This window comes from Flavobacterium macrobrachii (genome assembly GCF_014486675.1).
Lineage (GTDB): Bacteria > Bacteroidota > Bacteroidia > Flavobacteriales > Flavobacteriaceae > Flavobacterium > Flavobacterium macrobrachii.
In genome coordinates this window covers 1-41,718 of record NZ_JACTAC010000022.1, presented here as the reverse complement: position 1 = coordinate 41,718, position 41,718 = coordinate 1, and the positions used below count along the sequence as shown (strand labels likewise).

General features: G+C 32.5%; 38 protein-coding genes. 24 read left to right on the top strand and 14 right to left on the bottom strand.

The window, feature by feature from the left end:
- Positions 1-407, top strand: a 407-nt coding sequence (locus IAI56_RS07025) for a hypothetical protein (RefSeq protein WP_187657194.1), incomplete at its 5' end; no start/stop codon positions are given.
- A 202-nt stretch (positions 408-609) separates the two neighbouring features.
- Here the strand turns inward: IAI56_RS07025 and IAI56_RS07020 are convergent.
- The gene (locus IAI56_RS07020; protein WP_187657193.1) at positions 610-765 is read right to left on the bottom strand and encodes a YegP family protein; all 156 of its coding nucleotides are present in this window, start codon (positions 763-765) and stop codon (positions 610-612) included.
- Between the two features lie 43 nt (positions 766-808).
- Here IAI56_RS07020 and IAI56_RS07015 point away from each other — a divergent pair, with 43 nt between their 5' ends.
- Positions 809-1,942 (top strand): SHOCT domain-containing protein, encoded by a 1,134-nt coding sequence (locus IAI56_RS07015; RefSeq protein WP_187657192.1) that lies wholly within the window; start codon positions 809-811, stop codon positions 1,940-1,942.
- A gap of 134 nt (positions 1,943-2,076) precedes the next feature.
- On the opposite strand, the gene IAI56_RS07010 is transcribed toward IAI56_RS07015, so the two are convergent.
- Positions 2,077-2,319, bottom strand: a complete 243-nt coding sequence (locus IAI56_RS07010) for a hypothetical protein (RefSeq protein WP_187657191.1) — start codon at positions 2,317-2,319, stop codon at positions 2,077-2,079.
- Between the two features lie 145 nt (positions 2,320-2,464).
- Positions 2,465-2,848 carry a pyrophosphohydrolase domain-containing protein gene (locus tag IAI56_RS07005; RefSeq protein WP_187657190.1) on the bottom strand — a complete coding sequence of 128 codons (384 nt, stop codon included), beginning with the start codon at positions 2,846-2,848 and terminating at the stop codon, positions 2,465-2,467.
- Positions 2,849-2,924: 76 nt separating this feature from the next.
- Between IAI56_RS07005 and IAI56_RS07000 the strand changes: the two genes are divergently transcribed.
- From IAI56_RS07000 to IAI56_RS06980, 5 genes are all read left to right on the top strand, one after another.
- Positions 2,925-3,113, top strand: coding sequence for a hypothetical protein (locus tag IAI56_RS07000; RefSeq protein WP_187657189.1), 189 nt, complete (start codon positions 2,925-2,927; stop codon positions 3,111-3,113).
- A 116-nt stretch (positions 3,114-3,229) separates the two neighbouring features.
- Complete coding sequence (locus IAI56_RS06995; RefSeq protein WP_187657188.1) at positions 3,230-4,354, top strand: SRPBCC family protein; 1,125 nt, start codon at positions 3,230-3,232, stop codon at positions 4,352-4,354.
- A gap of 62 nt (positions 4,355-4,416) precedes the next feature.
- Positions 4,417-4,959, top strand: a complete 543-nt coding sequence (locus IAI56_RS06990; protein ID WP_187657187.1) for an RNA polymerase sigma factor — start codon at positions 4,417-4,419, stop codon at positions 4,957-4,959.
- A 30-nt stretch (positions 4,960-4,989) separates the two neighbouring features.
- A complete protein-coding gene (locus IAI56_RS06985; RefSeq protein ID WP_187657186.1) occupies positions 4,990-5,400 on the top strand; it encodes a hypothetical protein in 411 nt (136 codons plus the stop codon).
- A gap of 4 nt (positions 5,401-5,404) precedes the next feature.
- Positions 5,405-5,863: a sensor of ECF-type sigma factor gene (locus IAI56_RS06980; protein WP_187657185.1), complete on the top strand. Its 459-nt coding sequence runs from the start codon at positions 5,405-5,407 to the stop codon at positions 5,861-5,863.
- 125 nt (positions 5,864-5,988) lie between these two features.
- Here the strand turns inward: IAI56_RS06980 and IAI56_RS06975 are convergent, their stop codons facing one another.
- Together IAI56_RS06975 and IAI56_RS16395 are read right to left on the bottom strand one after the other, a co-directional pair.
- The gene (locus IAI56_RS06975; RefSeq protein WP_317192454.1) at positions 5,989-6,825 is read right to left on the bottom strand and encodes a WD40/YVTN/BNR-like repeat-containing protein; all 837 of its coding nucleotides are present in this window, start codon (positions 6,823-6,825) and stop codon (positions 5,989-5,991) included.
- A complete protein-coding gene (locus IAI56_RS16395) occupies positions 6,826-7,050 on the bottom strand; it encodes a hypothetical protein (RefSeq protein WP_317192453.1) in 225 nt (74 codons plus the stop codon).
- Positions 7,051-7,171: 121 nt separating this feature from the next.
- On the opposite strand from IAI56_RS16395, the gene IAI56_RS06970 reads away from it, so the two are divergent.
- The 5 genes from IAI56_RS06970 (at position 7,172) to IAI56_RS06950 (ending at position 15,165) form a co-directional block, all read left to right on the top strand.
- The gene (locus IAI56_RS06970) at positions 7,172-8,464 is read left to right on the top strand and encodes a hypothetical protein (RefSeq protein ID WP_187657184.1); all 1,293 of its coding nucleotides are present in this window, start codon (positions 7,172-7,174) and stop codon (positions 8,462-8,464) included.
- A gap of 127 nt (positions 8,465-8,591) precedes the next feature.
- Positions 8,592-10,565, top strand: a complete 1,974-nt coding sequence (locus IAI56_RS06965) for a KUP/HAK/KT family potassium transporter (RefSeq protein WP_187657183.1) — start codon at positions 8,592-8,594, stop codon at positions 10,563-10,565.
- Positions 10,566-10,649: 84 nt separating this feature from the next.
- On the top strand, positions 10,650-11,861 hold the full coding sequence (locus IAI56_RS06960) for an RsmB/NOP family class I SAM-dependent RNA methyltransferase (protein WP_187657182.1): 1,212 nt from the start codon (positions 10,650-10,652) through the stop codon (positions 11,859-11,861).
- A gap of 5 nt (positions 11,862-11,866) precedes the next feature.
- Positions 11,867-12,952 (top strand): endonuclease, encoded by a 1,086-nt coding sequence (locus IAI56_RS06955; protein ID WP_187657181.1) that lies wholly within the window; start codon positions 11,867-11,869, stop codon positions 12,950-12,952.
- 161 nt (positions 12,953-13,113) lie between these two features.
- Complete coding sequence (locus IAI56_RS06950) at positions 13,114-15,165, top strand: DUF349 domain-containing protein (RefSeq protein ID WP_187657180.1); 2,052 nt, start codon at positions 13,114-13,116, stop codon at positions 15,163-15,165.
- A 30-nt stretch (positions 15,166-15,195) separates the two neighbouring features.
- On the opposite strand, the gene IAI56_RS06945 is transcribed toward IAI56_RS06950, so the two are convergent.
- The 5 genes from IAI56_RS06945 to IAI56_RS06925 all read right to left on the bottom strand — a co-directional run bounded on the left by IAI56_RS06945 (position 15,196) and on the right by IAI56_RS06925 (position 19,129).
- Positions 15,196-16,125: an aspartate carbamoyltransferase catalytic subunit gene (locus tag IAI56_RS06945; protein WP_187657179.1), complete on the bottom strand. Its 930-nt coding sequence runs from the start codon at positions 16,123-16,125 to the stop codon at positions 15,196-15,198.
- Between the two features lie 62 nt (positions 16,126-16,187).
- A complete protein-coding gene (gene pyrR / locus IAI56_RS06940) occupies positions 16,188-16,721 on the bottom strand; it encodes a bifunctional pyr operon transcriptional regulator/uracil phosphoribosyltransferase PyrR (RefSeq protein WP_187657178.1) in 534 nt (177 codons plus the stop codon).
- A gap of 140 nt (positions 16,722-16,861) precedes the next feature.
- Positions 16,862-17,347, bottom strand: coding sequence for an Lrp/AsnC family transcriptional regulator (locus IAI56_RS06935; protein WP_187657177.1), 486 nt, complete (start codon positions 17,345-17,347; stop codon positions 16,862-16,864).
- A gap of 44 nt (positions 17,348-17,391) precedes the next feature.
- Positions 17,392-18,546 carry a M14 family metallopeptidase gene (locus IAI56_RS06930; protein ID WP_187657197.1) on the bottom strand — a complete coding sequence of 385 codons (1,155 nt, stop codon included), beginning with the start codon at positions 18,544-18,546 and terminating at the stop codon, positions 17,392-17,394.
- Between the two features lie 19 nt (positions 18,547-18,565).
- Positions 18,566-19,129 carry a 1-acyl-sn-glycerol-3-phosphate acyltransferase gene (locus tag IAI56_RS06925; protein WP_187657196.1) on the bottom strand — a complete coding sequence of 188 codons (564 nt, stop codon included), beginning with the start codon at positions 19,127-19,129 and terminating at the stop codon, positions 18,566-18,568.
- A gap of 60 nt (positions 19,130-19,189) precedes the next feature.
- Here IAI56_RS06925 and IAI56_RS06920 point away from each other — a divergent pair, with 60 nt between their 5' ends.
- Entirely contained in the window at positions 19,190-19,852 is a 663-nt protein-coding gene (locus tag IAI56_RS06920) for a spermidine synthase (RefSeq protein WP_187657176.1), read from the top strand.
- A gap of 112 nt (positions 19,853-19,964) precedes the next feature.
- Here IAI56_RS06920 and IAI56_RS06915 read toward each other — a convergent pair whose 3' ends face one another.
- From IAI56_RS06915 to glmM, 3 genes are all read right to left on the bottom strand, one after another.
- Positions 19,965-20,330 (bottom strand): transcriptional regulator, encoded by a 366-nt coding sequence (locus IAI56_RS06915; protein WP_187657175.1) that lies wholly within the window; start codon positions 20,328-20,330, stop codon positions 19,965-19,967.
- Positions 20,331-20,702: 372 nt separating this feature from the next.
- Positions 20,703-21,428, bottom strand: a complete 726-nt coding sequence (gene kdsB / locus IAI56_RS06910; protein ID WP_187657174.1) for a 3-deoxy-manno-octulosonate cytidylyltransferase — start codon at positions 21,426-21,428, stop codon at positions 20,703-20,705.
- A 21-nt stretch (positions 21,429-21,449) separates the two neighbouring features.
- Positions 21,450-22,838: a phosphoglucosamine mutase gene (gene glmM / locus IAI56_RS06905; RefSeq protein WP_187657173.1), complete on the bottom strand. Its 1,389-nt coding sequence runs from the start codon at positions 22,836-22,838 to the stop codon at positions 21,450-21,452.
- Between the two features lie 135 nt (positions 22,839-22,973).
- Here glmM and IAI56_RS06900 point away from each other — a divergent pair, with 135 nt between their 5' ends.
- The 4 genes from IAI56_RS06900 to IAI56_RS06885 are packed head-to-tail and all read left to right on the top strand — an operon-like array spanning position 22,974 to position 27,777.
- The gene (locus IAI56_RS06900) at positions 22,974-23,564 is read left to right on the top strand and encodes an acyl carrier protein phosphodiesterase (protein ID WP_187657172.1); all 591 of its coding nucleotides are present in this window, start codon (positions 22,974-22,976) and stop codon (positions 23,562-23,564) included.
- A gap of 6 nt (positions 23,565-23,570) precedes the next feature.
- Positions 23,571-25,238 (top strand): gamma-glutamyltransferase, encoded by a 1,668-nt coding sequence (gene ggt / locus IAI56_RS06895; RefSeq protein WP_187657171.1) that lies wholly within the window; start codon positions 23,571-23,573, stop codon positions 25,236-25,238.
- Between the two features lie 9 nt (positions 25,239-25,247).
- Positions 25,248-25,919, top strand: a complete 672-nt coding sequence (locus tag IAI56_RS06890) for a DNA alkylation repair protein (protein ID WP_187657170.1) — start codon at positions 25,248-25,250, stop codon at positions 25,917-25,919.
- 37 nt (positions 25,920-25,956) lie between these two features.
- Positions 25,957-27,777 carry a chloride channel protein gene (locus IAI56_RS06885; RefSeq protein ID WP_187657169.1) on the top strand — a complete coding sequence of 607 codons (1,821 nt, stop codon included), beginning with the start codon at positions 25,957-25,959 and terminating at the stop codon, positions 27,775-27,777.
- A 31-nt stretch (positions 27,778-27,808) separates the two neighbouring features.
- Here IAI56_RS06885 and IAI56_RS06880 read toward each other — a convergent pair whose 3' ends face one another.
- Positions 27,809-28,330, bottom strand: a complete 522-nt coding sequence (locus IAI56_RS06880) for a hypothetical protein (RefSeq protein ID WP_187657168.1) — start codon at positions 28,328-28,330, stop codon at positions 27,809-27,811.
- Positions 28,331-28,441: 111 nt separating this feature from the next.
- Here IAI56_RS06880 and uvrA point away from each other — a divergent pair, with 111 nt between their 5' ends.
- From uvrA to IAI56_RS06845, 7 genes are all read left to right on the top strand, one after another.
- The gene (gene uvrA / locus IAI56_RS06875; protein ID WP_187657167.1) at positions 28,442-31,273 is read left to right on the top strand and encodes an excinuclease ABC subunit UvrA; all 2,832 of its coding nucleotides are present in this window, start codon (positions 28,442-28,444) and stop codon (positions 31,271-31,273) included.
- Positions 31,274-31,436: 163 nt separating this feature from the next.
- Positions 31,437-32,162, top strand: a complete 726-nt coding sequence (locus tag IAI56_RS06870) for an LOG family protein (RefSeq protein ID WP_187657166.1) — start codon at positions 31,437-31,439, stop codon at positions 32,160-32,162.
- A 77-nt stretch (positions 32,163-32,239) separates the two neighbouring features.
- Positions 32,240-33,673 (top strand): MBOAT family O-acyltransferase, encoded by a 1,434-nt coding sequence (locus IAI56_RS06865; protein WP_187657165.1) that lies wholly within the window; start codon positions 32,240-32,242, stop codon positions 33,671-33,673.
- The gene (locus IAI56_RS06860) at positions 33,673-34,563 is read left to right on the top strand and encodes a hypothetical protein (protein WP_187657164.1); all 891 of its coding nucleotides are present in this window, start codon (positions 33,673-33,675) and stop codon (positions 34,561-34,563) included. Before IAI56_RS06865 ends, IAI56_RS06860 begins: the two co-directional genes overlap by 1 nt.
- A complete protein-coding gene (locus tag IAI56_RS06855) occupies positions 34,560-37,349 on the top strand; it encodes a gluzincin family metallopeptidase (RefSeq protein WP_317192451.1) in 2,790 nt (929 codons plus the stop codon). Before IAI56_RS06860 ends, IAI56_RS06855 begins: the two co-directional genes overlap by 4 nt.
- 185 nt (positions 37,350-37,534) lie before the next feature.
- Complete coding sequence (locus tag IAI56_RS06850; RefSeq protein ID WP_187657163.1) at positions 37,535-39,940, top strand: alpha-ketoacid dehydrogenase subunit alpha/beta; 2,406 nt, start codon at positions 37,535-37,537, stop codon at positions 39,938-39,940.
- 140 nt (positions 39,941-40,080) lie between these two features.
- A complete protein-coding gene (locus IAI56_RS06845; protein WP_187657162.1) occupies positions 40,081-41,646 on the top strand; it encodes a S8 family peptidase in 1,566 nt (521 codons plus the stop codon).
- Positions 41,647-41,718: the final 72 nt, after the last annotated feature.

Here is a 41,718-nt window from a genome sequence, read left to right as displayed (position 1 = left end):
CGTCTAACTGGTCTGCAAACGTGTCTAACTGCTCTGCAAACGTGTCTAACTGCTCTGCAAACGCGTCTAACTGGTCTGCAAACGTGTCTAACTGCTCTGCAAACGACATTTACATCTCTGCAAACGACATTTACATGTCTGCAAAGGACATTTACACCTCTGCAAACGACATTTACATGTCTGCAAAGGACATTTACACCTCTGCAAACGACATTTACACCTCTGCAAAGGAAATTTACACCTCTGCAAACGACATTTACACCTCTGCAAAAGACATTTACATCTCTGCAAAGGACATTTACACCTCTGCAAACGACATTTACATCTCTGCAAAGGACATTTACATGACTGCAAAGGACATTTACGGACGAGAAAAAAACCTCTTAGATTTATGTTTATCGTTTTAAATTAATTAGTAGATGGGTTGTAGCACTATGTTGCGCAAGGTTTACACAAAATTTTTGCCACGGATTGCACTGATTTTAACGGATTGATTTTTGCGGTGATGGTTTTTTGGGGAAATTTGTATATTTGTTTTTAAGCAGTTTGCGGGCACGGATTGGAAAGATGTGCTATCGGGGTTGCTTAGATTGTGAACAAAAGTTGGAATTAAGAGAAACCATTTAAAATTGCGTTTCTTTGAGCACTTTGTTTTGAAGCAAAACCTTGTCCAGAAGAACCTAAAGTTTTACCGTTAGGAGAAACTGCTTTCCAACGCCATTTTTTTGCTGTGTCTTGGTATACTTCTAAAGAATACTTTGTCATAGTAAATTGATTTTTAAATTAATAATAACAAATATAGTAAAAAATGGATGATAAAATTGCAGTTGGAATTTTAGTTGGTTTAGCTACAGGCACATCTTTATATGTATGGAATTCTGATAGATTTACAAAACCTCAAAAAATTGGATTAGTTTGTTGCATTATCTTCCCACCTTTGCAATGGATTGCAGTTTTATTAGTTTTAGCTTACAATAAGTATCAATCAGAAAATACAACTGAAGCAAAAATTACAAAGCAAAATGTTGAAAGTAAACAAAACCTTGATTCGGCTAAAAACAATCTTAAAGAGTTAAAAGAAAAAGGTATAATCACAGAAGAAGAGTTTAATTCTAAAGTTGATAAAATAGAAAGTCAAAAAACAGCATTTGACATTAAAAACTCAACAGAATATAAACAGTTGAAAAGTTTACTTGATAGTGGAATTTTAACAAAAGAAGAATTTGAAAGTAAGTTAAAATTAATTGGTAGTGCAGTTGAAAAGGAAGTTGATATTAGTGAAGTTAATAATATTTTAAATTCTGTAAATAAAACTTATTTAACCAATTTAGAAGACAATTCTGAAAATAATAAAAAAGAAAATTCAAATAATACTTTTGTTTACATATTTATAGTTATTACTGTTGTACTATTATCAATACTTATTATTTCACAAAATATAGAAAACAATGTTGAACAAAATTATGATTCTCCTACATCAGTTGCTATTGATTCTTCTGCTTATGAAAATGTTAATACCAATTACAACTATCAAGAGCCAATAAAAAATAAAAAGTTTGTATATGTTGTTATGAAAATTGAAAAACCTATTTTAGATGTTTATGAACCAACAGGATATACGAATAGTTTTGGTTTTTATGAAAAGCCTGACCCAATATATTCAATAAACTATGAAAAGGAAACATATACTACTGATATAATTGAGATAAGCGATTATAACATCGATGAAAAGTACAGAGTTTTAGATGATGCAAAAAATAAAATATACTCAAAATTAAAATTTGTTGATGATGCGTTTTCAACAAATTTATGGATCAATTGCAAAGACGATAACAAAAGAAAAGAATTCAAAGGATTAAGTTCAAAAATAACAGACTCTCAAATCTTTGAATTTGATAAATATTCAGAAGCAAGTATTCACAAACAAAATAATTTAGAATAAAAAATGAAAATAGAAGATTTTATAAATCAACTTGAAACCATAAAAATCCACACACAAAACAGATTTGATATTGGCAGAAAAAATTGCTTAACAAAAAACTATATTGATGAAGAAGACTTAACTAACCTTATAAATCAGTTTAAAGAATCATCATCTTCACAATTAGTCAATGTTTGTTCAAGTATTATATAATAAGAAGGAATACATAAATCTTCCTGTTGATCAAAAGTGTTATCTATTTCATCCTCAGGTATTAGTAACACACAAGAAGTTGTTTCACATTTAGCAATTGTAATTGTAACTTCTTTATTAGTTTTTGTGTTTAGTGCTTTGTATTCATTATAACCACATTGAGGACAAGATATTTTTAAATCCATAGTAAATTAAATTTTAACAAACATAAGAAAATATTTTGTAAGTTAGTAGTAGAAAAATCGCCAAAAAGAAACTAAAACTAAATAACAACAACAGCTAACAAAGGTAACCGTTGCACAACTACCCTATTTAAAAACATAGAAACTTTTACTTCAAAATCTCCTCAAAACTTGGTTTAAAATAATTTGGTCCTTTCATTACCTTGCCATCTTCGCGGTAAATAGGTTTTCCGTCTTCGCCTAGTTTACTCATGTTACTACGCTGAATTTCATCAAAAACTTCTTCAATTTTATGTTGCAAACCATGTTCTAAAATCGTTCCACAAAGGATGTACAACATATCGCCAAGCGCATCGGCTATTTCTACCAAATCATTATTTTGAACAGCTTCCAGATATTCTTCGTTTTCTTCTTTCATTAAGTTAAAACGAAGTGTGTTTTTTTGTTCGCCTAGATCGGCTTTAATCTCGTTACTAACTCCTAAACCAAAAGCGGTGTGAAATTCTTTTACAGCATTAAGTTGTTTTTGCATTTTTATTCATTTTATTGTTGACGCAAATTACAACTTTCCAATACATTTCAGTAAATTTGTTGAAAATTTGAAATAAATGTTCACAACTGGTCAATGGATTTTTGCTGCGCTGTTTTTTGTCGCTTTCGTTATTACGATGTACTTTGCTTATGGAAAAGACAAAGCGTTACACCAAAAGTTTTATAAAGGAAGTTATAAAATTCTTATTGGGTTTGTATTGTTTATAGTTATTTTGTTTGTGATTAAAATCACATTGAAACGCTAAGTTTACTAGTTAAATTGTAAAATAATCGAGAGTTTTTTTGAAGCAAAATTAAAAACAGAAACTGCTTTAAGAAAGACAGAATTTAATTTATAAATTTGTGTCAAGTATAAACGACCATGCAAATCCTAAAATATCTTTTCTTTTTACTAATTCTTTCCTTCATTGGACTAACCGTTTATATTGTTACTCAAAAAGGTGATTATGCTGTAACGCGTTCCAAAGTCATCAAAGCACCAAGAATGATTGTTTTTGACTATGTAAACGATTATAAAAACTGGGAAACCTTTAGTTCTTGGAAAAAAGACGATGCTCAAATGACGTTTACTTATCCTGCAAAGACAATGGGAATTGGTGCAAATTATTCTTGGCAAGGCAATGATGGCAATGGTTTTATGAAAACGGTTTTTGTAAAAGAAAACGATAGCATTGCTCAAAAAATGACTTTGGACGGAATGCCATCGGAAGTAAATTGGAAATTTAAAGATACCATTGGCGGAACAAAAGTGACTTGGACAACAAAAGGAACGATTAATTTAATGACTAAAATTACCAGCTTTTTCCAAGGTGGAATTAAAAATGTTATTGGTAATAATTATGAGCAAAGTCTAGCCAATCTTGATAAAACGCTTCGCTATGAAATGAAAACTTTTTCGATAAAAGTAAATGGTGTTGCACAACGAAACTCGGCTTTTTTCTTGAAACAAACCTATTCTTGCAAGCAAAAAAGTCTTATCCGAAACATTAAAATCGTTTTACCTAGAATGGTTTATTTTTTCAAAAAGAATAACATTCAAATAGCTGGAAAACCTTTTGTAATCTACAATACTATTGATTATGCTAATGATATTGTAAACTTCTCGGTTTGTATTCCAACAGCTGAAAAAGTTTTTATCGATACCGATAGCGACATGCAATCAGGCGAAATGGAAGCGTTTACTTGCCTGAAAACGACTTTAACTGGCGATTATTCTCATTTAGCTGAAACTTGGAAAAAAGCCCAAAAGCATATTACCGACAATGATTTTAAACAAAATTTTGCCGGAAAATACATTGAAGTGTACTCCAAAACGATTGACGATGTAAAAAATCCGTCAAAATGGACAACCGAATTATATATTCCAGTTTTTCCAAAAGCTGTAGCTGTAACTCCAATAGTATCAACAACTTCAACCACCGTTTCAACACCAAGAACAGAAACGCAAACCGAACCGCAAGAAACAACTCCAAAAGAAATTCCATAATTTTTTTATTTGGAATTAAACCTTTTCGATTAATTTTATTCCAATACTAAAATTACAATAGGTTGCAAGACGAAAAGGTTTTTATCGCTGAGTTACTCAACCCGAAAACGCAAAATGAAGCGTTTCAAAAGTTGCTACGCGAATATCAAAAACCGCTTTACAATCATATTAGAAACATTGTATTAAACCACGATGATGCTGATGATGTTTTGCAAAATACCTTTATAAAAGTTTTTCAAAATCTTAAAAACTTTAAAGGCGAAAGCAAACTTTTTTCGTGGATGTATCGCATAGCAACCAATGAAGCGATAACTTTTTTGAACCAAAAAGCCAAGAAAAACAACACAACCAGCGAAGAATTACAAAGTAAAATTGTAGATAATTTAAAAGCTGATAGTTATTTTGACGGAGACGAAATTCAATTCAAACTCCAAAAAGCAATTACTCTTTTACCCGAAAAACAACAATTGGTTTTTAAAATGAAATATTTTGAAGAACTAAAATACGAAGATATGTCTGAGATTTTAGGAACTTCGGTTGGTGCTTTGAAAGCTTCGTATCATCATGCTGTTAAGAAAATAGAAGAATTTATGAATGGAAATTAAACCATTTGGAAATATAAAAGTCAAACGATTATGAAAGAATTTAGATTAGATAATGAACCAAAAATTGCTTCGGGATTTAAAACTCCAGAAGGTTATTTTGAAGATTTATCCGAAAAAATAAATAAAAATCTACCAAACTCTGAACCAAAAGTTATTTCTATCTTTCAAAAAAGAAAGACTTGGATGTATGGTATTGCTGCGGTTTTAGCCATTAGTATTTCGGTTGTTTTTTATCAACAATTTCAATCGACAGAAACGCTTGATGCTGAATTTCTAGAAAATTATATTGCTCGAAATACAACTGTTTCAGAATATGATTTATTGGAATTATTAGAAAAAGAAGATATCGAAAAAATACAAATTGACCTTGAAATTCAGGATGATATTTTGGAAGAAACGATGATACACAACACCAATTTAGAACATTACTTAACAAATTAATATTATGAAAATCAAATCTTTAATAATCATCATTATAACATTAACATCTACATTTTCTTTTGCTCAAAATGGAAGATTGATGAAACAAAAAAAAGAACAAGTCAAATCGCTTAAAGTAGCTTTTATTACTAGCGAACTGGATTTAACCGCTGACGAATCGGTTAAATTTTGGCCTTTGTACAATGCATTTGACGAAAAACAAAGCGAAATTAGACGTACCAAAATGAAATCGTATTTGGACAGAATGGACAGCGAAAATTTTGATACTGTTTCCGAAAAAGAAGCTGCAACACTATTATCTCAAATGGAAAGCAGCGAAGAAGAATTGCATCAATTGAGAAAAAAATTCATCAGTAACTTGAAATCAGTTATTCCAGCTGTGAAAATTTTGAAATTGAAAAAAGCCGAAGAAGATTTTAATCGAAAATTATTGCAACAATATCGAAATAAAAGGAATAGATAGTTTTTTTTTGAGGATTGAAGGATTGAAGGATTGAAAGATTGAAGGATTGAAGGATTGAAAGACTAGAAAGTAAGTCCTTAAATCCTTTTATCTTAAAATCCTTTTATCTTAAAATCCTTTTGTCTTCAAATTTTTCTATCCAAAATAATTCTAACAATTTTATCTTTTCCAGCGGCAAAAGCTAGATTTGGAGAAAAAAAACGTATTGTGTAAAGTGAATTGTCTTTTGAGAATTGTTTCCAAGTTTTTCCAAAAACAGGAGAATAATTCAAACCTGTTGCGCCAACGGAAACAATTTCTCTTCCACCAGAATTTGGCATAAACTGTACACATGAAGCATATCCAAAACCTTGATTTTCGGCTACTAATTTCCAAGTTTTTCCACCATCAAAAGTGATGGCTTTGTTTTGAAAATTCTGTGTTGGGATTTCATAATTTCCTCCAGCGATAAAACCTATTTTTTCATCGTAGAAATCGGCAGTAAAAATCCCAGTCATGGCTTGACCTTGAACGATTGGCGTTTCAAAAACTTCCCAATTTTTTCCTTTATCGGAAGAATAAAAAACTCTCGATTTTAGTCCGCCAGAAACTATCCAACAATGATTCCCTTTGATAACAACATTGGTATTACTCGCGGCAAAAGCAGCTTCGCCTTCAACGGTTTTTGGCAAATTTTCACAAGGAACTTTTTGCCAAGTTTTGCCACCATTTCGAGTAATTACTATCGAAAGACAATTGGAAATTGGATCGCCAATTAGAATTCCTTCGTCATTATTCCAAAAATTTATACTGTCATAAAACACTTTTTCATGCGTTTCAGTATAAACCTTTTCAACTTTTAAATTGGATTTATTGATTCTGAAAATCGTTGCTGGATTTCCAATATTGGTAACAAAAATAGCATCGTCATTTTGAGCAATACTTCTAAATTCAAGTTTTGAAGTATCGGAAATGGTTTCCATTTAAAGTTTGTTTGCTTTACTATCATAAAATCCATACTTATTTCCGTTTCCAGCAAACCAAATTTTATCGTTATCAACCAAGATTGCTCTGATACTTATCTTTTGGTTCAAAACTGTATCGATTGAAATACTTTTAACCTCAGAAAAATCATTTTTAAAACCTGATTTACAAGAATTTAAAATAAAAACAATTACTACTAAAAAATTCAATTGGTATCGCTTCATAAATTATATTTTCAGCTAATATAATGCTTTTGACAATGTTAAACTTACCTTAAAATAATTTTTGTGGCATAGTAATTGGATATTTCGTAATAACTATTTATGAACGCAAATTATATATATTATGAAAACGAAAATTTTAACTCTGGCTTTACTGTCGATTGTTAGCATTACATCGGTTTTTGCTCAAGACAGAACTACTGTTACAGCCAATAACAGTGAGATTAGCGATAATCTTGATTTAAGAGCTGTAGCTTCAATCTTTGGAGATTCTAAAGATTTAGCAGATTTTGAAAGACGATTAAACAATCCGGAAGTTCCTATTTCAAATCTTGATTTGAATGGCGATAGTCAGGTTGATTATTTGAGAGTTATTGAAACCGTTGAAGGAAATGCTCATTTAATTGTTATTCAATCGGTTCTTGGTCGCGATACTTTTCAAGACATTGCCACTGTTGAAGTTGAAAAAGACCGAAACAATAGAATTCAAGTGCAAGTTGTAGGTAACGTTTTCATGTATGGTAACAATTATATTTATGAGCCAGTTTACTCTTTTACACCTGTAATTTATTCTAATTTTTGGGTTTCAAATTATAGACCATATTGGTCAACTTGGTATTGGGGTTATTATCCAAGTTATTACTATGCTTGGAATCCATTTCCAATATTTAGATACAGAAGTCACATTGGTTTACACATAAACGTTCATCATCATTATAACTATGTAAATGTTCGTAGATGTCAAAATATTTACAACAACTACTACAATGGTGGAAGACGCGGAAGTGCTTATGAAGTGCAACATCCAAATCGTTCGTTTGCTGTTAGAAATGCAAATTACAGCAACAGACATGAACTAGATCAAAGAAGAAACGTTAGAACTGTTTCTCAACGTGGCGAATTAGCAACAAGAAATACAGCTATCAGCGGAAGAAATAACGCCGTTAGAAATGAAACTGGAAGAAATACAATTGCTACAAGAGAAAATACTGTATCAAGAAACGAAACAGTTACACCAAGACACAACAGCGTTAGAACTGAAAGTGCAACTAAAGACAACTCAATTCGAAATGATGTTAGAGAAATTATTCCAACTCGAAATAATTCAATAACTCGAAGCGAAACCGTTACATCAAGAAATAACAGTATTTCAAGAAGCGAAACCGTTACACCAAGAAATAATAGTATATCAAGAAGTGAAACCGCTACACCGAGAAGCAACAGTAATCGAGTTGAAAGCACAAGAAATGAAACACCTAAAAATCTGTCTCAAAGAAACGAAAGCAATAAAAGTTCCGAAGTTCAAAGAAGTCCTTCAGGCAATAGAAACTTCTCAGAAAACAGAGTAAATTCTGATAGAAAACAAGAAAACTCAGGAAGAAGTCAAGGAAATTCAACTGGAAACAGACGAGGATAAATTGTGTTTGAATATTTGTGGTCAAAAGCCGATGTAATTTGCATCGGCTTTTGTTTTTAAAAAAATAGTTGTAAAAACATGCATCTATTTGAAAAAGATATAAATTTGCAATCTTTAACAAAATTTTATGAACGCTCATAATCACAATCTCCATAGCAAACTTACCACCGGAGGATTGCTTGTAACTTTAGGAATTATATACGGCGATATTGGAACTTCACCGCTATATGTAATGAAAGCTATACTGGGCATTCATGCTATTTCAAGAGATATTGTTCTAGGTGGAATTTCCTGTATTTTTTGGACTTTAACACTTCAAACAACACTGAAATATGTTTTGATAACGCTTAGTGCTGATAACCACGGCGAAGGTGGAATTTTTGCCCTTTTTGCTTTGGTTAAAAGAACAAAAATAAAATGGCTTATTGTTCCAGCCATAATTGGTGGAAGTGCTTTATTAGCCGATGGAATTATTACACCACCAATTTCTGTTTCATCTGCAGTTGAAGGACTTCGTATCTTCAAACCAGATATCAATACAATTCCAATTGTAATTAGTATTCTGATAGTTTTATTTACAATCCAACAGTTTGGAACTAAACTAGTTGGTAAGTTTTTTGCACCAATGATGTTAATTTGGTTTGGTATGCTTGGTGTACTTGGAGCTATTCAAATATTTAGTGATTTATCTGTTTTTGCAGCTGTAAATCCTTACTATGCTTATGAATTATTAAAAATTCATCCCGAAGGTTTCTTTGTTCTTGGTGCTGTATTTTTATGTACAACAGGAGCAGAAGCATTATATTCTGATATGGGACATTGTGGAAGAAAAAACATTAGAGTAAGTTGGATTTTTGTGAAGTCAATGCTTCTACTAAACTATTTTGGACAAGGTGCATATTTAATTAACCATGAAGGAAAAACACTAGCAGAACTTGGTGGAAAAGCAGGTAATCCTTTTTATCTAATCATGGCAGATTGGTTTCAACCAATAGGAATTGTTATTGCAACATTGGCAGCCGTAATCGCTTCACAAGCTTTAATCAGTGGTTCATTTACTCTAATTAATGAAGCCATGCGTTTGAACTTTTGGCCAAAAGTTAAAATTAAATATCCAACCGATTTAAAAGGACAACTCTATATTCCATCAATTAACTGGTTGTTATTATTAGGATGTATTGGGATAGTTTTATATTTTGAAGAATCATCAAATATGGAACATGCCTATGGTTTAGCTATCGTATTGTGTATGATTATGACAACAATTCTACTCAATTTTTATCTGATAATGAAACGTGTAAAACTCTATTTTATCATACCACTTATAGCAATATATTTGATAATTGAATTTAGTTTCTTATATGCAAATATTGTTAAATTTTTCCATGGCGGTTTTGTAACATTAATCATTGCATCAGCATTAATAGCAATAATGGCAACATGGTTTTTAGCAAAACAAATTAGTAAAAACTATACCAAAATCGTTAAAATCGAAGATTACAAAAAAGTGTTAGCCGAACTAAGTGTTGATTTATCCATTCCTAAATATGCAACACATTTGGTTTACATGACAAACTCAACTCGAAGCGATGAAATAGAAGAAAAAGTGATGTATTCTATTCTTCAAAAAAGACCAAAACGTGCTGATTTGTATTGGTTTATTCACGTAAATATCTTGAGCGAACCGTATAAAAAAGAATACCGTGTTACCGAAATAATTAAAGATGATATTTATAGAATTGACTTCTATCTTGGTTTTAGAGAACCAACCAAAATCAACTTGATGTTCAAACAAGTTATTAAAGAAATGGTTGATCGCGGTGAAGTTGATATTACAAGTAGATATGAATCATTGAGCAAAAACAATATCATTGGAGATTTCAAATTTGTTCTTTCTGAAAAATTCCTTTCTAACGATAGCGATTTAACTTTCTTCGAAAAAATAGTTATGAATACTTATTTTACGATGAAAAAATTCAGTTTATCCGAAGAAAAAGCCTTTGGATTAGACAGTAGTTCCGTAAAAATAGAACAATTTCCACTCGTTCTTCATGCTCCAGAGAAAATCGAAATGCGAAGAATAGACAAATCTTGCGACTAAAAAAAGTTAAAAAGTATTCTAACCAAAGAATACTTTTTTTCTTTACAGTAAAAGCAATATCTTTGCGGGCTGATTTTTTTACAAATGCGATTACACAGAAACCTTGTTTACACCACGATTGATTCTTTAAACGCCATCTTCAACGAAGGTGAATATGCCGATAAAGTTGTTGCTCGTGCCTTAAAAAAAGACAAACGTTGGGGAAGTTCCGACAGAAAGTTTGTTGCCGAAACCATATATGAAATCGTTCGTTGGAAACGATTGTATATGGAAATTGCCGAAGTCAAAGAACCATTTGACAGAGACGATTTATGGCGAATTTTTGCCGTTTGGGCAGTTCTTCGTGGTTATCCAATTCCCGATTGGAGACAACTTGAAGGAACACCAACTCGAAAAATCAAAGGACGTTTTGACGAATTATCCAAAATTAGAAAATACCGTGAATCCATTCCAGATTGGATGGATGAACTTGGAATAAAAGAATTAGGTGAAGAACTTTGGACCAAAGAAATTGCGGCTCAAAACCAACAAGCCAAAGTAATTCTTAGAGTGAATACTTTAAAAACCACCAAAGAAAAGCTTCGTGCTATCTTGATGGATTTAAACATAGAAACCGAGTTTTTAAAAGATCAACCCGATGCTCTAGTTTTAACCGAAAGAGCAAATGTATTTTTAACCGATGCATTTAAAGAAGGATTGTTTGAAGTGCAAGATGCATCTTCTCAATTGGTTGCTGCTTTTCTTGACGTAAAACCAGGAATGAGAGTAATTGATACTTGTGCTGGCGCAGGTGGAAAGACATTGCACATGGCGTCTTTAATGGAAAACAAAGGTCAATTAATTGCGATGGATTTATACGAAAGTAAATTAAAGCAATTAAAACTTAGAGCCAAAAGAAACGGAGCTTTCAATATTGAATACCGTATTATTGACAGCACAAAAGTTATCAAAAAACTTCACGAAAAAGCCGACAGAGTTCTAATTGACGCACCATGTAGCGGTTTAGGTGTTCTAAAAAGAAATCCTGACAGCAAATGGAAATTACAACCTGAATTCATCGATAATATCAAAAAAACACAAGCCGAAGTTCTTGAAAGTTATTCTAAAATGGTAAAACCAGGTGGAAAACTAGTTTATGCAACTTGTTCTATCTTACCATCTGAAAATCAAGAACAAATTAAGCATTTTTTAACTACCGAAAGTGGTAAAAACTTTACATTTGTAAAAGATTCAAAACTATTAGCTTCAGAAAGTGGTTTTGATGGTTTTTACATGGCATTATTAGAAAGAAAATAAAATTTATGAAAAAAATAATTACACTATTATCCTTGATTAGTGTTTCACTAATTTATGGTCAAGATGGCGCACCAGCAAATCCATATTATAATGGCTTTAACTGGAACCAAACTGGAACAGCACTAAAAAATGCTTTGGCAACAAAAATAACAACTACTCATACAAAAGAATTAACCTATTCACAAGTTTGGGAAGCGTTAAAAATTACTGACCTTGATCCTCAAAACTCTGCTAACGTTTTATTAGTTTATGGTTGGGAAAATGGTTCAGACAGCAATGTTACCAATAATCGAAGCAGAGACAAAGAGAATAATGGCGGTTCAAATGGACAATGGAATCGTGAACATATTTTTGCACAAGCATTGGGAAATCCAAGTTTAGGTCAAATCGGTCCTGGTGCTGATGCTCATATGTTAAGATCATGTGATGTTCAACGCAACGGGACGAGAGATAATAGATTATTTGCAGACGGTTCTGGAAATTCGACAACAATTGGTTCAAATAACTGGTATCCTGGTGACGAATGGAAAGGAGATATAGCTAGAATTTTAATGTATATGTATTTACATTACGAAAATCAATGTTTACCAACTTATGTTACTACCGGAGCAACAGCTACAACTGACTCCAATATGCCTAATCTTTTATTACAGTGGAATGCTGAAGATCCAGTTTCACAATATGAAGATAATAGAAACACTTATTTGGGCGGTACACCTAGTAACAGCAATTTCAGACAAGGAAATCGAAATCCTTTTATTGATAATCCTTATTTAGCTACAGTAATTTGGGGCGGTCCAATCGCGCAAAATAGATGGCCTAATGTGTTCCTTACTAATGCTGAATTCAATTTTGAAAACTCAATTTCAGTATATCCAAATCCATCAAATGACGGAACGATAAACATTACAACTGAAGCTAATCTGGATGAAATCAATGTAATTAGCGTAAACGGTCAATTAGTGCAACAAATTAAAAAATCAATTAGCATTGATACAAATTATTCAGTTTCAAATTTGCCAAAAGGATTTTACTTTTTGCAATTAAACTCAAATAATCAATCAGTTACTAAAAAAATAGTAATCAACTAATATCAAAAAAAAAATAATAAATTAAACGTTCTGTTGCATTAGTAACAGAACGTTTTTATTTTATCAAAACTGTAGAAAACGCTGATTTTCTTTGAAGTTTAACCACAGTTTACTATCTTTCGCCTTTAAATTTTGTGTAACCTTTTAATACATTTCAAAAAATGTTAGAAGAAAAGAATGATAACCTGCAAGAAGCAGATGGAAATTTGGCAAACAATCAAAATGATTTAGCTCCAACAGAAAATCAAGAAATTGCAATAGACACTAGCGAAGAAGCTATAGAAACTATTTCGGAAGAAGCTGAAATTCAACAAGAAGAAATTACTGAAACGGTAGAAGAAACTACAGAAAATGTAATTGAACTTACGGATGAACAAGTAGCTGATGATACTTTAGTTATTGAAACCGGAAGTAATTCAGCAGTAGCAGCAATCGAAAGTGTAAATGCAGAAGAAAGCGAAGACGAAACCTTAAAAGAACGTCACGAAATTCCTATGCTTGATTACGAAACTTTATCAATGGAACAAATGATTTCCGAATTGGAAAGCCTCGTAACTGTTGAAAAAGTAATGTCGGTTAAAGATCATGTTGAAGAATTAAAAAAATCCTTCTTGTCTAAATACCATCATTTTATTGATGAAAAGAAAGAAGAATTTCATGCTGAAAATCCAGAAACTACTGAAGATTTCCATTATCATTTTCCTCTAAAAACAAAATTTGATCAATTATATTCTCAATATAGAGACAAAAAAAATGCACACTTTAACAGCATTCAAAATTCATTGAAATCCAATCTTCAAAAAAGATTGGAAATTGTTGAAGAATTAAAAAATTTGGTTCACAGTCAAGAAAATATCTCTACAACGCTAAAGCAATTTAACGATATTAGAGAACGTTGGAAAGTGGCTGGACCAATTCCAAAAGACAAATACAACCACGTTTGGAATAACTATCATTTTCATTTAGAGAATTTCTACGACATTCTACATTTGGATAGAGAAATTCGCGATTTGGATTTCAAACACAATTTGGAACAAAAACACAAAATCATTGCTCGTGTAGAAGAATTACTTCACGAGGAAGACATCAATAAATCGTTTAGAGAATTACAAAACTTGCACCGAGTTTGGAAAGAAGATATCGGACCAGTTTCTCGCGAACACCGTGAAGAAATTTGGAATAAATTCAGTGATTTAACTAAACAGCTTCATGACAAACGCGAAGGTTATTATGAAAAATTCCGTGAAATTGAAGCAAACAATTTGGTCACCAAAAAAGATTTGATTGCTCAAATTGAAGTTTTGGCACAAGAAAAAGTAAATTCTCACAATGCTTGGTTGGCTCAAATTGAAAAAGTAGAAGCGTTAAGAGAAGCGTTTTTCAAAACAGGAAAAGTTCCTGCTGAAGTAAACGAAGAAACTTGGGCAGCATTTAAAACGGCAGTTAGAAATTTCAACGTTTTAAAAAATTCATTCTACAAAGAAATTAAGAAAGACCAAAACGATAATCTTTCTAAAAAACAAGCTTTAGTTGCCAAAGCACAAGAACTTAAAGATTCAACCGACTTTGCTGCAACAACACCATTAATGAAGCAAATTCAAGAAGAATGGAAAACTATTGGACACGTTCCAAGAAAGTTTTCTGATACTTTATGGACAGAATTTAGAGCAGCATGTAATGAATATTTCGAAAAACTAAAAGAGCAAAAATCAGAAGTTAACGAAGACGAAGCTGCTGCTTTTGAAAATAAAAAGAATTACCTTGAAACCTTGAGAAGTTTTGAACTTGTTGGTGACCACAAAACCGATTTAGACGCGATTAAAGCGCATATCGAAACTTGGAAAGGTTTTGGAAAAGTACCATTTCCTAAACGTCATATTGAAGGAAAATTCAATAAAATTCTTGATGTATTATTCGAGAAATTAAGCGCAAGCAAAAAAGACAACGAAATGGCTCGTTTTGCTAATCGATTAGACAATTTAGCCAATTCTGATACAAGAAGACTTGACAATGAAAAGGTTTTCATCATGCGAAAAATTGACGAAGTACAACATGAAATCTTCCAATTGGAAAACAACATTCAGTTTTTTGCTAATGCAAAAGCCGATAATCCAATGGTGAAAGAAGTTGTGAAAAACATCGAAAGACAAAAAGAAGAATTAGCAACTTGGAAAGAAAAGCTAAAACAACTTAGAAATCTTAAAACAGAATAACCAAAAAGTCCCGAAAATTTCGGGACTTTTTTATTGCTTAATTTTTGAGGCCAAAAGATAAATAACCGCCATTCGTATCGCAACTCCATTTTCTACTTGATCCAAAATCACCGACTGTTGCGAGTCGGCAACATCAGAAGTGATTTCCACGCCACGATTTATTGGTCCAGGATGCATGATTACAATTTCTTTATTCAATGAATTTAGCAACGCTTTGTCAACACCATATTGCTGTGCATATTCACGCGTTGATGGAAAATAATTCACGTCCATTCGTTCGTTTTGCACTCGAAGCATATTGGCAACATCGCACCATTCTAATGCTTTTCTAAGATTAGGTTCAACGGTTACGCCAAGACTTTCGATATATTTTGGAATTAGTGTTTTTGGTCCACAAACTTTCACTTCCGCACCTTGCATTTGCAACGCATAAATATTAGAAAGTGCAACTCGCGAATGCAGAATATCACCAACAATGACTACTTTTTTTCCTGCAACTTCGCCTAATTTTTCTCTGATTGAAAAACTATCCAACAACGCTTGCGTTGGATGTTCGTGTGCGCCATCGCCAGCATTAACGATACTTGCGTTTACATTTTTTGACAAAAAATAAGCCGCACCAGGATTAGCATGTCGCATGACAACCATATCCACTTTCATCGAAAGTATATTATTTACCGTATCGATTAGCGTTTCTCCTTTTTTAACTGAAGATTGCGCCGCCGAAAAACTAATCACATCCGCAGAAAGGCGTTTTTGAGCCAATTCGAATGATAATTTGGTTCGCGTACTATTTTCAAAAAAGATATTGGCAATAGTAATATCACGAAGTGAAGGCACTTTTTTGATTGGGCGATTAATCACTTCTTTAAAATGATCAGCCGTTTCAAAAATCAAATCGATGTCTTGTTTTTTGAGGTATTTTATGCCTAATAAGTGGTTAACTGACAGTTCGGACATTTTAGTTGTGTGTTGTATGTTGTGTTGTTTATTCTAAAATCAAAAATCGTTACTCTTCATTCTTAAATCAAGTAAACTGAATCTTCGCCATCTTTTTCGCTCCAGCAAACTTTTACTTTTTCGTCTTGAATAGCATCAACTTGGCGACCGCGATAATCGGGTTGAATAGGTAAATGACGACTAAATCGTCTATCAATTAGCACAAGAAGTTCGACTTCGGATGGTCGTCCAAACGATTGAACGGCAGTCAAAGCAGCGTTGATACTTCTTCCGGTGAAAAGTACATCGTCTATAAAAACGACTTTTTTATTTTCTACCAAAAAATCAATTTGGGTTTTATTGGCTTCTAATGGATTGGTATTTCTTCTGAAATCATCGCGAAAGAATGTAATATCCAAAAAACCTAACTGAATGTTGTTGATTTGGTATTCGTTTTCTAAAATATGCTTTATTCTTTTGGCTAAAAAAGTTCCGCGAGGTTGAATTCCTATTAAAACCGAATTGGAAAAATCGTTATGGTTTTCGATTAACTGACAAGCCAAACGATGGAGCATGATATTGACTTCTTTGGAAGTGAGCAATATTTTATGACTCATAGTAGTGTTGTTTGGGTTGTAAAATTAGTATTTTTTCTTGAGTGTATCAACTTCTCTACTCGATTAGTTTTGTCTAATGGTTTTTAAAACGAAAAAACCTCAAGCTTTCACTTGAGGTTTTGGTATATGAATCGTAAAGATTAGTCTTCTAATTCACGGAAGATGGTGTGCATCAAACGTTTTTTGTCGTTAATACTTTCTTCCAAAGAAATCATGGTTTCTGTTCTGTAAACTCCTTCAATATCATCAACCATAAAAATTACATCCTTAGCATGCTTTGTATCTTTTGCTCTTATTTTACAGAAAATATTAAATTTACCAGTAGTTACATGGGCAACTGTAACATAAGGTATTTCATTTATTCTTTCTAAAACAAATTTAGTTTGTGATGTATTATTCAAAAACACACCAACATATGCGATGAAAGAATATCCTAATTTTTCATAATCTAACGATAATGACGAACCCATAATAATTCCTTGGTCTTCCATCTTTTTCACTCTAACGTGAACTGTTCCAGCAGAAATTAAAAGCTTTTTTGCAATATCAGTAAAAGGAATTCTAGTGTTGTCAATCAACATATCTAATATTTGTAAATCAACTTCATCTAATCTAAACTTACTCATCTTTAAGGTATTTATGTATGTATCTAATTTTAAAATCGAAATAATCAATCCAAAGAAAACTGAACCAATTTTCCACTACTAAAGCTTATACCATTTTCTATGGAAAAATTAGCTATTTGACCTACTATTGGAGTGTTTTTTAAATTATCTTGATACGATTTATTGTTTGCATCAAACTCAAAATGTCCATAATAATTTTCTAAATCATCTATTTGAGCTACATGTGCTTCAAATATAATTTCACTCTCTGATAACACTTCTTTGTATTGGAGTGCAAAATTGATGCTTTTTTCTAAACTATCATAATTTATTTTGACATTTTTACAAACAAAGTCATAAAAAACGACTTTATTTTGCGGAATATGCAAATATTTTTGGATTTTGTTAAGAACTATATCGTTTTCGTTGATATATTGAATTCCTGAAAGCAATGCGATAAAAATAAATTTACGTGAGAATTCCCTATCGTAATCACCTTGAAAATGTCCTGCTTCAAATAAAATTGTTGGAACATTCATCGATTGAAAAGTATCGCCTATACAATTTATATTAAATGAATCATCAAAACGTCCTATTTGATTTGGAATAAATTGTTGCAAAGTTTCGTTCATTGATACAATTACTTCAATGGCTTTACTCCTAACTTCGTTAATAGCTCGTTCGTCATTATAAGCTGGTGCTAAAAACGAAACGGTTGCTGGTTTTCCAGTATCGCCAGCACCAAATATAGTTCGCTGGTCGTGTAGATTATAACAAAAATCGGGTTTAAATTCAGTAAAGACTTCTCGAAGTAGCACACTTTCGGGTTGCGAAAGGTTTTGTGCATCGCGGTTTAAATCAATTTTATTGGCATTTTCGCGCGTATAAAGTTCAGCACCATCAGGATTTAGCATCGGTAACAACCAAAAAGTAAAATTGCTTAAAATAGCATTACTTTCGGTTGTATTGCTGTGCAAAAAATTGATAAAATCAAACAAAGCTTTGGTGGTTGTACTTTCATTTCCATGCATTTGTGACCACATGAAAATCTTAGTTTTGCCCATTCCAAATTCGAGTTTATAGATGGGTTTACCCAAGACTGATTTCCCAATAACTTGATAGGGATACTTAAAAATTAAATGTTCAATATGCTGAAGCGTTATGTAACGACCAAAAAGTTTTTCCTCTTTATTTGCTTGATAGATGGTTTCGTAGTTCATATTCATGGTAAGAGAAATTTTAAAGAATAGTGTCAAAATCAAATTGCCTTTCGGGAAATTTTCCTTTTACACCTTTATAATGTTGCAAAAAAACACCCATATCAGCACTGTAATCGCCTGTTGTATAAAAGGGTGAACCAATTTTCACTTCCTTTTTTGCATAATCAAAAGCTACTGGAATTATAGGTACATTGGCTTTATGAGCAATGAAATAAAAACCAGTGCGAAGTTCGGTTACTTTTTTTCGAGTGCCTTCGGGAGCAATTCCCATTCTGAAAATTTCTCTCGAATTGAAAACATCCACCGTGGCATCAACATTGTTTTTCCCACCACTTCTATCCAATGCTGCGCCACCAATACTTCTAAAATAATAACCAAACGGAAACACGAATAATTCTTTTTTACCCACAAAATTCATTTGCTGATTGGCTATGCCGCGCGTAAACAATCCTATAAAAAAATCAAAATTACAAGTATGTGGCATAACGGCAATGACACATTTCTTGATGTTTTCGTCAAAAGTGCCTACCAATTTCCATCCCATTAGTCGGAAAAAAATAAATTGATACAATCGTTTTTTCATCATATATATTTTTCGTAAAATTACTATTTATGAATTATATTTGAGAAAATTATTTCACCAATGATTAGGCGATTTTTTAGTTATTTTATTCCAATAAACATTTACAAGAAAAACTCTTCGGTTAGTAAAACTCTGGAAGTGACTTGGAACAATGGCGAATTGGTTTTAGACAGTAAAAACACTAATTATTCGTATGGAAGTTTGCAACGGATTTTACGCAAAGGACTGAAATACATTGGATTTGAACGTATTAGAAACTTTAAAACGGTTTTGGTTCTTGGTGTTGCTGGCGGAAGCGTTATCAAAACTTTGGTCAATGAAATTAAGTTTAAAGGCAAAATTATTGGCGTAGAAATAGACGAAAACATTGTAGAAATTGCCAATAATTACTTTAATATTGACAAAATTCCAAATTGTGAAATTATTATTGACGATGCGTTTGAATTTGTTTTAAAAACAAAAAACACCTACGATTTAATCATCATCGATATTTTTCAAGACACCACGATGCCTAATTTTTTGTTTCAGGATTTTTTTATTCAACGAATTAACGATTTGGTCAATGTGAATGGGTTTATTTTATTCAACACCATGGTCATTTCTAAAGCTGATGAAGAACGGAATTTGAAATACAAATCAAAATTTGGCGGAAATTATTCGCTTCGAATGTATCCAAAAGTAGAAGTTCACAATGAATTGTTTACAATTAAAAAGCTACAATAGTTGCGGGTTTCGGGTTGAAAGTTTCGGATTTTTCTAAGTGAAATTTAAAACCTTTGTAAAAATTTTAAACTTTAACCAAAGTTGGGTTTATTCTTTCTCTAACTTTTAACCCCTATTTTGCACCCATAATTTCTTTATAAAACTCTATTTGTAGTTTTAAAGTTTCGATTTCTTTTTCCTTTTCAAGCAATTGGTTTTTTAACTCCTTTTCGGATTTGGTTTCAAATGGAATGTTCAATCTTTCGCCAAGTTCCATCACTAAATTATATTTAACCGCAAGACTAATTCTCCACAAAATGCTGAACTGTAAACTAGTTTGCTTAAAATATTGATTGAGCGTTGTAGGGTTAACATCCAAAAACTTAGAAACACTAGATTTTTTAATTTTATTTTGTTGAATATGCCAATTAACATAGTTACCCACTCCTGGCGGATCATCACTGCGCTTTTTTTGGTATCGTTTTGAATTATCAAACATTTTTTTTGATATTAAGTTTAAATCAAATATACAAAAAATACTGTAGCTCAGGACTTTTATGCCTTTTATTTTGGTTCTTTTAACTAATTTAGTTGGTTTTTATAACTAAATAAACTAGTTTTTTTAACTAACTAAATTGGTTATATTAACTAACTTAAATGGTTTTTTTAACTAATTTAATTAGTTATATTATTAAACTTAGTTAGCTATTTAAACCAACTAAATTAACCTTCTAAACCAATATAGTTGGTTATTTTAATCAACTATATTGGTTTTTATAACCTTTTATTTAATCAAGTGGTATAAAAAAACCTTTGCTAAAGTTTGAAACTTTTACAAAGGTTTTGTGCATTTTATTATTTAAAATCAATATTACAACATCTTCCTCGCTTTTTCTAAATCTTCAGGTGTATCGATACCGATGCCAACATGAGTAGTTTCAACCATTTTGATTCGTTTTCCAAATTCTAAATAGCGGAGTTGTTCTAATTTTTCGGAAGCTTCGAGTGATTTCATTGGTAAATGATAAAAAGCGAGCAAGGCTTCTTTTCTAAAAGCATAAATTCCGATGTGTTTCATGTAGCGAACACCAACGCTTTTTTCTCTTGGATAAGGAATTACCGAACGTGAAAAATACAAAGCAAAGCCACTTTGGTCAGTAACTACTTTTACATTATTAGGATTGTTGATGTCTTCTTCATCAGTAATTTCAACCATCAGCGAAGCTAAATCTACTTTTTTATCAAAATCATTTCTAAAAACATCCAGCACTTTTGCTAATGGTTCAGCATTGATAAATGGTTCGTCGCCTTGAACGTTTACCACAATATCAACGTCAAGATTTTCAACGGCTTCGGCTATTCTGTCGCTTCCGCTTTCGTGTTCTTTGACACTCATGATGGCTTTTCCACCATTGCTGATGATTTCGTCATAAATCAAAATACTATCGGTTACTACAAAAACATCGTCAAATAATCTCGTGTTTACTGCAGCTTGATAAGTTCGAGAAATAACTGTTTTTCCTCCCAAATCTTGCATCAATTTGGCAGGAAATCGAGTTGATGCATATCGAGCTGGAATTACGGCAATGATTTTCATTTTATTATTTTTTACAAAAAATTATATACCAGCAATGGCTTTCAATTCATTTACAAAACGAACTGCCAAAGAATCGGCTTCTTCCTGAGTTGGTGCTTCAGTATAGATACGGATAATTGGTTCGGTATTCGATTTACGCAAATGAACCCATTCCGTTGGGAAATCAATTTTTACGCCATCAATTGTAGATATATTTTCAGATTTGTAGGTTTCGGTTAAGGTTGCTAAAATTCCGTCAACATTAATTTGTGGTGTCAACTCAATTTTGTTTTTACTCATATAATATTGCGGATAACTTGCTCTAAGTTCTGCAACTGTAACATCTAAATTTGCTAAATGCGTTAAAAACAAAGCCACACCAACCAAGCTATCTCTACCATAATGCAATTCTGGATAAATAATTCCGCCATTTCCTTCGCCACCAATTATGGCGTTTGTAGCTTTCATCAATTCCACCACATTTACTTCTCCAACGGCACTGGCTTGATAACTTCCGTTGTGTTTTTCAGTAATATCACGCAACGCACGCGACGAACTCATATTAGAAACAGTATTTCCTGGAGTTTTACTCAAAACATAATCCGCAACGGCAACCAACGTATATTCTTCGCCAAACATTTCGCCATCATTAGAAATAAACGCCAAACGGTCAACATCTGGATCAACAACAATTCCGAAATCGGCTTTTTCTTCAATAACCAATTTACAAATGTCACCCAAGTGTTCTTTCAAAGGTTCTGGATTATGAGGAAAATGTCCGTTAGGTTCACAATATAATTTTACACATTCTACACCCATTTGTTCCAAAAGTTTTGGGATAATAATTCCACCTGAAGAATTCACACCATCAACTACTACTTTGAATTTTCTTTTGGCAACAGCTTCGGCATCAACTAAAGGCAATTCTAAAACCTCATCAATATGAATATCCATGTAAGCATCGTTTGCCGTAATTTCACCTAAACTATCTACATCCGAAAAATCAAACGCTTCGGCTTCGGCAATTTCTAATATTTTTGCACCTTCAGCACCGCTAAGAAATTCACCTTTTGCATTTAAAAGTTTCAAAGCATTCCATTGTTTTGGATTGTGAGAAGCTGTTAAAATAATTCCGCCATCGGCTTGTTCCATCGGTACGGCAACTTCAACTGTTGGTGTTGTAGATAAACCTAAATCAATAACATCAATTCCCAAACCAATTAAAGTATTGACTACTAAATTATGAATCATCGGACCTGAAATACGTGCATCACGACCAATAACTACTTTTAGTTTATCTTTATTGATATTGTTTTTCAGAAAAGTACCATAGGCTGATGCAAATTTCACAGCATCTACTGGCGTTAAATTGTCTCCAACCTTTCCTCCTATTGTTCCGCGAATTCCTGATATTGATTTGATTAATGTCATTTGTATCTTTTTTAGGTTTGTTTTGTTATTTTTTACAAATATAATAGTTGCCATTACGAAAAATAGAAATAAGATATTTTTTTCTATATTTACTAGCATATCATCGATAAAAGACCATATTCAATTATTTTCAGTATGAATTTCCTAGCACATATTTATCTATCTGGTAACAACGATTTGCTGAAAATTGGTAATTTTATGGCAGATAGTATTCGTGGAAATAGCTATGAAAATTATCCCGAAGAAATAAAAAAAGGTATTTTACTCCATCGCTCGATTGACAGTTTTACGGATATGCATCCCGTTTATAGAAAAAGCAAACATCGATTGCATGAAAAATACGGACATTATTCTGGTGTGATTATGGACATTTTTTACGACCATTTTTTGGCAAAAAACTGGGCAAATTATTCCAATAAAATACTAGAAGAGTATGCCGATGAATTTTATCAGCTTTTACAAGACAATTATGATTTACTTACGGCTAAAATTCAAGGAATGATGCCGTATATGATTGCTCGAAATTGGTTGGTAAGCTATGCTTCCATCTCAGGCTTGGAAATGATTTTGTTCCAAATGGATCACCGAACCAAAAATCGTGTTGCGATGCATGAATCGATAGTGGAATTACAAAAGTTTTACTTGGAATTTGAAACCGAGTTTACTCAATTTTTCATCGAACTTCAAGAACATTGCCAACAAAAAATTCACGAATTAAACGGATAATATTATATGAGAAATACGATTATCCTTTTCCTTTTTACACTTCAAATTTGTTTTGGACAGCAAGGTGTAACTGCTTCCAATGGCATGGTGGTTACGGCTCGTGAAGAAGCTTCCAAAATTGGCGTTGATATTCTAAAAAAAGGTGGAAATGCATTTGATGCTATGATTGCAACACATTTGGCATTGGCAGTTGCTTATCCTTATGCAGGAAATATTTCGGGTGGAGGATTTTTGGTGTATCGAAAAAATAACGGTGAAATTGGTTCGCTTGATTTCAGAGAAAAAGCACCGTTAAAAGCATCCAAAAACATGTATTTGGACAAAAATGGCAATGTAATTCCTAATTTGAGTACCGATAGTGCTTTATCCGTTGGCATTCCAGGAAGTGTTGCAGCTATATTTGAAATCCATAGAAAATTTGGTTCATTACCACTTAAAGAGTTGTTTGAACCTGCTATCCTTTTGGCAAAAAAAGGTATTGTTGTAACCGAAAAAGAACACGCAAAACTCAATGAATATCGCTCTAAAATTGTTGAACTAAGCGGAAATCAAACACTTTATGCGAAAAAATTTAAAGTTGGCGATACCATAAAATATTTGGCATTAGCCAATACATTAAAACAAATTCTTAAAAACGGAGAAGCCGAATTCTACAAAGGAAAAACTGCAAAAAAGTTAGTCAAATTTCTAAAAAGTAAAGGCGGAATAATTTCGCTAAAAGATTTAAAAAAATATAAAACCATTTGGCGAAAACCGATAACTTTTCAATACAAAGAACTGAACATCATTTCGATGGCACCACCAAGTAGCGGCGGAATTACGTTGGCACAAATTATGAAAATGATTGAACCATTCGACCTTAAAAAGCTACAACACAATTCGGCTGACTACATTCATCTTTTAAGCGAAGTTGAACGACGAGCATATTCCGATAGAAATTATTTCCTTGGCGATCCGGATTTTGTTACTATACCAGAAAAAGAATTGCTCGACGAAAATTATTTAAAAAATCGAATGCAAAACTTTTCTTTTGAAAAAGCAACTTCTTCCAAAGAAGTTAGTCATGGTGATATTCAAGTGGTTGAAAGTGATGAAACCACTCATTATTCGATTGTTGATACAAACGGAAATGCCGTTTCGGTGACGACAACTTTGAACGGTGCGTATGGTTCTAAACTATATTGTGACGAACTGGGATTTTTTCTCAATAATGAAATGGATGATTTTTCGGCAAAACCTGGCATTCCAAATTATTATGGATTAATTGGTGCTGAAGCTAACAGCATTGCTCCCGAAAAACGAATGCTAAGTTCGATGACACCAACAATCGTGGAGAAAAACGGAAAACTGTTACTGCTTTTGGGTTCGCCTGGCGGTTCGACCATAATCACTTCGGTTTTGCAAACTATTTTAAATGTTTATGAATTTGAAATGGGAATGCAACAAGCCGTAAATCAACCACGCTTTCACCATCAATGGTTGCCAGATGAAATTATGCTTGAACCTAATAAATTCAATGCAGAAAGTAAAGAAAAACTCAGACAGAAAGGTCATATTATTAACGAGAAATTTGCACCTGTTATTGGTAAAGTAAATGCGATTTTGGTTCTACCAAATGGCAATTTTGAAGGCGGAGCCGATTTTCGCGGAGATGATAAAGCTATTGGATATTAAATTAAAAAAATGAATTTCATACAAGAATTAGAAACCGAATTGTTTCGTCATAAAAATACTGAAAACGCAGCAAAAATGGAAGCTTACATGAGGCATCATTTTTCTTTTTTAGGCATTAAAACCGAAACAAGAAGAGCTGTTTTTCAAGATTTATGGAAAAAACACCAATCGGAAATACAATCCAATTTTCGAGAAATCAGTTGGGAACTTTTCAACAAAAAAGAGCGAGAATTTCAGTATTGTGGAATGGAAATTTTAATCAAAGAAATTAAAAAAAAGTATCTAAAAGAAGATGAAAAACTGATTGAACAATGGATTATTACCAATTCTTGGTGGGATAGTGTTGATGTTTTGGCAAAATATCTTTTGGGTGGTTATCTTTTGCAATTTCCTGATAAAACATTAAAAGTAATCGAACGGTTTTCAAATTCAGAAAATATGTGGCTCAATCGAAGTGCCATTCTTTTTCAATTGAGTTATAAGCAAAAAACCAATTTTGAATTATTGAAATCAGAATGCGAAAAACACAAATATTCGAATGAATTTTTTATTCAAAAAGCCATTGGTTGGTCACTTCGAGATTATGGTCGATTTAATCCAAATGCGGTAAAAAGCTATGTAGAAAACACTAATTTAAAACCTTTGAGTAAAAAAGAAGCACTGAGAAATATTTTAAAATAATCATTTATAGCTATTTTTGTAGAATATTCTCTAATAAATGCCAACAAAAAAAGCACCACTATATAAAATCGTTTTCCGAAATATTTTTCGAAGAATAGAGAATATTATCTTTTCTTTGAAAGAGAAAATATCCGAAAGACAATTTCTTTATTTTTCGGCTGTAGTTGTTGCTATTTCATGTTCGCTTGCCGTAATTTTATTAAAGAATTTTGCGCACTCCGTTTTTGTATTTGCTAATTATGTAAATACGTATCTCAAACTTCCTTATATCAACAGTTTGTTGCCTATTATTGGAATTCTTTTAACGGTTTTTGTGGTCAAACATTTACTTGATGGAAGCATTGAAAAAGGAAGTTCTAAAATTTTATATGCAGTTGCCAAAAAAGGTGGAATTGTTCCCAAAAAACAGATGTATGCCCAAATTGTAACAAGCTCATTAACCGTTGGGCTTGGCGGTTCTGCCGGTTTAGAAAGTCCAATTGTAATTACTGGTGCAGCATTTGGTTCTAATTTTTCACAACGATATCATTTAAGTCAAAAAGACAGAATTCTACTTCTAGCTTGTGGTGTTGCTGCTGGAATTGGAGCGGCTTTTAATGCGCCAATTGCTGGAGTTTTATTTGCTATAGAAGTTGTTCTTGCCGATGTTACTATTTCGGCTTTTATCCCGATAATGATTTCGGCAGCAACTGGAGCTTTGGTTTCAACAGTTGTATTAAATGAAGATGTTTTGTTGTCATTTAAGCAACAGCAAGTGTTTGATTATCATAATATTCCCTATTATATTCTTTTGGGAATTTTAGCAGGATTAGTTTCGGTTTTTCATGCTCGAAATTTTCGCAGAGTGGAACATTATTTTCAAAAAAAGAAAAGTAAAATTTATAACAAAGCACTTTTTGGAGCAAGTATTTTAGCCCTAATGATTTTCTTTTTTCCAACACTTTTTGGCGAAGGATATGAAAGTATCAAAACACTTTCTACCAAAAATCCCGGAGCATTATTAGAAAATACTTTACTAGACAATCATAAAAGTAACGAATGGATTTTACTAATTTTTGTTGGTGTAACGATGTTACTGAAATCTTTTGCAACCGGATTAACTTTAGGTTCAGGAGGAAATGGCGGTAATTTTGCACCATCGCTTTTTGTTGGAAGTTATTTGGGATTTTTTGTGGCCAAATTTTTTGATTTAACCGGAATTAACAACCATTTACCCGTTGCAAATTTTACTATTGTTGGTATGGCAGGAATTTTAAGCGGACTATTTCATGCGCCATTAACTGCTATCTTTTTGATTGGTGAAATTACTGGTGGTTACAATTTGATGGTTCCGTTGATGATTGTTTCTTCCATTAGTTTTGCAGTTTCAAAACGTTTTGAAAAACATTCAATGGATGTAAAACCTTTGGCAGATAAAGGCGATGTTTTCACCAGTGATAAAGACAAAAATATTTTACTGAAAATTGATGTTTTAAAATTAATTCAAACCAATTATCAAACGCTTTCTGTAGAAAACTCTCTTGAAAAAGTAGTAGAAATATTTGCGTCAACATCTCAAAAAGTAATTCCTATAGTTGATGAAAAGAGAAATCTTCTCGGTGTTATTGAATTTCAACATGTAAAATCGTTTATTTTTAATCCATATAGAGTAAAATTTACTACCATAAAAGAAATTCTCACTCAACCCGAAGTTATATTACAGTTTGATGACGGAATGGAAAAAATCATGAATTCCTTTGACAAAACCAACCACGAAGTATTACCTTTAGTAAAAGATGGCAAATACTTTGGTTGTCTTTCTAAACTTGATATTCTGGAAAACTACAGAACCAATTTCAAGGAAATGGTTATTGAATAAAAAAACCTTTCAATTGAAAGGTTTTCTATTACTACTTCGTTTTTTCTCCCACAAAATAATCGTTTGTACTTTTAAACAATACATTAAAAGTGGTCAGACTTCCGTAACATCGTGTAATGTATTGTTGCAATTCAAACTTTTCAGAATTATCTAAATTACTTGAATTTATTTTTTGTTCCATAACTCGAAGTCGATCTCGTACCATAATTATTTTATTGAAAAAAATATCTATAGGAACTTCTTTGTTTTGAGTTGGTGTTCCTGGTTCCATTATTAATTTTCCGCCTTTCCATTTATCAGCAATGGGAACAACTTGCGAAACATCGCTCCATTTTTGCAATAGATTTTTCAAGGTTTTTTCCACTTCATAAAAACTAACCGTATCTACCTCACCTTCAACTGCTTCAATTACTTCAAATTCACTATCTACATCAATAGTTTCCAATCCGTTTTCTATAAAAGTTACCCAATAATGCTTTGCTGTAACGTTGGTTACAACTCCAACTCCATATTCAGCATGTTTTAAACGTGAACCGATACCAAGTATTTTCATTATTTATTATTTTAAAATTTTCCCAAATATAAAATTCTTTAACAAATTCTTGTCAAACGTTATAATGAATTTTGAGTTAAAAAAAGTACTTTTGCGTTTCAGCACTATTTTATGCAAAATCAAGACGAATTTATCGAAGTTATTGGAGCAAGAGCTCATAATTTAAAAAATATTGATGTTACAATTCCACGCGAAAAACTAGTCGTAATCACTGGTTTGTCGGGTTCGGGAAAATCATCGTTGGCTTTTGACACGATTTATGCCGAAGGTCAACGTAGATATATTGAAACTTTTTCGGCTTATGCTCGTCAGTTTCTTGGTGGATTGGAACGACCAGATGTGGATAAAATCGACGGACTTTCACCAGTAATTGCTATTGAACAAAAAACAACGAGCAAATCACCTCGCTCGACCGTTGGAACTATAACTGAAATTTATGATTTCTTGCGATTACTTTTTGCTCGTGCTGCCGATGCATATAGCTACAATACGGGCGAAAAAATGGTTTCTTATTCTGATGAACAAATACAAGGTTTGATTAAAGAAACTTTCAACGGAAAACGAATTAATATTTTAGCTCCAGTTATTCGTGCGAGAAAAGGTCATTATGCAGAACTTTTTCAGCAAATTAGCAAACAAGGATTTGTAAAAGTTCGTGTAAATGGCGAAATTCAGGATTTGGTTTCCGGTATGAAGCTCGACCGATACAAAACACACGATATTGAAATTGTGGTTGACCGAATGGAAATCAGTAACAATGACGATACGGATAAACGTTTGGCAGAAAGCATCAAAACCGCAATGTATCACGGCGAAAATATTATGATGGTTATCGAACATGGCAGCAATGAAGTTCGCTATTTCAGTCGAACGCTGATGTGTCCAACTACCGGAATTTCCTATCCAAATCCAGAACCGAATAATTTTTCGTTCAATTCGCCCAAAGGTGCATGCGATTGCTGTAATGGTTTGGGAACTATCAACCAAATCAACGAAAAAAAGATTATCCCAAATCCGAAATTATCGATAAAAGCTGGTGGTTTTGCGCCACTTGGCGAATACAAATCATCTTGGATTTTTAAGCAATTGGAAATCATTGGGGAAAAGTTTGGCTTTACATTAAACGATGCTATCGAAACTATTCCTGCCGAAGCGATGGAAATGATTATGAACGGTGGAAACGAAAAATTCTCTGTAAAATCAAAAGCTGCTGGCGTAACGAAGGATTATAAAATTGAATTTGAAGGTATTGCCAATTTCATCAAAAACCAATATGACGAAAGCAATTCAACCTCTTTAAAACGTTGGGCTAAAGAATTCATGGACGAAATTGCCTGTCCAGATTGTCACGGTTCCCGATTGAAAAAAGAAGCTCTGTATTTCAAAATTAATGAAAAAAATATAGCCGATTTATCTACAATGGATATTTCGGAACTGATTGATTGGTTTCAAAATTTGGATGGAAAATTATCTGAAAAACAGCTTACTATTGCAACTGAAATTCTAAAAGAAATCAAATCGAGATTGCAGTTTTTGATGGACGTTGGTTTAAATTATTTGTCTTTACACAGAAGTTCAAAATCGCTTTCGGGTGGTGAAGCACAACGTATTCGATTGGCTACACAAATTGGCTCACAACTAGTTGGTGTACTTTATATTTTGGACGAACCAAGTATAGGATTACATCAACGAGATAACGAAAGATTGATTAATTCATTGGAAAATCTTCGTGATATTGGCAATTCTGTTTTGGTAGTTGAACACGATAAAGACATGATTGAACGAGCGGATTATGTTATTGATATTGGTCCAAAAGCTGGAAAATTTGGTGGAGAAATCATTAGTATTGGCACACCAACAGCATTGCTGAAAGAAAATACCATTACAGCGCAGTTTATGAATGGAAAAATGCAGATTGAAGTTCCAAAAAAACGTCGTGAAGGCAGCGGAAAAACGCTGAAATTAACTGGTGCAACTGGAAATAATTTAAAAAATGTTTCGGTAGAATTTCCTTTAGGAAAATTGATTTGCGTTACTGGAGTTTCGGGAAGTGGAAAATCAACTTTAATTAATGAAACCCTTTACCCTATTTTGAACGAATATTTCTTTAATGCAGTAAAAAAACCAATGCCGTTCAAAAAAATTGAAGGTTTGGAGCACATTGATAAAGTGATAGACATTGACCAAAGTCCAATTGGAAGAACTCCACGAAGCAATCCTGCGACTTATACTGATGTTTTTTCGGAAATTAGAAGTTTGTACACACAAACACCCGAAGCTATGATCCGCGGATATAAAGCTGGTCGATTTAGTTTTAATGTTTCTGGTGGACGATGCGAAACCTGCGAAGGTTCAGGAGTAAGAACCATTGAAATGAGTTTTTTACCTGATGTTTATGTAGAATGTGAAACGTGTCAAGGAAAACGTTTTAATCGGGAAACTCTGGAAATCAGATACAAAGGAAAATCTATTTCGGATGTGTTAAATATGACAGTTGACGAAGCCGTTCCATTTTTTGAAAACATACCTAAGATTTATCGAAAAGTAAAAACCATTCAGGATGTTGGATTGGGTTATATCACTTTGGGACAACAAAGTACAACGCTTTCTGGTGGTGAAGCACAACGTATCAAATTGGCAACTGAATTATCCAAAAAAGATACTGGAAATACATTCTACATTATGGACGAACCAACAACTGGTTTGCATTTTGAAGATATTCGGGTTTTGATGGATGTGATTAACAAATTGGTTGAAAAAGGAAATACAGTTTTGATTATCGAACATAATATGGACGTAATTAAATTGGCAGATTATATTATTGACATTGGTCCAGAAGGCGGAAAAGCTGGTGGCGAATTGGTTGCAAAAGGAACTCCAGAAGAAATCATAAAGAATAAAAAAAGCTATACAGCGCAATTTTTAAAAAAAGAACTAAATTAGCAGGCCGTTTTTAGCCCAGATTGCAATGGAAATCCTTTTTTATTGTTTTTTTGAAAGATGTCTTTCCCGAAACTTCGGGATGCAACCAATGTTACAAAAACAATAAAAAAGATTGCAATGGAAAGCTGGAAATAGCTCCAAAAAAATTAAAAAAAATATAATTATGGCATTTGAACAATACGAAAACGAAGACGACAGAATTCAAGATAAATTAAAGCAGAAGACTTGGAACGAGATTAGAACCAATGATAGTTGGGCGATTTTTAAAGTGATGTCGGAGTTTGTAAATGGCTATGAAACGATGGCACGAATTGGTCCGTGTGTTTCTATTTTCGGTTCGGCGAGAACAAAACCCGATAATAAATATTATTTGTTGGCAGAAAAAATTGCTTATAAAATCAGCAAAGCGGGTTATGGTGTAATCACTGGCGGCGGACCAGGAATTATGGAAGCTGGAAATAAAGGTGCGCATCTTGGCGGTGGAACTTCGGTAGGTTTGAATATCGAATTGCCATTTGAACAACACTTCAATCCCTATATTGACAAAGACAAAAATCTAAATTTTGACTATTTTTTTGTTCGTAAAGTTATGTTTGTAAAATATTCACAAGGATTTGTAGTTATGCCTGGCGGTTTTGGAACCTTGGACGAATTGTTTGAGGCAATTACATTAATTCAAACGAAAAAAATTGGTAAATTTCCAATTATTTTGGTGGGAAAAGAATTTTGGTCGGGATTGATCGACTGGATAAAAACGACAATGATTGAAAAAGAACACAATGCAAGTCCAGACGACATGAACCTTATTAAAATTGTTGATACAGAAGACGAAGTGGTTGAAGAATTGGATCGTTTTTATAAAAAATATAATTTAAGTCCGAATTTCTAATAAATTCAAAAGTCTAAAATTCCAAATTCCAATCAAAATACGTTGGAGTTTGGAATTTAATTTTTAAACCGCTCATTATGTTTTTCAACTCGCTACAGTTTGCCATTTTTCTTCCGATAGTATTTATTTGTTATTGGTTTTTTGCTAATAAATCTCGGAAATATCAAAACTTCATACTCATTCTGGCGAGTTATTATTTCTACTCTTGTTGGGATTGGCGTTTTTTATTTCTTTTAGTTTTTTCAACTTTACTCGATTATTTTTCGGCAATTAAAATAGAAGGAAGTCAAACAAAATCTGGCAAAAAATTTTGGCTTTGGCTTTGTATCTCAATCAATTTAGGGTTTTTAGGCGTTTTTAAATATTATAATTTTTTTGCTGAATCATTTGCCGAATTACTGAACGGATTTGGGTTTCATACCAATCCTGTTCTACTCAATTTAATTCTTCCTGTCGGGATTTCGTTTTACACTTTTCATGGACTTTCTTATATTATTGACATTTATTACGGTAGAATAAAATCAGAAAGAAATTTTGTTGATTATTCCTTGTTTGTAAGCTATTTTCCGCTTTTGGTTGCTGGACCAATTGAACGAGCAACGCACCTTTTACCACAGTTGAAAGTAAAACGGGAATTTAATTTTGAAAAAGCCAAAGAAGGCATTTATCAAATCATTTGGGGATTAGTAAAAAAAATAGTCATTGCCGATAGTTGTGCAATTTATGCCAATGCAATTTTTGACAATCATAATTCAATGAATTCGTTGTCCTTAATTTTAGGTGCTATCTATTTTGCTTTTCAAATTTATGGTGACTTTTCAGGGTATTCCGATATTGCTTTGGGAACATCCAAACTCTTCGGAATTGATTTGTTGAAAAACTTTAATTATCCATACTTTTCTCGAGATATTGCCGAATTTTGGCGACGTTGGCATATTTCGCTTTCATCGTGGTTTCGAGATTATTTATACATTCCGCTTGGTGGAAGCAAAGGTTCTAAACTATTTCAAATTAGAAACACTTTCATCATTTTTCTTGTAAGCGGTTTTTGGCATGGTGCCAACTGGACATTTATTGCTTGGGGTTTGATTAATGCAATTTATTTTTTGCCTCTTTTATTATTAAATCAAAATCGAAAAAACTTAGATAATTTTACTTTAGGATTTAATTTTTCATCTGTTCGAATTTTATTCAGTATCGTTACTACCTTTTGTTTAACTTCGTTAGCTTGGATTTTTTTCCGCTCAAAAACTATCCACGATGCTATTGCGTATATTCAACGAATGTTTACCAATCAAAACTTTTCTCCTCAATATTTTAACATCGAAAGATATAATTATGAAATTTTATTTTTAATCGTACTCTTTACACTAGTTGAATGGAATAATAGATTAAAAATTGAACCTATATCGGGTAAATATAGTAGTTTAAAGCTAGCTTTATGCATATTAACTATATTAGCGTTAGGTGTTTTTACTGATTATAAAAGTTTTATTTACTTTCAATTCTAATGAAAAAATTTATTCTATTTATAGTTCAAATCATAGTGACGACTCTAGTTGTTGCAATTCTTTTAGACTCATTTTATACCTATGTTTTTTTAAATAACAACAATCGAAATAAAATTGAGTTTGTTATTAATAGTAATCCAAAAAAATACGATGTTGTTTTTTTAGGCTCTTCAAGAGCAAATAACCACTTTGATAGTCGGATTTTTTCAAATCAAGGATTAACTGTTTATAACTATGGTATTAGTGGTTCAAGACTAGAAGAGTCTGCTTTATTACTAAAACTAATGATAGAAAAAAAATATATAGTAAAGAATATTATTTTAGAGATTGATTTAAACATTAACTCTGATGGCTTTTCTAATGGAACTAGAGCAATGTTTATGCCTTATTTAAAAGAGTATGAAACAATTCAAAATCACTACCATTCGATTTCAAATTTTAATCAATTATACTATATTCCTTTTTATAGATATATTAACTACGACTCAAAAATAGGTTTTAGAGAATTATTTTTTTCTGCTATAAAGAAAAAAAATAGTGCATTAAATCATGAAGGTTTTTTACCTTTAATAAACGATCAAAGTCCTCTTGTTGCAACAGATTTAAGTGAACGTTCGCCCAAGCGAAACAAAGCTTATGAAGAAATTAAAACCATTTGTAAACAAAATAACATTACACTGATAGCCATGACAACGCCTATATGTGCCGAAACGATAAACCGTGATTATTTTAATCATATTCATAAAATTTATCCCGAAATTTATCGCATGGAAGATACCGTTATTGATGACAAATATTTTTCAACTTGCGGACACATGAACGAAAAAGGTGCTATAGCTTTTACCCAAATTGTTTTCGATAAATTCTTTAAACCAAAAAATAAATCTTGAAAAAAATAAACTACATAATTCTCTTTTTCAGCATGATGTTACAAGCACAACATCATTCAAAAATTGTGGCAGAATACAACCTAAACGAAAAAAGAATCAATGTAGTTCAAGAACTTACTTTTTATAATCAGACCAATGACACGCTAAATTCTATTGTTTTAAACGATTGGATGAATGCGTATGGCGATAAAAATTCAGATATTGGAAAACGATTTGCCGATGAGTTTGAACGTATTTTTCATTTGGCAAAAGAAAAAGATCGCGGACGCACGGAAAACATAACGATTATCAGCGATGACGATTCATTTTTTTCTTGGAAAAGAAATGAAAATTCGGCTGATGTTCTCGAAATTCAATTAAAAAAAACGCTTTTTCCAAGTGAAAAAATAAAACTTCACCTAACCTATTCCGTTAAAATTCCAAATGCACGTTTCACAAAATTTGGTTATTCAGATGATGAAAAAGTTTATCTAAAAAACTGGTTTTTAACGCCTTCGAGATATGAAAACGGAAGTTTTGTTAAAAACAACAATCATAATATTGATGATATTGCCAATGCCGTTTCCGATTATGATTTAGAACTAAAACTTCCTAAAAACACTGAAGCTTTTACCGATTTAAACAAAGTTTCAGAAACCGTTTTTACAGGAAAAAATCGTTTGGATTTCAACTTGTTTTTTGGCAAAAAAAATGAATTTGAGAGTTTCATTAATCAAAAATTAGAAGTCGTTACCGATTTTAGAGACAATCGTGTTGATGATATTCAACGTGCGATTGTTATTGACAAAATCGTCAATTGGGTTGATGAAAACCTTGGGAAATATCCGCATCAAAAACTGATTTTGGCGAAAGCAGATTATGAACGAAGTCCGTTTTATGGATTGAACCAACTTCCTGCATTTATTGCGCCGTTTCCCGACCAATTTTTATATGAAATTAAATTTCTAAAAACCTTTTTGAACAACTATGTTCATTCTACTTTAAATCTAAATCCACGAAACGACAACTGGATTTATGATGGTTTTCAAATTTATTTGATGATGAAATACATCGATGAATTTTATCCAAAAGTTACCATGATGGGAAATGTTGCCAAGCTAAAAATAATGCGTGGTTACAATTTAGTAAGTTTAGATTTCAATGGTCAATACAGCTATTTTTATATGTTGATGGCACGAAAAAATTTAGACCAACCGCTTAATTTCCCGAAAGATAAACTCATTAAATTCAACGAAAAAATCGCTTCAAAATACCGTGCAGGTTTAAGTTTTAAATACCTCAACGAATATTCTCAAAACGGATTAATTGATAAATCAATCGTTCAATTTTATACCACAAACCTTCAAAAACAGCAATCAGTTAATGATTTTGAAACACTTTTAAAACAAAATACTCCTAAAAATATCAATTGGTTTTTTGACAAAATAATCAATTCTCGAGAAACTTTTGACTATAAATTTGATATGGTTTCCAAAACCAAAGACAGCATTAGTTTTAGACTAAAAAATAAAACCGAAACTCATGTTCCTATTCCTGTTTTTGGTACAAAAAAGAAAGAAATTGTGTTTAAAAAATGGATTGATGCTTTGCCAAACGACAGCATTTACACCATTCCGAGAAACAATGCTGATAAAATTGTAATCAATTATAAAAATGAAGTTCCCGAGTTTAATTTGAGAAACAATTGGCGTTCATTAAAAGGTTTCCGAGTAAATAATCGTCCTATAAAATTTATTTTCTTCAAAGATTTAGAAGATCCAAATTATAACCAAATCGTTTACATTCCAACGCTGGAATACAATCTTTATGACGGTTTTTATCCTGGAATACGTTTTCATAACAAAACCATCTTGGACAAACCATTTATTTTTGATGTAAACCCTAGTTATTCTACAAAAACCAATAACTTAACTGGTCGAGGAACAATTTATTTTAATCAATACAACCGCAATAGCAATTGGTATCACATTCGCTATTTATTGAACGGTCATTATCTGCATTATGCACCAGAAGCTGCCTATTTAAAGTTGATGCCAGTAGTTCATTTTAGAATTCGCCCCGATGATTATCGAGATAATAAAATCCAAACTTTAACTATCAAACAAACCATAATTGAAAGAGAAAAATCGGATTTTATTGTTGAAGAAAATACTGAAAATTATTCCGTTTTTTCTACAAAATATTATAATGGGAAAACCGAAATTACCAATCATTATAATTTTTTAACCGATTTTCAATTGTCTAAAAACTTCGGAAAATTGGCAGGCGAAATTCAATATCGAAAACTGTTCAATGACAATCGTCAATTAAACCTTCGTTTTTTTGCTGGAACATTTTTGTACAATAAAACAACTTCCAATTATTTTGACTTCGGTTTAGATCGTCCTTCTGATTATTTATTTGAAAGCGAATATCTTGGTCGTTCTGAAACCACAGGATTTTTTAGCCAACAAGCTATTGGAACCGATGGGTTTTTTAAATCTATTTTTGAAACTCGTCTTGCCAATCAATGGATGATTACAGCCAATGCAAGTTGTAATATTTGGAATTGGATAGAGGTTTATGGCGATATTGGAACGTTTAAAAATAAAAATACATCGGCTAAATTTGTTTATGATAGTGGTATTCGACTAAATCTTGTAACCGATTATTTGGAACTTTATTTTCCTGTTTATTCTACTAACGGTTGGGAAATTGGACAACAAAACTATTCCGAAAGAATACGATTTATCATCACTTTTAATCCAGATACTTTGTTTAGTTTATTTACCAGAAAATGGTTCTAATTTTCAAAAAACTGTCGAACAATTTACATTATTCTTATCAAAACAATTGATTTATTAAATTATAATCAAAATTAAAACAAATAACGCCTATTTAATTATCAATAATTAAATTATATTTTCATCAAAGAATTATAATTATTACTACTTTTTAGCTAAATTTGTTTCTTTTAGAAATAAATTCAGTTATGATCGAACCACAAACCAAAACCGAAATCACTTTTGAAGATTTTAAATCCGAAGTTATAAACGATTACAAAATCGCCCGAATAAGCCGTGAATGTAGTCTTCTTGGTCGAAAAGAAGTATTGACTGGAAAAGCAAAGTTTGGAATTTTTGGCGACGGAAAAGAAGTACCACAATTGGCTTTAGCAAAAGCATTCCAAAACGGTGATTTTCGTTCAGGTTATTATCGTGACCAAACTTTTATGATGGCAATTGGTCAACTATCAATCGAGCAATTTTTTGCTGGATTGTATGGTCATACCGATTTAGATTTTGATCCAATGAGCGCTGGAAGACAAATGGGCGGACATTTTTCAACACATTCTTTAGACGAAAACGGAAACTGGAAAAACCTGATGGCACAAAAAAATTCTAGTGCAGATATTTCGCCAACTGCTGGACAAATGCCAAGATTATTAGGATTAGCACAAGCATCAAAAATATACAGAAACGTTCGCGGATTAGAACATTTTACTAATTTTTCAAAAGAAGGAAATGAAGTCGCTTGGGGAACAATTGGAAATGCTTCAACATCAGAAGGATTGTTTTTTGAAACCATCAATGCGGCTGGAGTTTTACAAGTTCCAATGGTAATGAGCGTTTGGGATGACGAATACGGGATTTCTGTTCATGCTAGATACCAAACTACCAAAGAAAGTATCTCGGAAATTTTAAAAGGTTTTCAACGTGATAACGAAAATGACGGTTTTGAAATTTTAACGGTTAAAGGTTGGGATTATCCAGCGTTGGTTGCTACTTATCAAAAAGCTTCAGCAATTGCTCGTGAAGAACACGTACCAGTTTTAATTCACGTTGACGAATTAACACAACCTCAAGGACATTCAACTTCTGGAAGTCACGAACGATATAAAAACGCAGAACGATTGGCTTGGGAAATCGAGTTTGATTGTTTATCCAAAATGCGCAATTGGCTGATAGAGAACAATTTGACAACAGTCGAAGAATTAGATGAAATAGATGAAACCTCAAGAAAAGAAGTACTTGAAGGCAAAAAAGCAGCTTGGAATGCTTTTGTTTCACCAATGAAAGCGGAACAAAACGAATTGGTTTCTTTGCTAAATTCAATTGCTTCTTCTAGCGAAAACAAAGTTTTTATTGAGAAATATGCTAACGATTTGGGTTCGATTAAAGAACCAATCCGAAAAGATATTATTACAACAGCACGCAAGGTTTTACGACTGATTATTAAAGAAAATAGCAAAGAAACTTTGGCAACGTGGATAAAAAATTACACCGAAAAAATTCAGCCAAAATTCAGTTCACATTTATTTTCGCAATCAGATAAAAATATTTTGGCAACAAAAGCTGTTGAACCAAAGTATGATAATTCATCCGAAGAAGTTGATGCTCGTTTAGTATTGCGTGACAATTTTGATGCTATTTTCAATAAATACCCTGAAACTTTAATTTTTGGTGAAGATGCTGGAAATATTGGTGATGTAAACCAAGGTTTAGAAGGCATGCAAGAAAAATATGGAGAACTTCGTGTTGCCGATGCCGGAATTCGTGAAGCAACCATTCTTGGACAAGGAATTGGAATGGCAATGCGCGGTTTACGACCAATTGCAGAAATTCAATATTTGGATTACCTTTTATACGCCATCCAAATTATGAGCGATGATTTGGCTACGCTACAATATAGAACTCACGGAAGACAAAAAGCGCCGTTAATTATCAGAACTCGCGGTCATCGATTGGAAGGAATTTGGCATTCGGGTTCGCCAATGGGAATGATTATCAACGCTATTCGTGGAATTCATGTTTTGGTACCAAGAAATATGACAAAAGCTGCTGGTTTTTACAATACATTATTAGAAACTGACGAACCAGCATTAGTTGTAGAATGTTTGAACGGCTACAGATTAAAAGAAAAAATGCCAACTAATTTAGGTGAATTTAAAACCCCAATTGGAGTTGTTGAAACCATCAAATCAGGAAGTGATATTACGGTGGTTTCTTATGGCTCAACACTTCGCATTATAGAACAAGCTGCAAAAGAACTACTTGAAGTTGGTATTGATGTGGAAATTATTGATGCGCAATCATTATTACCTTTTGACATTAACCATGATTGTGCTAAAAGCGTTTCCAAAACCAATCGCTTATTAGTAGTTGACGAAGATGTTCCTGGTGGCGCAAGTGCATTTATTTTACAACAAATTGTAGATGAGCAAAATGCCTATCAGTTTTTAGACAGTCAACCGCAAACAATGGCTGCCAAAGCACATCGTCCAGCGTATGGAACTGATGGTGATTATTTCTCAAAACCATCTGCTGAAGATATTTTTGAAAAAGTTTATGCGATTATGCACGAAGCCATGCCAGAAAAATATCCGAGCTTGTATTAGTGATTTATCATAAAAATTTAAAAAAGGGAACTCAAAATCGGGTTCCTTTTTTAATTTTTATTATTGATAATATTTATTTGTATATCTTAGCATAAATTGAAATTTAAATTTGAAATTACTCCATCAAACTACTTTACATCATGAAATTTTATTTTCAACTATGGCTTTTATTAGCTACCACTTTAGTATTATCTCAAAATGTAGATTATTCACCTAAAGAAATTGTAATTTCGTTTAAATCAACAGTAACTCATGAGGACAAGCTTGAATTAATAAAAAATGACGCACAACTAGCTCAACTCAACCATTCGTTAGAATTAGATACTTTGCAATGGGTAGGAAATAAAAAAGAGAAAAGAACACTATTGCTTCGATTTAAAAATGATATTAATGTGATGGAAGCCGTTACTTCATACTTAAATACTGGTTGGTTTACATATGTAGAGCCAAATTTTACAGGTTATGGGCATGGAATGATGCAAACTACTCCCAATGATGCTTTATTTTCTTCAAGACAATGGTCACATCGAAACAATGGCACCTTCACTCTTTCGCCAGCTATTATTGACGCAGATATTGATACCGATTTAGCTTGGGATATTACCCAAGGAAATCCAAATCTAATTGTAGCTATTCTTGACTCTGGTGTAAAACTAGATCATCCAGAATTTACCGGAAGAATGGTTCCTGGATATGACTTTGCCTACAATGATAATAACCCAAGCGATGATCATGGACATGAAACTAATGTAGCTGGAATTGCACTTGCCAAAGGAAACAACTCTATAGGGTATGCCGGAGTAAACTGGAATTCAAAAATAATGCCTTGCAAAATTCTTGATGCCAGTAACTTTGGTTACTATACTTGGTGGGCAGATGCCATCTATTTTGCAGTTGATAATGGAGCAAAAGTTATTAATATGTCTGTTGGCGGAAACAGTCCTTCAACCTTACTTGAAGATGCAATCAATTATGCTTACAACAACAATGTGAGTGTTACTGTATCTACTGGAAATCAAAACGGAGCCATTCAATATCCAGCTCGTTATGCTAATGCCTTTGCTATAGGTTCTACTAACCCTAATGATACTCGAACAAGTCCATTTTTTTGGAGTGCTACAAGCGGAAGTAATTATGGTGAAGCCATAGATTTTGTAGCACCTGGAAACTTTATTTACGGTCTCAGCCATAATTCCAATACCAATTATGAAAGCTATTGGGGTGGTACTTCTCAAGCAGCACCACATGTTGCTGGTGTTATCTCTTTGATGTTATCAGTAAACCCTAATTTATCTGTAGATCAAATAAGACAAATTCTTCAACAAACCTCTGAAGACCAAGTAGGAAATGGAACAGACACTGCCGGATGGGATATGTTTCACGGATACGGAAGAATAAATGCCTATGCTGCCCTATCTCACCAACTACTCTCTAACACTGATTATTTTCAAGAAGCTATCAACTTGAAGTTATATCCAAATCCTGTTGAAAACACTAATATATTAACAATTAAAGGATTAAAGCATAATAACTATTCTATTACTTTGCACTCAATAGATGGTAAACTAATAGAAAACTATGTAGTTTCTCCATTAAACGAAGCTATTGAAATCTCTACAACGACTTTGTCATCAGGATCTTATATTCTTAAAATAGTGAATAAAAACACTCAAAAAATGTACTCTAAAAAATGGATAAAACTATAACCTTTTAAACTTCTAAAAAAACTATTTTTTTGAAAATCTCTTTTTACATTAAATTTACCCGTAGTGCATTAT

Coding starts and splice junctions, on each gene's coding strand:
- IAI56_RS07020 (WP_187657193.1), bottom strand. CDS start 765: ATGACAAAGTATTCTTTAGAAGTATACCAAGACACAGCAAAAAAATGG.
- IAI56_RS07015 (WP_187657192.1), top strand. CDS start 809: ATGGATGATAAAATTGCAGTTGGAATTTTAGTTGGTTTAGCTACAGGC.
- IAI56_RS07010 (WP_187657191.1), bottom strand. CDS start 2,319: ATGGATTTAAAAATATCTTGTCCTCAATGTGGTTATAATGAATACAAA.
- IAI56_RS07005 (WP_187657190.1), bottom strand. CDS start 2,848: ATGCAAAAACAACTTAATGCTGTAAAAGAATTTCACACCGCTTTTGGT.
- IAI56_RS07000 (WP_187657189.1), top strand. CDS start 2,925: ATGTTCACAACTGGTCAATGGATTTTTGCTGCGCTGTTTTTTGTCGCT.
- IAI56_RS06995 (WP_187657188.1), top strand. CDS start 3,230: ATGCAAATCCTAAAATATCTTTTCTTTTTACTAATTCTTTCCTTCATT.
- IAI56_RS06985 (WP_187657186.1), top strand. CDS start 4,990: ATGAAAGAATTTAGATTAGATAATGAACCAAAAATTGCTTCGGGATTT.
- IAI56_RS06980 (WP_187657185.1), top strand. CDS start 5,405: ATGAAAATCAAATCTTTAATAATCATCATTATAACATTAACATCTACA.
- IAI56_RS06975 (WP_317192454.1), bottom strand. CDS start 6,825: ATGGAAACCATTTCCGATACTTCAAAACTTGAATTTAGAAGTATTGCT.
- IAI56_RS16395 (WP_317192453.1), bottom strand. CDS start 7,050: ATGAAGCGATACCAATTGAATTTTTTAGTAGTAATTGTTTTTATTTTA.
- IAI56_RS06970 (WP_187657184.1), top strand. CDS start 7,172: ATGAAAACGAAAATTTTAACTCTGGCTTTACTGTCGATTGTTAGCATT.
- IAI56_RS06965 (WP_187657183.1), top strand. CDS start 8,592: ATGAACGCTCATAATCACAATCTCCATAGCAAACTTACCACCGGAGGA.
- IAI56_RS06960 (WP_187657182.1), top strand. CDS start 10,650: ATGCGATTACACAGAAACCTTGTTTACACCACGATTGATTCTTTAAAC.
- IAI56_RS06955 (WP_187657181.1), top strand. CDS start 11,867: ATGAAAAAAATAATTACACTATTATCCTTGATTAGTGTTTCACTAATT.
- IAI56_RS06950 (WP_187657180.1), top strand. CDS start 13,114: ATGTTAGAAGAAAAGAATGATAACCTGCAAGAAGCAGATGGAAATTTG.
- IAI56_RS06945 (WP_187657179.1), bottom strand. CDS start 16,125: ATGTCCGAACTGTCAGTTAACCACTTATTAGGCATAAAATACCTCAAA.
- pyrR (WP_187657178.1), bottom strand. CDS start 16,721: ATGAGTCATAAAATATTGCTCACTTCCAAAGAAGTCAATATCATGCTC.
- IAI56_RS06935 (WP_187657177.1), bottom strand. CDS start 17,347: ATGAGTAAGTTTAGATTAGATGAAGTTGATTTACAAATATTAGATATG.
- IAI56_RS06930 (WP_187657197.1), bottom strand. CDS start 18,546: ATGAACTACGAAACCATCTATCAAGCAAATAAAGAGGAAAAACTTTTT.
- IAI56_RS06925 (WP_187657196.1), bottom strand. CDS start 19,129: ATGAAAAAACGATTGTATCAATTTATTTTTTTCCGACTAATGGGATGG.
- IAI56_RS06920 (WP_187657176.1), top strand. CDS start 19,190: ATGATTAGGCGATTTTTTAGTTATTTTATTCCAATAAACATTTACAAG.
- IAI56_RS06915 (WP_187657175.1), bottom strand. CDS start 20,330: ATGTTTGATAATTCAAAACGATACCAAAAAAAGCGCAGTGATGATCCG.
- kdsB (WP_187657174.1), bottom strand. CDS start 21,428: ATGAAAATCATTGCCGTAATTCCAGCTCGATATGCATCAACTCGATTT.
- glmM (WP_187657173.1), bottom strand. CDS start 22,838: ATGACATTAATCAAATCAATATCAGGAATTCGCGGAACAATAGGAGGA.
- IAI56_RS06900 (WP_187657172.1), top strand. CDS start 22,974: ATGAATTTCCTAGCACATATTTATCTATCTGGTAACAACGATTTGCTG.
- ggt (WP_187657171.1), top strand. CDS start 23,571: ATGAGAAATACGATTATCCTTTTCCTTTTTACACTTCAAATTTGTTTT.
- IAI56_RS06890 (WP_187657170.1), top strand. CDS start 25,248: ATGAATTTCATACAAGAATTAGAAACCGAATTGTTTCGTCATAAAAAT.
- IAI56_RS06885 (WP_187657169.1), top strand. CDS start 25,957: ATGCCAACAAAAAAAGCACCACTATATAAAATCGTTTTCCGAAATATT.
- IAI56_RS06880 (WP_187657168.1), bottom strand. CDS start 28,330: ATGAAAATACTTGGTATCGGTTCACGTTTAAAACATGCTGAATATGGA.
- uvrA (WP_187657167.1), top strand. CDS start 28,442: ATGCAAAATCAAGACGAATTTATCGAAGTTATTGGAGCAAGAGCTCAT.
- IAI56_RS06870 (WP_187657166.1), top strand. CDS start 31,437: ATGGCATTTGAACAATACGAAAACGAAGACGACAGAATTCAAGATAAA.
- IAI56_RS06865 (WP_187657165.1), top strand. CDS start 32,240: ATGTTTTTCAACTCGCTACAGTTTGCCATTTTTCTTCCGATAGTATTT.
- IAI56_RS06860 (WP_187657164.1), top strand. CDS start 33,673: ATGAAAAAATTTATTCTATTTATAGTTCAAATCATAGTGACGACTCTA.
- IAI56_RS06850 (WP_187657163.1), top strand. CDS start 37,535: ATGATCGAACCACAAACCAAAACCGAAATCACTTTTGAAGATTTTAAA.
- IAI56_RS06845 (WP_187657162.1), top strand. CDS start 40,081: ATGAAATTTTATTTTCAACTATGGCTTTTATTAGCTACCACTTTAGTA.